This is a genomic window from Streptomyces sp. NPDC041940 (assembly GCF_055589465.1).
In genome coordinates this window covers 74,355-130,486 of sequence record NZ_JBVJBP010000016.1, presented here as the reverse complement: position 1 = coordinate 130,486, position 56,132 = coordinate 74,355, and the positions used below count along the sequence as shown (strand labels likewise).

Annotated in this window: 52 protein-coding genes (1 of these 52 only partly in view); 17 read left to right on the top strand and 35 right to left on the bottom strand. The window is 70.9% G+C overall.

What is annotated here, in order from left to right:
* The 4 genes from ACZ6I3_RS25855 to ACZ6I3_RS25840 form a co-directional block, all read left to right on the top strand.
* On the top strand, positions 1–954 hold the end of the coding sequence (locus ACZ6I3_RS25855) for a hypothetical protein (RefSeq protein WP_469417735.1). It extends 1,332 nt beyond the left edge of the window; 954 of the gene's 2,286 nt are visible here — the last part of the coding sequence; its start codon lies beyond the left edge, outside the window; it ends in the stop codon at positions 952–954.
* A gap of 109 nt (positions 955–1,063) precedes the next feature.
* Positions 1,064–2,713, top strand: a complete 1,650-nt coding sequence (locus tag ACZ6I3_RS25850; protein WP_469417734.1) for a class I SAM-dependent DNA methyltransferase — start codon at positions 1,064–1,066, stop codon at positions 2,711–2,713.
* The gene (locus ACZ6I3_RS25845) at positions 2,713–3,915 is read left to right on the top strand and encodes a restriction endonuclease subunit S (RefSeq protein WP_469417733.1); all 1,203 of its coding nucleotides are present in this window, start codon (positions 2,713–2,715) and stop codon (positions 3,913–3,915) included. Before ACZ6I3_RS25850 ends, ACZ6I3_RS25845 begins: the two co-directional genes overlap by 1 nt.
* The gene (locus tag ACZ6I3_RS25840; RefSeq protein ID WP_469417732.1) at positions 3,912–7,178 is read left to right on the top strand and encodes a type I restriction endonuclease subunit R; all 3,267 of its coding nucleotides are present in this window, start codon (positions 3,912–3,914) and stop codon (positions 7,176–7,178) included. Before ACZ6I3_RS25845 ends, ACZ6I3_RS25840 begins: the two co-directional genes overlap by 4 nt.
* 12 nt (positions 7,179–7,190) lie before the next feature.
* On the opposite strand, the gene ACZ6I3_RS25835 is transcribed toward ACZ6I3_RS25840, so the two are convergent.
* On the bottom strand, positions 7,191–7,397 hold the full coding sequence (locus ACZ6I3_RS25835; RefSeq protein WP_469417840.1) for a DUF397 domain-containing protein: 207 nt from the start codon (positions 7,395–7,397) through the stop codon (positions 7,191–7,193).
* A 7-nt stretch (positions 7,398–7,404) separates the two neighbouring features.
* A complete protein-coding gene (locus tag ACZ6I3_RS25830) occupies positions 7,405–8,199 on the bottom strand; it encodes a helix-turn-helix domain-containing protein (protein ID WP_469417731.1) in 795 nt (264 codons plus the stop codon).
* 121 nt (positions 8,200–8,320) lie between these two features.
* Here ACZ6I3_RS25830 and ACZ6I3_RS25825 point away from each other — a divergent pair, with 121 nt between their 5' ends.
* From ACZ6I3_RS25825 to ACZ6I3_RS25810, 4 genes are all read left to right on the top strand, one after another.
* Positions 8,321–8,650 (top strand): hypothetical protein, encoded by a 330-nt coding sequence (locus tag ACZ6I3_RS25825; RefSeq protein ID WP_469417729.1) that lies wholly within the window; start codon positions 8,321–8,323, stop codon positions 8,648–8,650.
* Entirely contained in the window at positions 8,647–8,997 is a 351-nt protein-coding gene (locus ACZ6I3_RS25820) for a hypothetical protein (protein ID WP_469417727.1), read from the top strand. Before ACZ6I3_RS25825 ends, ACZ6I3_RS25820 begins: the two co-directional genes overlap by 4 nt.
* 42 nt (positions 8,998–9,039) lie before the next feature.
* The gene (locus tag ACZ6I3_RS25815; protein ID WP_469417726.1) at positions 9,040–10,419 is read left to right on the top strand and encodes an AAA family ATPase; all 1,380 of its coding nucleotides are present in this window, start codon (positions 9,040–9,042) and stop codon (positions 10,417–10,419) included.
* A 182-nt stretch (positions 10,420–10,601) separates the two neighbouring features.
* Complete coding sequence (locus ACZ6I3_RS25810; RefSeq protein WP_469417724.1) at positions 10,602–11,237, top strand: HNH endonuclease family protein; 636 nt, start codon at positions 10,602–10,604, stop codon at positions 11,235–11,237.
* Here ACZ6I3_RS25810 and ACZ6I3_RS25805 read toward each other — a convergent pair.
* The 16 genes from ACZ6I3_RS25805 to ACZ6I3_RS25730 form a co-directional block, all read right to left on the bottom strand.
* A complete protein-coding gene (locus tag ACZ6I3_RS25805) occupies positions 11,220–11,888 on the bottom strand; it encodes a PadR family transcriptional regulator (RefSeq protein WP_469417723.1) in 669 nt (222 codons plus the stop codon). The two genes, ACZ6I3_RS25810 and ACZ6I3_RS25805, sit on opposite strands and share 18 nt — an antisense overlap.
* Before the next feature lie 10 nt (positions 11,889–11,898).
* Complete coding sequence (locus ACZ6I3_RS25800; RefSeq protein ID WP_469417722.1) at positions 11,899–12,450, bottom strand: DinB family protein; 552 nt, start codon at positions 12,448–12,450, stop codon at positions 11,899–11,901.
* Positions 12,451–12,599: 149 nt separating this feature from the next.
* Positions 12,600–14,885, bottom strand: coding sequence for an ATP-binding cassette domain-containing protein (locus tag ACZ6I3_RS25795; RefSeq protein WP_469417721.1), 2,286 nt, complete (start codon positions 14,883–14,885; stop codon positions 12,600–12,602).
* Between the two features lie 23 nt (positions 14,886–14,908).
* Positions 14,909–15,403: a glutathione peroxidase gene (locus tag ACZ6I3_RS25790; RefSeq protein ID WP_469417720.1), complete on the bottom strand. Its 495-nt coding sequence runs from the start codon at positions 15,401–15,403 to the stop codon at positions 14,909–14,911.
* A gap of 591 nt (positions 15,404–15,994) precedes the next feature.
* Positions 15,995–16,825, bottom strand: coding sequence for an ABC transporter permease (locus tag ACZ6I3_RS25785; protein ID WP_189725842.1), 831 nt, complete (start codon positions 16,823–16,825; stop codon positions 15,995–15,997).
* Positions 16,822–17,811 (bottom strand): ATP-binding cassette domain-containing protein, encoded by a 990-nt coding sequence (locus ACZ6I3_RS25780; protein WP_469417718.1) that lies wholly within the window; start codon positions 17,809–17,811, stop codon positions 16,822–16,824. The genes ACZ6I3_RS25785 and ACZ6I3_RS25780 overlap by 4 nt, the downstream gene beginning before the upstream one ends.
* 75 nt (positions 17,812–17,886) lie before the next feature.
* A complete protein-coding gene (rfbB, locus tag ACZ6I3_RS25775; RefSeq protein WP_469417716.1) occupies positions 17,887–18,882 on the bottom strand; it encodes a dTDP-glucose 4,6-dehydratase in 996 nt (331 codons plus the stop codon).
* The gene (locus tag ACZ6I3_RS25770) at positions 18,879–20,159 is read right to left on the bottom strand and encodes an activator-dependent family glycosyltransferase (RefSeq protein WP_469417715.1); all 1,281 of its coding nucleotides are present in this window, start codon (positions 20,157–20,159) and stop codon (positions 18,879–18,881) included. The genes rfbB and ACZ6I3_RS25770 overlap by 4 nt, the downstream gene beginning before the upstream one ends.
* 109 nt (positions 20,160–20,268) lie before the next feature.
* Positions 20,269–21,513 carry a cytochrome P450 family protein gene (locus ACZ6I3_RS25765; protein WP_469417713.1) on the bottom strand — a complete coding sequence of 415 codons (1,245 nt, stop codon included), beginning with the start codon at positions 21,511–21,513 and terminating at the stop codon, positions 20,269–20,271.
* Positions 21,514–21,620: 107 nt separating this feature from the next.
* A complete protein-coding gene (locus ACZ6I3_RS25760; protein ID WP_469417712.1) occupies positions 21,621–22,607 on the bottom strand; it encodes an acyltransferase domain-containing protein in 987 nt (328 codons plus the stop codon).
* Complete coding sequence (locus tag ACZ6I3_RS25755; RefSeq protein ID WP_469417711.1) at positions 22,604–23,638, bottom strand: ketoacyl-ACP synthase III family protein; 1,035 nt, start codon at positions 23,636–23,638, stop codon at positions 22,604–22,606. Before ACZ6I3_RS25755 ends, ACZ6I3_RS25760 begins: the two co-directional genes overlap by 4 nt.
* Before the next feature lie 246 nt (positions 23,639–23,884).
* Positions 23,885–25,126: a ketosynthase chain-length factor gene (locus ACZ6I3_RS25750; protein WP_469417710.1), complete on the bottom strand. Its 1,242-nt coding sequence runs from the start codon at positions 25,124–25,126 to the stop codon at positions 23,885–23,887.
* Complete coding sequence (locus ACZ6I3_RS25745; RefSeq protein WP_469417708.1) at positions 25,123–26,430, bottom strand: beta-ketoacyl-[acyl-carrier-protein] synthase family protein; 1,308 nt, start codon at positions 26,428–26,430, stop codon at positions 25,123–25,125. Before ACZ6I3_RS25745 ends, ACZ6I3_RS25750 begins: the two co-directional genes overlap by 4 nt.
* Entirely contained in the window at positions 26,427–26,762 is a 336-nt protein-coding gene (locus ACZ6I3_RS25740; protein ID WP_382490958.1) for an antibiotic biosynthesis monooxygenase family protein, read from the bottom strand. Before ACZ6I3_RS25740 ends, ACZ6I3_RS25745 begins: the two co-directional genes overlap by 4 nt.
* A 115-nt stretch (positions 26,763–26,877) precedes the next feature.
* On the bottom strand, positions 26,878–28,275 hold the full coding sequence (locus ACZ6I3_RS25735; RefSeq protein WP_469417707.1) for a hypothetical protein: 1,398 nt from the start codon (positions 28,273–28,275) through the stop codon (positions 26,878–26,880).
* Positions 28,276–28,390: 115 nt separating this feature from the next.
* The gene (locus ACZ6I3_RS25730) at positions 28,391–28,954 is read right to left on the bottom strand and encodes a PadR family transcriptional regulator (protein WP_382578932.1); all 564 of its coding nucleotides are present in this window, start codon (positions 28,952–28,954) and stop codon (positions 28,391–28,393) included.
* Positions 28,955–29,217: 263 nt separating this feature from the next.
* Here ACZ6I3_RS25730 and ACZ6I3_RS25725 point away from each other — a divergent pair, with 263 nt between their 5' ends.
* The 4 genes from ACZ6I3_RS25725 to ACZ6I3_RS25710 all read left to right on the top strand — a co-directional run bounded on the left by ACZ6I3_RS25725 (position 29,218) and on the right by ACZ6I3_RS25710 (position 33,624).
* Positions 29,218–30,510 (top strand): activator-dependent family glycosyltransferase, encoded by a 1,293-nt coding sequence (locus tag ACZ6I3_RS25725; protein WP_469417705.1) that lies wholly within the window; start codon positions 29,218–29,220, stop codon positions 30,508–30,510.
* Between the two features lie 77 nt (positions 30,511–30,587).
* Entirely contained in the window at positions 30,588–31,214 is a 627-nt protein-coding gene (locus tag ACZ6I3_RS25720; RefSeq protein ID WP_469417704.1) for a dTDP-4-dehydrorhamnose 3,5-epimerase family protein, read from the top strand.
* Positions 31,215–31,222: 8 nt separating this feature from the next.
* Complete coding sequence (locus ACZ6I3_RS25715) at positions 31,223–32,185, top strand: NAD-dependent epimerase/dehydratase family protein (protein WP_469417702.1); 963 nt, start codon at positions 31,223–31,225, stop codon at positions 32,183–32,185.
* Positions 32,182–33,624, top strand: coding sequence for an NDP-hexose 2,3-dehydratase family protein (locus ACZ6I3_RS25710; protein ID WP_469417701.1), 1,443 nt, complete (start codon positions 32,182–32,184; stop codon positions 33,622–33,624). The genes ACZ6I3_RS25715 and ACZ6I3_RS25710 overlap by 4 nt, the downstream gene beginning before the upstream one ends.
* Before the next feature lie 80 nt (positions 33,625–33,704).
* Here the strand turns inward: ACZ6I3_RS25710 and ACZ6I3_RS25705 are convergent, their stop codons facing one another.
* Genes ACZ6I3_RS25705 through ACZ6I3_RS25695 form a run of 3 tightly spaced genes read right to left on the bottom strand, consistent with a single transcriptional unit; the run spans position 33,705 to position 36,354 of the window.
* The gene (locus tag ACZ6I3_RS25705) at positions 33,705–34,814 is read right to left on the bottom strand and encodes a DegT/DnrJ/EryC1/StrS family aminotransferase (RefSeq protein ID WP_469417699.1); all 1,110 of its coding nucleotides are present in this window, start codon (positions 34,812–34,814) and stop codon (positions 33,705–33,707) included.
* A complete protein-coding gene (locus ACZ6I3_RS25700) occupies positions 34,811–35,539 on the bottom strand; it encodes a class I SAM-dependent methyltransferase (protein WP_469417698.1) in 729 nt (242 codons plus the stop codon). The genes ACZ6I3_RS25705 and ACZ6I3_RS25700 overlap by 4 nt, the downstream gene beginning before the upstream one ends.
* 14 nt (positions 35,540–35,553) lie before the next feature.
* A complete protein-coding gene (locus ACZ6I3_RS25695) occupies positions 35,554–36,354 on the bottom strand; it encodes a cyclase family protein (protein WP_469417697.1) in 801 nt (266 codons plus the stop codon).
* Positions 36,355–36,507: 153 nt separating this feature from the next.
* On the opposite strand from ACZ6I3_RS25695, the gene ACZ6I3_RS25690 reads away from it, so the two are divergent.
* Both ACZ6I3_RS25690 and ACZ6I3_RS25685 read left to right on the top strand, forming a co-directional pair.
* A complete protein-coding gene (locus ACZ6I3_RS25690; protein WP_469417696.1) occupies positions 36,508–36,915 on the top strand; it encodes a nuclear transport factor 2 family protein in 408 nt (135 codons plus the stop codon).
* A 55-nt stretch (positions 36,916–36,970) separates the two neighbouring features.
* On the top strand, positions 36,971–37,702 hold the full coding sequence (locus ACZ6I3_RS25685; RefSeq protein WP_469417838.1) for an SDR family NAD(P)-dependent oxidoreductase: 732 nt from the start codon (positions 36,971–36,973) through the stop codon (positions 37,700–37,702).
* A gap of 81 nt (positions 37,703–37,783) precedes the next feature.
* Here the strand turns inward: ACZ6I3_RS25685 and ACZ6I3_RS25680 are convergent, their stop codons facing one another.
* From ACZ6I3_RS25680 to ACZ6I3_RS25660, 5 genes are read right to left on the bottom strand one after another with little or no spacing between them, the layout of a single operon-like run.
* Entirely contained in the window at positions 37,784–39,142 is a 1,359-nt protein-coding gene (locus ACZ6I3_RS25680) for a nuclear transport factor 2 family protein (protein ID WP_469417695.1), read from the bottom strand.
* An 8-nt stretch (positions 39,143–39,150) separates the two neighbouring features.
* Positions 39,151–39,936: an SDR family NAD(P)-dependent oxidoreductase gene (locus tag ACZ6I3_RS25675; protein ID WP_469417693.1), complete on the bottom strand. Its 786-nt coding sequence runs from the start codon at positions 39,934–39,936 to the stop codon at positions 39,151–39,153.
* 16 nt (positions 39,937–39,952) lie between these two features.
* The gene (rfbH, locus tag ACZ6I3_RS25670) at positions 39,953–41,254 is read right to left on the bottom strand and encodes a lipopolysaccharide biosynthesis protein RfbH (protein ID WP_399024643.1); all 1,302 of its coding nucleotides are present in this window, start codon (positions 41,252–41,254) and stop codon (positions 39,953–39,955) included.
* Between the two features lie 11 nt (positions 41,255–41,265).
* Positions 41,266–42,552 carry an activator-dependent family glycosyltransferase gene (locus tag ACZ6I3_RS25665; RefSeq protein ID WP_469417692.1) on the bottom strand — a complete coding sequence of 429 codons (1,287 nt, stop codon included), beginning with the start codon at positions 42,550–42,552 and terminating at the stop codon, positions 41,266–41,268.
* Positions 42,549–43,868 carry a cytochrome P450 family protein gene (locus ACZ6I3_RS25660; protein WP_469417691.1) on the bottom strand — a complete coding sequence of 440 codons (1,320 nt, stop codon included), beginning with the start codon at positions 43,866–43,868 and terminating at the stop codon, positions 42,549–42,551. Before ACZ6I3_RS25660 ends, ACZ6I3_RS25665 begins: the two co-directional genes overlap by 4 nt.
* A 204-nt stretch (positions 43,869–44,072) precedes the next feature.
* Here ACZ6I3_RS25660 and ACZ6I3_RS25655 point away from each other — a divergent pair, with 204 nt between their 5' ends.
* On the top strand, positions 44,073–45,059 hold the full coding sequence (locus ACZ6I3_RS25655; RefSeq protein ID WP_469417837.1) for a Gfo/Idh/MocA family protein: 987 nt from the start codon (positions 44,073–44,075) through the stop codon (positions 45,057–45,059).
* A gap of 96 nt (positions 45,060–45,155) precedes the next feature.
* On the opposite strand, the gene rdmE is transcribed toward ACZ6I3_RS25655, so the two are convergent.
* Genes rdmE through ACZ6I3_RS25630 form a run of 5 tightly spaced genes read right to left on the bottom strand, consistent with a single transcriptional unit; the run spans position 45,156 to position 50,045 of the window.
* Positions 45,156–46,763: an aklavinone 12-hydroxylase RdmE gene (gene rdmE, locus ACZ6I3_RS25650; RefSeq protein ID WP_469417689.1), complete on the bottom strand. Its 1,608-nt coding sequence runs from the start codon at positions 46,761–46,763 to the stop codon at positions 45,156–45,158.
* Between the two features lie 44 nt (positions 46,764–46,807).
* Positions 46,808–47,521 (bottom strand): class I SAM-dependent methyltransferase, encoded by a 714-nt coding sequence (locus tag ACZ6I3_RS25645; protein ID WP_469417836.1) that lies wholly within the window; start codon positions 47,519–47,521, stop codon positions 46,808–46,810.
* A gap of 32 nt (positions 47,522–47,553) precedes the next feature.
* The gene (gene rdmC / locus ACZ6I3_RS25640; protein ID WP_469417688.1) at positions 47,554–48,450 is read right to left on the bottom strand and encodes an anthracycline biosynthesis tailoring methylesterase RdmC; all 897 of its coding nucleotides are present in this window, start codon (positions 48,448–48,450) and stop codon (positions 47,554–47,556) included.
* 4 nt (positions 48,451–48,454) lie between these two features.
* Positions 48,455–49,561 (bottom strand): methyltransferase, encoded by a 1,107-nt coding sequence (locus ACZ6I3_RS25635; RefSeq protein ID WP_469417686.1) that lies wholly within the window; start codon positions 49,559–49,561, stop codon positions 48,455–48,457.
* 46 nt (positions 49,562–49,607) lie between these two features.
* The gene (locus ACZ6I3_RS25630) at positions 49,608–50,045 is read right to left on the bottom strand and encodes a SnoaL/DnrD family polyketide biosynthesis methyl ester cyclase (RefSeq protein WP_469417685.1); all 438 of its coding nucleotides are present in this window, start codon (positions 50,043–50,045) and stop codon (positions 49,608–49,610) included.
* A 187-nt stretch (positions 50,046–50,232) separates the two neighbouring features.
* On the opposite strand from ACZ6I3_RS25630, the gene ACZ6I3_RS25625 reads away from it, so the two are divergent.
* Complete coding sequence (locus ACZ6I3_RS25625; RefSeq protein WP_469417683.1) at positions 50,233–51,090, top strand: class I SAM-dependent methyltransferase; 858 nt, start codon at positions 50,233–50,235, stop codon at positions 51,088–51,090.
* A gap of 58 nt (positions 51,091–51,148) precedes the next feature.
* Here ACZ6I3_RS25625 and ACZ6I3_RS25620 read toward each other — a convergent pair whose 3' ends face one another.
* Both ACZ6I3_RS25620 and ACZ6I3_RS25615 read right to left on the bottom strand, forming a co-directional pair.
* Positions 51,149–52,036: an AfsR/SARP family transcriptional regulator gene (locus ACZ6I3_RS25620; RefSeq protein WP_468192600.1), complete on the bottom strand. Its 888-nt coding sequence runs from the start codon at positions 52,034–52,036 to the stop codon at positions 51,149–51,151.
* Positions 52,037–52,188: 152 nt separating this feature from the next.
* Positions 52,189–52,443 (bottom strand): acyl carrier protein, encoded by a 255-nt coding sequence (locus ACZ6I3_RS25615; RefSeq protein ID WP_031103832.1) that lies wholly within the window; start codon positions 52,441–52,443, stop codon positions 52,189–52,191.
* A gap of 218 nt (positions 52,444–52,661) precedes the next feature.
* On the opposite strand from ACZ6I3_RS25615, the gene rfbA reads away from it, so the two are divergent.
* Positions 52,662–53,537, top strand: a complete 876-nt coding sequence (rfbA, locus tag ACZ6I3_RS25610; RefSeq protein ID WP_469417682.1) for a glucose-1-phosphate thymidylyltransferase RfbA — start codon at positions 52,662–52,664, stop codon at positions 53,535–53,537.
* Between the two features lie 74 nt (positions 53,538–53,611).
* Here rfbA and ACZ6I3_RS25605 read toward each other — a convergent pair whose 3' ends face one another.
* Both ACZ6I3_RS25605 and ACZ6I3_RS25600 read right to left on the bottom strand, forming a co-directional pair.
* Positions 53,612–54,466, bottom strand: a complete 855-nt coding sequence (locus ACZ6I3_RS25605) for an aldo/keto reductase (RefSeq protein ID WP_469417680.1) — start codon at positions 54,464–54,466, stop codon at positions 53,612–53,614.
* Between the two features lie 38 nt (positions 54,467–54,504).
* Positions 54,505–56,001, bottom strand: coding sequence for an FAD-binding oxidoreductase (locus ACZ6I3_RS25600; protein WP_469417678.1), 1,497 nt, complete (start codon positions 55,999–56,001; stop codon positions 54,505–54,507).
* Positions 56,002–56,132: the final 131 nt, after the last annotated feature.

Below are 56,132 nucleotides of genomic sequence, written 5' to 3'. Positions count from 1 at the left end.
AAGGCCGAGACGTGGGGCGAACAGGTGGTCGAGCTCATGCGCCCCGGCGTGGTTCCCGAGCCCGGCGAGGAACGGCCTGAGAACACCGGCACCTACGACCCTCAGGACGCGCAGCGTGTCAACATACGGGCGTCCGGCCCCGGCCGCGAGCAGCTGCTGGACAACCGCTCGGTTCTCCCAGCCCACCGGCTGGCGGCGCCCGAGGCGCACGTCGACCACTTCGAGGAGACGCTCACCGCGCGCCGGGCCGTCGCCGCCGCCCTTCCCGGCCTACGGGACTGGGTGGGCGACATGAACGTCAGCCGACGGGACTCGCACACGCCGGTACGGCACCGGAAGCTCGACGTCCTCCTGAAGGCGGGCCAGTTGAGGCTGCTCAACGGGCATCGTGTCAAGGCGGAGCACATCGGCGAGGCGGGCCTGCCGGTCGTCGGGCGTGAGGAGATGCTCGGCGAACTGCCGCTGGGGGCACGGCGTATCGCACCCGAGGACCTCGCGGCCTATCCGTCCGCGAAGGTCACCGAGCTGGGTGACGTGCTGCTGCTCGCCGAGCACGGGGCACGCTGCCTGGTCGACACGGCCGGCGGGTGCGTCCTGCTGGCACCCGTGCAGGGGGTGCGCATCACGGCCTATCGGGAGCACATCCGCAACGCCGCCCGGGGTGGGCCGGTGTCTCCCGGCGGATTGTGGATGCGTCCGCACTCCTTGGCCCGTCTTCTCCAGGCTCCCCGCAACCAGCATCGTGGCAGTGGTTCGCTCGTTCGCCGGGTGAGCGTGCGCGACATGGATCTGCCGCAGCTGCCGCCGGAGGAGATTGCCGAGCTGGAGGCGATCCTGACCGAGACGGAGCGGCTGCGGGCTGATGTGCGACGGCAGTTGGAGGCGTTGGACCGGCTCGCGGAGCGGGTGTCGGCTGGAGCCGCCGACGGGGTGCTGGCGTTGCGGAGTCAGTGACGGGGGCGGTGGGAGTAGGGGTGGTCCGGCACGGTCGGAGCCGGAGTCGAGTGCGCAGCGGTGCTACGCGGTGAGTGTTTCGCAGTGAGTCGAGAGAAGTGAGGGTCCCGTGCCGCCAAGGAAGAAGAAGGAAGCCAAGCCGGAGGACATGAAGTCCATCCTCTGGAAGTCCGCCGACAAGCTGCGCGGAAGCCTGGACGCCGCCGAGTACAAGCACTTCGTGCTCGGGCTGGTGTTCCTGAAGTACGTGTCGGCCGCCATGGAGGAGAAGCGGGCGCATCTGGAGGAGGGGCTGCGGCCCGGGGGCTGGCTGCTGGAGGAACTCGGTTTCGACGGGGCGCCCCCGGCGTCCGCGATCCCGCAGATCGTGGAGGACCGCGAGCTCTACACCGGCGCCGGGATCTTCTACGTCCCGCCGACGGCCCGTTGGGAGACCGTCCTGGAGCGTGCCAAGGGCACGCTGGAGGACCCGACCCTCGGCAAGGTCATCGACACGGCCATGGAGACGATCGAGAAGTTCAACACCTCGCTGAAGAAGGGCACGCTGCCCCAGCAGTACAACAGCGGCCGCGTCGACGAGACGACCCTCGCCGGGCTGGTCAAGCTGCTCGACCGGCTCACCTTCCAGGCCCAGGTGGGCGAGGACGGGCAGCGGGTCGGGGCGCGGGACCTCATGGGCGAGGTGTACGAGTACTTCCTCGAACAGTTCGCGCTCCAGGAGGGCCGCAAGGGCGGTGAGTACTTCACCCCACCGAGCGTGGTGAAGCTCCTCGTGGAGATGCTGGAGCCGGAGGAGGGCGAGCGGGTTCTCGACCCCGCGTGCGGCTCGGGCGGCATGTTCGTGCAGGCGGAGCGGTTTGTGGAGACGCACGGCGGCGACCGCATGAACGTCGGCGTGTACGGCCAGGAGCGCAACCTCACGACCTGGCGCCTGGCCCACATGAACCTCGCGATCCACGGCATCGAGGCCGACCTCGGCGAGGGCCCGGCCGACTCCTTCCGCGACGACCAGCACGGCGACCTGCGGGCCGACGTGGTCATGGCCAACCCGCCGTTCAACATCTCCGACTGGGGCGGGGAACTGCTGGGCGTGGACGACCGGTGGGTGTACGGCACCCCGCCGGTCGGCAACGCGAACTTCGCGTGGATCCAGCACATGGTCAGCCACTTCGCGCCGGGCGGCCGGGCGGGCATCGTCCTTGCGAACGGTTCCATGAGCAGCAAGTCGGGCGGCGAGGGCGACATCCGGCGCGCGATGGTCGAAGACGACCTGGTGGCGTGCATGGTGGCGTTGCCGGGCCAGTTGTTCCGGTCGACGCAGATTCCGGTGTGCCTGTGGTTCCTGGGGGATGGCAAGGGGCGGCACTCGAAGTGGGTGCGGGGTCGGAAGAACGAGGTGCTGTTCATCGACGCCCGGGAGCTGGGCGTCATGGCCTCGCGCACGGAGCGGGTGCTGACGGACGAGGAACTGGCCCGGATCACGGGGACGTTCAGGGCGTGGCGGGGCGCGGAGGGTTCGGACGCCGGCGCGTACGAGGACGTACCCGGGTTCTGCCGGAGCGTGTCGCTGGAGGAGCTGCGGGAGCACGAGTTCGTGCTGACACCGGGGCGGTACGTGGGGACCGCGGAACCGGAGGAGGACCCGGACGCGGAACCGGTGGAGGAACGGGTGGCGCGGCTGAGCAAGGAGCTGTTCGGGCTGTTCGAGGAGTCGGGTCGCCTGGAGGCTACGGTGCGTGAGCAGTTGGGGAGGGTGTGATGGAAGGTTGGCGCAGCTACTTCCTGTCTGACCTGTGTTCCACTCTCACCGTTGGCCACGTCGGCCCAATGGCCAGCGAATATGTCCGCTCCGGAATCCCGTTTCTGCGCTCCAAGAACGTCAAGCCAGGACGCCTGGACCTTTCCGATATGGCTTTCACGACAGAGTCATTTCACCAGAAGCTGGCGAAATCCCAGCTACACGCCAATGACATCATCATCGTACGCACCGGATCCCCTGGCGCTGCGGCATTGATCCCGGACGGAATGGGTCCGGCGAACTGCTCTGACGTAATCATCGCTCGTCCGAGCTCACACGTGAACCCCTCTTTCCTCTGCTACGCGATCAACGCTACGGCAAGATCTTTCATCCACGCACACACCGTGGGAGCCGTCCAGCAACATTTCAACATTGGATCCGCCAGAAAACTCCGACTTCTCATTCCTCCAGATTTCGAACAAAGAGCCGTCGCCGAAGTCCTCGGCGCCCTGGACGACAAGATCGCCGTCAACGACCGGATCGCCGAGACAGCTGCTGAACTGGCAGAGACTTTGTATATTCGCGAGTCGTCGTCTCCCCAGGGCTGGGTCGGGGTCACGCTCTCCGAGACCGCGCGGTGGTTCTCTGGAGGTACACCGAAGACCAGCGAGCCCAGTTACTGGGGCGGAGACATCCCCTGGATCTCTGCCGCAAGTCTCAAGTCACCGTGGATTGATGACTCGGACCGCAAAGTGACTCCGGAGGGTGCCCAGAACGGGACTCGTCTCGTCCCCGCAGGCAGCATCATCTTCGTTGTCCGCGGCATGAGTCTGACGTCGGAGTTCCGCGTCGGGCTCACTCAAAGAGAGGTCGCTTTCGGGCAGGACTGCAAGGCGCTCATCCCCCGCACCGGGATCAACCCGGTCGCACTCTTCCTGGCCATCAAGTCGATGACACCAGAGATCCTGAGCTACGTGGACCTCGCAGGGCATGGCACTGGCCGACTGGCAACAGACCGAATCGCCAATCTGAGCGTCAAGCTCCCGACCGACAGCGCCGCCGCTGATTTCGCCCAGTCCGTGGTACCGCTCGTCGAGCGGGCAAGCGCTACGAAGCGGGAGAACCGCGCCCTTACCGCCCTCCGCGACACCCTCCTCCCCCAGCTGGTCACCGGCAAGCTTCGTATCAAGGACGCCGAACGAGTCGTGGAGGACGCCGTATGAGCGTGGACCCCGACGAGCAGCCGCCCCCCGACTCCGAGGCTGCCGCCTCCCACGCCGAAGCGCTCTCCTTCTCCGAGAAGGACTGGGAGCACATCGCGCTGGAGCAGCTCGGGGAGTTCGGGTGGCTGCATGTCGACGGGAAGGACCTCGGGCCCGCCCACGGACAGCGCAAGTCCTGGGACGACCTGATCCTCTACCCCCGTCTGCGCACCGCCATCGCCACCCGCTACCCCCACCTGCCCGAGACAGCCGTCACCGCCGCCATCGACGAACTGCTCAAGCAGTCGCCCGGCTCCGACCTCCGCCAGAACTGGCTGTTCTACCGCCGTCTCACCATGGACGCCGTGAAGGTCTCCTACCGGGACCCTCTCACCGACACCGACCGGCACGAGACCGTCCGCGTCGTTGACTTCTCCAATCCCCACGGCAACGACCTCGTCGCCGCCTCCCAGGTCCGCGTACGCAGCACCTCCCGTGGCCGGGAGTTCGTCTTCGACATCGTCCTGTACGTCAACGGACTCCCCCTCGGCATCATCGAGTTGAAGAAGGCCAGCGGCCCCGACGACTCCCGCAAGGCCTACGACCAGATCCGGAACTACCGGCGGGAGCTGCGCAACGACGGGGTCTTCAGGACCTTGCTCCTGGCCGTCGCCTCCGATGGCATAACCGCCGGCCTCGGCACCCCCTTCACGCCCTGGCAGCACATGGCCCCCTGGCACGCCGACGAGGACGGAACCCTGCTCCGCAAGAAGCAGTGGCAGGACGGACGCGCCCTGGAGCGCATAATCCAGGGCCCGCTCGAACCCGACCGTTTCCTGGACCTGATCGGCTCCTACCTCTCCTACTCCGCCGAAGGCACCGGCGCCGACGTCGACACCGTCAAGCTCGCCAAAGCCCACCAGTACTTCGCCGTGCGCGAGGCCGTGGCCGCCACCGAGTCAGCTGCCGCGACGGACGGCAAGGCAGGCGTCGTCTGGCACACACAGGGCGCCGGTAAGAGCGAGGAGATGCTGTTCTACACCGGCAAAGTGGCCCGTACCCCCAAGCTGTCGAACCCGACGATCCTGCTCCTCACCGACCGTATCGACCTCGACACCCAGCTCTTCGGCACCTTCGCCAGAAGCCACAGCCTGCACCGGATCACCGGCGAACCCGAGAAGGCACACAACGCCCAGGAGCTCAAGGACCTCCTCACTCGGGACACCAGCGGCGGCGGGGTCGTCTTCAGCACGCTCCAGAAGTTCCGCGTGAGCCCGGCCGAGCGGAAGGCTGGCGCCAGGCATCCCGTCATCTCCCCGCGTCACGACATCATCGTCGTCGTCGACGAGGCCCACCGCAGTCACTACGACTTCGAGGACGGCTTCGCCCGCAACCTCCGCGATGCCCTCCCACACGCCACCTTCATCGCCTTCACCGGCACCCCGATCGACAACGCCACCGGCAGTACCGAGCGGGTCTTCGGTCCCACCATCCACACCTACGACCTCACCCAGGCCGTGGACGACGGCGCCACCGTCCCCGTCTACTACGAGGCGATCCTCCACAAGGTCAAGCTTCCCGACGACATCGACCTCGACGACCTCGACGCCCAGGCAGAGGGCCTGGTGGAAGGGCTGACAGAGGCCGAACAGAAGCGTGCCCGGCGCCGGTTCGCCTCCTTCGAGGACCTGATCGGCGCCGACGAGCGGATAGAGGAGCTTTCGAAGACGATCCTCGAGCATTGGGACACCCGCCGCAAGGAAATGCTCAAGCTCACCGGCCGTCCCGGCAAGGGCATGATCGTGTGCTCCTCCCGTGCCATCGCCGCCCGCCTCTTCAACGCCATCGCCCGCCGCCGCCCGGAGTGGGCCGGCGAGCGGGACCCGGTCAGCGGCCTCTACCCGGACGACACCGGCAAGGTACGCGTCGTCTTCACCGGCAACCCCGGTCACGAGGACAACCCGGACGTCGCCGATTACGTCCGCACGCCCACCCAGCTCAAGCGGATCCAGAAGCGCGTGGTGGACAAGGAGGAGAACGACGAACTCGAACTCACCATCGTCCAGTCCCTCTGGCTGACCGGCTTCGACGCCCCGCCCCTGCACACCCTCTACCTCGACCGCCGGATGCGCGGCGCGGCCCTCATGCAGGCCGTCGCCCGCGTCAACCGCACCTGGGGTGAGAAGCCCTCGGGCCTCGTCGTCGACTTCCTCGGCGTGGCCCAGGAACTCACGGACGCCCTCCGCGAGTACTCCGCCCCCGACCAGGAGAACCGGACTATCGGCGCCCCCGTCGAGGAGGCGTGCGCGTCCGTACGGCGCACGCACCAGCGGATCGGGGAAGTACTGCGTCCCTGCCCCTGGCGCTCGACCCTCGACGCCCACGGCTACAAGGAAGCCCTCTACGACGTCCTCGAGTTCCTGAAGGAAGCCGAACCGGACCTGGAGCCCGGCAAGCCCACCCGCCACCAACTGTTCATGCACTACGCACAGTTGCTGTCCCGGTCCTTCTCCCTCTGCTCCACCCACCCGGACGTCCAGGACCTTCTTCCAGACATCCGGTTCTACTCCTCGGTCCGCACGTCTCGCCAGAAGCTCACCGTCGACGACCGTCGCGTCGACGGACTCGCCACCGAGGCCGACGTGAACCGGCTCGTCAGGCAGCTCAACGCCGAAGTCGTCGCCGCCGACGGTGTCGTCGACATCTACGACGCCGCCGGGCTCACCAAGCCCGACCTGTCCCACCTGGGCGAGGACTTCGTCCAGCAGATGCGGGCCAGCCGGCATCCCAACCTGGCCATCGAGGCTCTGCGGCGGGCCATCAAGAAGGAGATCAGGGACGCCCATCCAGGCAACGTCGTACGTCAGCGGACCTTCACCGAGAAGATGCAGGAGGTCATGAACCGCTATCACAACGGCCTCCTCAGCTCCGCCGAGGTCATGGACTTGCTCGTCGATCTGGCCCGCACGATCTCCGCCGACCGTTCCCGCGCCAAGGAGCTCGGGCTGACAGAGGACGAGTTGGCGTTCTACGACGCCGTCGCCGACAACCCCTCCGCGCTGGAGCTGGGCCAGGGCGTCCTCGCCGAGATCGCCCACAAGCTGTGCGAACTCGTCCGCAAGGACGTCACCGTCGACTGGCGCGTCAAGGGCCAGGCCCGCGACCGCATCCGGGGCAAGGTGAAACTGCTGCTCCGCCTCTACGGCTACCCGCCGGACCAGGCCTCGGACGCGATCGACCGCGTACTGAAGCAGACGGAGGTCAAGGCGGACGAGTGGACGTGAGTCAACGGGCGGTCAGGAGGGGAAGCCGCCACTCCTGACCGCAGTGACGAACGCCGACCAGGCGGAGGCAGGCACGATCACTGCCGGGCCGTGGGGATTCTTCGAGTCGCGTACGGGAACGCCTCGGCGATGGCCGTCGAGGACTTCGAGGCAGCTGCCGCCCTCGCTGTTGCTGTGGGAGGACTTTCGCCATCCTGCTGCTATCGCCGCATCGGACATGACGCGATCAGTCATGGTGTTCATAGTCCTTCGCTGTGGCCCTGAGCAGGGCCAGGGACTCCTTGAGTGGCAGTGCGTCGCCCAGCGCCAGAGCGTAACGCCCCTCCAGCGTCCGAACCACAGACGGGGAATCGTGGAGCTTGCCCATGTGCGAACCCTCGCCGTACGCCACTGGTGGCTGATCCTCGAAGTCCATCAGCGTGAGCATGCTCTCCATCAACGGATGGAAGCCGACGTCGAACGGCATCACGTGGACTCGCACCCGGCCAATCTCCGCTAGCCGAACCATGTGCATGACCTGCTCCGCCATGATGCCCGGGCCACCCACGACCCGCCGCAGCACCGCCTCGTCCAACAGCGCCCACACTACGGGCGTCACCGGGTCGTCCAGGATCTTGGCCCGCTCAAGGCGTGTGACAACGAGCCTGTCACGTTCCTCTTCACTCACCGGAGGGAACGACGTGCTCAGAACCGCACGCGCGTACCTTTTCGTCTGCAGGATGCCCGGGACGAATGACAGAGCGAACTCCCTGATCATCACCGCCTGTTGTTCGAGCAGCCGGGCCGCCTCGAAGTAGTCGGCGACCGCCACTTCCTCCTGCGGCAGGAAGCTGCTCAGCACATTTCCCGTGCACAGCGCGTTGTCGAGTCTCCGCGCATCCTCCCGTGACGGCACCCGGCGCCCGGCCTCGATATGCGCGATGTGCGTTCGAGTCATGACTGCCGCCTCGGCCAGCTGCTGTTGCGTCAGCCCCGCCGCCTCGCGCTGTTCCTTGAGCCAGTCGCCGTAGTTGGTGCCCACGAGATCAACTCCTCTGTGACAAATGCTCTGTCACCTCGAACCCCCTGGCGAGCCTAATACGGGCCGATTCACTCTGTACTCGGATCGCTACACAACGCGACATCGATCACGGAGTCATCCCATGCTCGGCCTCATCGCCCGCCTCCTCGAACCGCTGCTCAGCCTCGTCGCCCCCGGTACGGGCCGACGTCGGCTCGGCGCGCGGGACGGACACGAGCCCCTGCCCCCGCCCACCCAAGGACCGTCTCCTCACCAGTTCGGCGCGCGCCCCCTGCGTGGCGAGGACCACAACCTCGTGCGCCCCTACCTCATCGCGCACGAACGCCGAGAACAGGAACGGCGCCGACAAGCCCGGCGTCGCTCCTTGCTGATCGCCCCGCAGGGCATCCGCATCCACCTGCCGGCGCACCGGCATCCCCACCCGACGCACTGCCTGGGACTGACCGCATGACACACCACGCCCTCACCCCCGCCCGCCTCCTGCCCTGGGCGAGCCCCGATGGCAAGCCCTGCTATCTCCTGACCGACGGCAGCGGGCGTCTCTCCCGGGCCGCCGACACCGCAGAGAGCGTCCAACTCGCCATGGCCGGCGACCTTCTCGCCCACCTCGCCGACATGCTCGACGACGAGCACGTGACCGCCGTCCAGCTCCGCTATCTCCTCGTTCGCATGAGCGAGGCCCTGACCGACGTGTGCCGCATCGCTGAGAGCAGGGGCGCCCGTCTTCTCGTATACGCGGATGTCACAGCGAGTTCCGGCCCTGACGGCCGCCCCTCCCCCGATGTCGGTCCGCCGTGAGAGGGTGGCCAAGCTTCGGGCTGAGGGCTGAGGGGAGGTCAGGTGTACGTATCCGGAATCGGATTGTCGAACGTCAGAGGTTTCACAGGCAAGCGTGCCGTGGAGCACCGACTCCCTCTGACCGCACCCCGTGACGGTGGCGGCTGGACCGTGATCGCCGGGCGCAACGGCTCGGGCAAGTCCACGTTGCTGCGGGCTCTGGCGCTGTCTCTGGCGGGCCCGCAGGTGGCGCGGTCCCTGGTGCAGGACTTCGGCGGCTGGATCAGCACCGGTGAGTGCGACGCTTGGGCACGGGCGTACGTGCAGCCCGATCCCGCAGTCGACCGATTCACCGGACGTGACGTGGGGCCGGATGACGGTCCCCTCACCCTCGGGCTCCGCTGGACGGTACCCAAGGACGCCCCGGACCTGCCGCGCTACGGGGCTCCGCCGCAGCCTCACCTGGCGTCCGACTGCGGCGGGGAGGACGCGACCAGAACCGCCGCACGCGGCCCCTGGGCTCACAGTCCCCAGGGCTGGTTCTGCGCCGCCTACGGCCCCTTCCGGCGGATGACGGGTGGCAGCGGGCAGGCCCAGCAACTGATGCTCGCGCCCGGACCGGCGGGCCGGATGGCCTCCCTCTTCCATGAGGAGGCGTCGCTCGCCGAAGGCGTCTCCTGGCTGCGGGAGCTCAGGCACCGGAGCCTGGAGGAACAGCGGGACGCGGGCGAACTGCTGGACACGGTGATGCAGTTACTGTCCGACGGGCTGCTCCCGGACGGCTACCGCGCCCTGCGGGTGACCGCCGACGGATTATGGATTTCCCCTGCCGGAGACCGGGAGCGTGCCTATCCCCTGCGTGAGACGAGCGACGGCTTCCGGGTCGTGGCCTCGCTCGTGCTGGACATCGTGCGGCAGGTGCAGAACGCATACGGCACTCTGGACGCGGGCCTGGACGACGACGGGCACCCCGTGGTGCGGATGCCTGGCGTGGTGATCATCGACGAGGTGGACGCCCACCTCCACGTGACGTGGCAGCGTCGCATAGGCGACTGGCTGCGCGCGCACTTCCCACGGATCCAGTTCATCGTCACCAGTCACAGTCCGTACATCTGCCAGGCCGCCGATCCCGGCGGGCTGATCCGGCTGCCCGGCCCGGAGGAACAGGGCGGTCCGGAGGTCGTGGACGACGCGCTGTACCGGAGGATCGTGTACGGCAGCGGCGAGGACGCGGTGCTGTCCGAGCTCTTCGGGCTGGAGACTCCGTACTCCAGCCGGGCGGAAGAGGCGCGCCGCAGGCTCGTACGCCTGGAGAAGAAGGTCTACTCGGGCGAGGCCAGTGAGCGGGAGATCCAGGAGTACCGCGAGCTGGCCGCCCTGCTCACCAGCAGCCGCTCGGCACGAGCGCACGAGGTGGCGGCCCGACTCGGGAGCGGCCGGTGATTCCCTTACGGCGGCTCCCCGCAGACGCAGAACTGCTGAGCCTGTGCACCGACCGTACGGATCGGATTCGGAAGCTGGGGGCGACCAGTAAGGCCGCACAGGACCAGTGGAAGGCCGGGACCGACGCCAAGGCCGGTATCCGCCGACTTCTGCTGAGGATGGCGCCGGGCCTGGAGCGGTGCATGTACTGCCTGGACAGTGTCGGCACGGACATCGACCACTTCGAACCCAAGTCGCGCCAGCCGTTGCGTACCTTCTGCTGGCACAACCACCTGCTGGCATGTTCGCGCTGCAACAGCAACCACAAACGCGAAGAGTACCCCTGTGACGACTTCGGGCAGTGCCTTCTGATCGACCCGAGTGTGGATGATCCTTTTGATCACCTGACCCTCCTGCTCGCGAGCGGGAGGTTCGACGCGAAGACCCGAAAGGGTGAGGAGACGCTGCGGGTCTTCGGCCTCAACGACCGACCCGAACTCGTCCTCGGCCGTCAGGACGCTTTCATCGGCTGCTGCGATGTGATGATCGCCTGGCACAAGAACGTGGTGACGGGGGATCTCGATGGTGCGGAACGCCGGGCCCACGCCCTGCACCGCGAGCCCTTCGCCGATGTCCTGCGGGCCATGGAGGACCTGGCCCGTCTGCCTCACGCCGCTCTGCTTCTGGGCTCCGACGAACTCGTCGAAGCCTTGGAAGGCTGGTTGATCACCTCACGCGGCACCGTGCCCGAAGGGCGCCTTCTCACCGTCCCTCCCGCGCGGCCGGAGAGGCCTGACCTCCTGCCTTTTCGCACGCACAGGTCAACGACCCGGGACTGAAGCCCCGGGTCCGTGGTCGTCCTCCGGGTGCCGCTCCCCCTTCGCGTACCGGTCTTTCCCGTCCTCAGGCAGCACGGCGACGAACGGATCTCCCTCGCCCGCGAAGGTGTAGGCGCCGGCGCGGATGCGTTCGATGAGGTCGCGGGTCCACTGGGCGCCCGTGTCGGCCGAGTGGACCCAGAAGTTCATGATCTCGCCGATGTGGCCGAGCTGCTCCGGGCCGCCCTCGGGCAGGTAGTCCCCGACGACGGTCGCGCGCCACTCCTCGATGGACCGCACCCGCTGCTCCAGGAGGCCCAGCGCCTCCTCGCGGCCGAGGTCCACCATGAAGCCGAGCGCGGTGGTGAGCACGTCCGGCTTCTGGTCGTAGGCGGTGAGCGACCGGCGGAGCAGGGTGAAGTACTCCGCGGTGCCCTGCTCGGTGATCTCGTACTCCGTGCGCGGCGGGCCACCGGCCGTGGACGGGGCGATCTCGTGCGCCACCAGCAGCCCCTGCTTCGCCAGCTGCTTCAGGGCGTGGTAGATCGAGCCGGGCTTGGCGTTGGACCACTCGTGGGCGCCCCAGTACTCCAGGTCGCCCCGGACCTGGTAGCCGTGGGCCCGCCCGTGCTGGCGGACCGCGCCGAGCACGAGCAGGCGGATCGCTGACATGGGGTCCAGATTAGGACGCGGCCTCCGCCTGCTGTTCCGCGGCCACCAGCGCGAAGGCCGTTGCGCCGTCCAGCGACTCGCGGATGATGTCGGCGTGGCCGGCGTGCCGTGCCGTCTCGCGGATCAGGTGGAGGCACAGCCAGCGCATCGAGAGCCACTCGTCCTTCGGGTTCCAGGAAGTCGCCGGGAGCTCGAAGGTGTCGTCGAGGCTGGGCACCGCGCGGATGAAGGCCTCCGTCTCGGCCGCCACCTTCTCGTAGTACGCGAGCTGCGATGCCACGTCCTCGTCGCCGACCAGCACGAAACACTCGTGCCAGTTGGACTCGTCGCGGTGCACCGCCGGCGGCTCGCCCTTGGCCCGGGCGATCCAGCCCTGCTCGACCTCGGCGACATGCTTGAGCAGACCGGCCAGGGACAGCTCGCTCGCACTGGGGCGGGACGAGGCCTGCTCCGCCGTCAGGCCGAGCAGGGCCCGCCGGATGCCGCCGCGCTGCTCGGCGATGAAGGACAGGAGCGCTCCGCGCTCGTCGCCGGGTGCCTCGGGTCCCACGTGCTTCACCATGGACGGCCGCCTCTCGTCGGTATGCCTACTGCCTGACGCCTGCTGACTGACGTCTGCCGGCTGACGCCTTCTTCCTGACAAGGACGAAACTACGGACCCTTGCGGTCAGGTTCTGTCCGCAAGGGTCCGTGGCGACTGCCTGGTTCCGCCTAGTTCTCCAGGTACAGGCTCAGGTGCTGTCCGGTGTGCGAGTGGGCCGCCTTCGCCAGTTCGGCGGGCGTGCCCGTGAAGACGATCTCGCCGCCGGTGTTGCCGCCCTCGGGCCCGAGGTCGATGACCCAGTCGGCCTGGGAGATCACGGCCAGATCGTGCTCGATGACGACGACGGTGTTGCCCCGGTCGACGATCCGGTTCAGCAGCCCGTTCAGGTTGTCGATGTCGGACAGATGCAGGCCGGTGGTCGGCTCGTCGAGGATGTAGACCGTGCCCGAGCCGGAGAGCCGGTCGGCGAGCTTGAGCCGCTGGCGTTCACCGCCGGACAGCGTGGCCAGCGACTGGCCGAGGCCGAGGTAGCCGATGCCGGTCTCGATCAGCGCCTTGGTCTTGGCGCGCAGCGGGCCCGAGAGGAAGAACTCCCCCGCCTCCTCTGCGGACATGGCCAGGACGTCCGCGATGTTCTTGCCGCGCACCCGGTGCTGGAGCACCGACTCCTTGAAGCGGCGCCCCTCGCAGACCTCGCAGTGCGTGGTGACCGGGTCCATGTAGGCGACCTCGGTGATGAGCAGGCCGCGGCCCTCGCACTCCTCGCACGCGCCCTTGGAGTTGAAGCTGAAGAGGGAGGCGTCCTCGCCGCTGGCCTTGGCGAAGAGCTTGCGGATCGGATCCATCAGCTTGAGGTAGCTCGCCGGGGTGGACCGCGAGGAACGCGGGATGGGCGACTGGTCGACGAAGACGGAGCCCGGGTACTGGTCGCGGAAGGCGTGGGCGATCAGGGAGCTCTTGCCGGCGCCTGCCACCCCGGTGACGGCGGTGAGGACACCGCAGGGGATCTCGGTGGAGACGTTCTTCAGGTTGTTGGCCGTGGCGTTACGGATCGGCAGGGTCCGGCCCCAGGTGCGGGGGTTCTCCTTGATCCCGCCGGTGCGCCGCAGTCCCTGCCCGGTGAGCGTGTCGCTGGTGCGGAGTTCGTCGTAGGCGCCTTCGAAGACGATCGTGCCGCCGTGCACGCCGGCCCGCGGCCCGATCTCGACGACGTGGTCGGCGACCGCCATGACGTCGGGGTCGTGCTCCACGACGAGGACCGTGTTGCCCTTGTCGCGCAGGGCGCGCAGCAGGTCGTTGAGGCGGCTGACGTCGCGGGGGTGCAGGCCGACGCTGGGCTCGTCGAAGATGTAGGTCAGGCCGGTCAGTTCGCTGCCGAGGTGGTTGACGAGCTTGAGCCGCTGACCCTCGCCGCCGGAGAGCGAGGTGGTGGACCGGTCGAGGGTGAGGTAGCCGAGGCCGATGGCCTGGATCTGCTCCAGGGTCTCGATGATGGTGGTGACGAGCGGGGTGTCGAGCCGTTCCCTGAGCGTGGCGACGACGCCGATGAGGTCGCTGACCTGCATCTGGGACCAGTCGGAGATGTTGTGGCCGTCGATGCGGGTGGCGAGTGCCTTCTGGTTGAGCCGGGCGCCCTCGCAGGTGGGGCAGACGCCGTCGGTGAAGAACTCGGCGGCCTTGTCGCGGGCGGCCTTGCTCATGCCGCCGGTGTCCCGCTTGAGGTGGCGGCGGACGAAGCTGTCCACCAGGCCCTCGTAGCGCAGGGCCAGTACGTTGCCGTTGGGGTAGGTCACCTCGACCGTGCCGGTGCTGCCGTGCAGCAGGGTGTGCGTCTCCTCGGCGGTGTAGTCCGCGAGCTTCTTCTCGGCGTCCAGGTGCTCGTAGTTGGCGTAGAACTGCCAGTTGGCGCTGCCGACGGTGTAGCCGGGCAGGAGGATGGCGCCCTCGGCGATGGACTTGCCGGGGTCGGTCATCAGCTCGGGGCTGGGGCGGCGGGCGCGGCCGAGGCCCTCGCACTCGGGGCACATGCCCTTGGGGTCGTTGAAGGAGTACAGCCAGGTCTGGCCGAGTCCGTCGTTGCCGTGGTTGGCGAAGAGGACGCGCATCACGGTGTAGACGTCGGTGACGGTGCCGACGGTGGAGCGGGCGTTGCCGCCGAGGGGGCGCTGGTCGACGACGACCGGTGTGGTCAGCCGGGTGACGGCGTCCACGTGCGGGCGTTCGAACTTGGGCAGGTCGTGCCGGATGTTCCAGGGGAAGGTGGCGTTGAGCTGCCGCTGGGCCTCCACGGCGACGGTGTCGAAGACCAGGGAGGACTTTCCGGAGCCGGAGACGCCGACGAAGACCGAGATCCGGTTCTTGGGGATGACGAGGGAGACGTCCCTCAGGTTGTTCTCTCGGGCACCTAAGACCTGGATGCCCTCGTCGGTTGCGGTAACCGGCGTCTGGTTCACGAATCATCCTTTCCGTGTGGGGCTCACTGCGTCTGCGTCTGCGTCTGCGCGCGGACGGCGCGCAGGAGTTCGGGGTCCTGCGGGTCGACCGTGGGGCCGAAGCGGCCCACGGGTTCTCCGGTGGGCGAGACGAGGAACTTCTCGAAGTTCCAGCGCACGTCGCCGGTGTGGCCCTCCGCGTCGGCGCAGGGGGTCAGGGCGGCGTAGAGGGGGTGGCGGTCCGCTCCGTTGACGGCGGTCTTCTCGGTGAGCGGGAACGAGATCTGCTGGAGGGAGCAGAAGCCGGCGATCTCCTCGGGGGTGCCCGGCTCCTGCTCGCCGAACTGGTTGCAGGGCACGCCGATGACGGTGAGCCCGTCCTCGTGGTGACGGCGGGCGAGCGTGTCGAGTCCGGCGTACTGGCTGGCCAGGGCGCACTGGGACGCCACGTTGACGATGAGCAGGGTCCGGCCGCGGTGGCGGGCCAGCAGGTCGGGCTTGCCGTTGAGTTCCGCGATGGCGATGTCGAAGAGGCTCATGCCGTGCACGCTAATTTCACCGACTCCAGTCGTGGTCGACGTCCCGTCGGGGGCTGCGGTACGGCTGGCGAGGCCGACCGCTGGGGTGGTGGGCAGGTCGTGGGGTGGCCCTCCGGGAGGGCGTGGGCAGGTCGGGCGCTGGCCGCCGGGAGCGGCAGACCGGGCGAGGAGACAGCCCCCGCGGCTGACGGACAGACCGAGGGCGGCCCCCCGGGGTGGGGCGACAGGCAGGTGTATGGGCGGCCCATCCGGCCGGCGCACAAGCCAAGGGAGGCAGCCCTCCGAGGTCGGTGGACAGTCGAGGCACGACCCGCCGGGAGCGGCAGACCGGGCGAGGAGACGGCCCCCGCGGCTGACGAACAGACCGAGGGCGGCACCCGATGTAGGGCGGCGGACCGGGCGAGGAGACGGCCGGGCCTCCGGCGCACGAGCCAAGGAGATCGTCCCCAGGTGAGTGGGCGAGTCGAGGAGTTGCCCGCCCGGCCGGCGGACAAGCTGCTGGGGGGCGGGGCTCCGAAGTCGCCGGGAAGCCGGGGGGATGTGAGCCGGTCCGGGGGATTGGCCGGCTCACATCCCCGGTTCAGGGTGGGGTCACCGGCTCAGGGACCGGTACTTGCGGACGGCCAGCGGGAAGAAGACCGCGAAGATCGCGAGCGGCCAGACGAAGGACATGAGCATGGCGTGTTCGGCGATCCAGGAGGTGCCGCCGACTCCGGGGTTGCCGAACAGTTCCCGGGTGGCGTGGGCGGTGGAGGACAGGGGGTTCCACTCGGCGATGGTCGCCAGCCAGCCCGGCATCATCTCCGGGGAGGCGAAGGTGTTGGCGACGATGCCCAGCGGGAACAGCAGGGTGTAGACGGCGGAGGCCGCCTCCGGGGTCTTGATGATCAGGCCGAGGTAGATGCCGACCCAGAGCAGGGCGAAGCGCAGCAGGAGCAGGAGCGCGAAGGCGCCGAGCGCCTGCATGAACCCGTCGCTCCAGCTCCACCCGGCGATGACCCCGCAGCCCATGAGGATCATCAGGACGACGGTGCTGTAGAGCATGTTGACGATGCTCTGCCCGATGACGACCGAGGCGGCGGACATGGGCATGGAGCGGAACCGGTCGGTGACGCCCTTGGAGGCGTCGGCGGTGACGCCGGCCATGGTCTCGCCGATGCCGAAGGCCATCGACATGACGAACATGCCGGGCATCAGGAAGTCCATGTAGTCCCCGCCGCCCTCGACCTGCATCCCGCTGCCGAAGATGCCGCCGAAGAGCAGCACCATGAGGATCGGGAAGGCCAGGCCGGCGAGGATCTGGGTGGGGTTGCGGGCCCAGTGGGACAGTCCGCGGAGCGTGAGCGTCCAGGAGTCCGCGAGGACCCAGCCCAGTTTGGCCAGCGGGTTCCTGGGCAGTTCGGGCGCGATGATCGCGGTCATGACGGGGCGACCTCCTTGAGGCTCTGCTCGGCGGACGTGGCCGACCTGTTGCCGGTCAGGTTCAGGAACACCTCGTCGAGTGTGGGCCTGCGCAGGGCGATGTCCTCGGCCTCGATGCCGGCGTCGTCGAGCTCCCGGGCGACCGAGGTGAGGGCGGCGACCCGGTTGGCGACGACGACGCTGACGCGCCGGTTGTCGGTGTCCGTCTCGGGCTCGGCCCGCAGCAGCGCGCCGATCATGCGGCCGGCCCGTTCGAGGTCGCTCGAGCGGCGGAGCACGACATCGATCCGGTCTCCGCCGATCTTGTTCTTGAGCTGGTCCGGGGTGCCGGACTCGACGACCCTGCCGTTGTCGATGAGGGCGATCCTGTCGGCCAGCTGGTCGGCCTCTTCGAGGTACTGGGTGGTCAGCATGACCGTGCGGCCCTCGGCGACCAGGCCGCGGACAGACTCCCAGACGTCGTTGCGGCCCCGCGGGTCGAGCCCGGTGGTGGGCTCGTCGAGGAACAGCACGGACGGGGCCAGGATGAGACTGGCGGCGAGGTCGAGCCGCCGCCGCATACCGCCGGAGTACTGCTTGGCCGGCTTTCCGGCGGCTTCGGTCAGGCCGAAGCGCTCCAGCAGTTCGTCCGCTCGGCTCTGCGCTGTGCGCTTGCCGATGTGGTACAAGCGCCCGAACATCACGAGGTTCTGACGGCCGCTCAGGTCCTCGTCCACCGCGGCGTGCTGCCCGAGGAGTCCGATGCTGTAGCGGACCTGCGCCGACTGGGTGGCGACGTCGTAGCCGGCGACCCGCGCCATGCCCTCGTCGTACTTCAGCAGGGTGGAGAGGATGCGGACCGCGGTGGTCTTTCCGGCGCCGTTCGGGCCGAGAAGGCCGTATACGACGCCTCGGGGTACCTCCAGGTCGAGTCCCGCGAGGGCCTCCTTGTCGCCGTACTTCTTCTTCAGAGCTTCGGTCTGGATCGCCAAATCGGCGCCGCCCATGCCCGCCCCTTCTTTCGGGTGCTCAAATTTGGGTACCCAGCGAGCATAGGGGAGGGCGACCCGGATATTCAAGTTTTAGTACCCCTTGCCGTGCCTCTCGTCGGCGCCCTCCTCCCGGGCGTCCCAGTGGTCACGGTGGGCGGCGTACCACTCGACCGTCTCGCGCAGCCCCTCCTCCAGCGACCAGCGCGGCTCGTAGCCGAGTTCGCGGCGGATCTTGGAGTCGTCCACCGCGTAGCGGAAGTCGTGCCCCTTGCGGTCGGCGACCCGCTGGACCAGGTCCCAGTCGCGCCCGCAGAGGGCGAGGAGACGGCCGGTCATCTCCCTGTTGGTCAGATGGGTGCCGCCGCCGATGTTGTAGATCTCCCCCGGCCGGCCCGCGTCGAGCACCAGCCGCACCGCCCGGCAGTGGTCGTCGACGTGCAGCCACTCCCGCAGGTTGGAGCCGTCCCCGTACAGCGGGACGGGCTGACCGTCGAGGAGCCGGGTGACGAACAGCGGGACCAGCTTCTCGGGGTGCTGGCCGGGGCCGTAGTTGTTGGCGCACCGGGTGATGCGTACGTCGAGGCCGTGGGTACGCCAGTACGACCGGGCGATCAGGTCGGCCGACGCCTTGGACGCCGCGTACGGGGAGTTGGGCAGCAGCGGCTCGTCCTCGGTCCAGCGTCCCTCGGCGATGGAGCCGTACGTCTCGTCCGTGGAGACCTGGACGAAGACGCCCGTCCCGTGCCGCAGCGCGGCTTCGAGCAGGGCCTGGGTGCCGAGCACGTTCGTACGGACGAAGGCCTCGGCGCCCGTCACCGAACGGTCCACGTGCGACTCGGCGGCGAAGTGCACCACCGCGTCGTGGCCCGGGAAGACCTTGTCCAGCAGCGGGGTGTCGCAGATGTCGCCCTGCACGAAGGTCAGCCGCGGGTGGTGCGGAGGCAGGTTGTTCAGCGTCCCCGCGTAGGTGAGCTTGTCCACGACGGTCACCCGGTCGTCCTCGTGCCCCGGGTAACCGCCGCTCAGCAGTGTTCTGACGAAGTGCGAGCCGATGAAGCCGGCCGCACCGGTCACCAGGATGTTCACGCCTCTCCCACCCTCACCCGATGACGGGCTGTCAGCTTCTCCAGCGTCGGCACCACTTCGTTGGGGCTCGGCGCCGACAGCATGGCCAGCCGCAGGCGCCGCGCCCCCTCCGTGAACGCCGGGTCGTCGAGCACCCGGACGAGCTTGTCGCGCAGGATGTCGACCGTCAGGCCCTCGGAGTGCAGATGCAGCCCCGCGCCCAGCTCCTCCACCCGCTGGGCCCGGTAGATCGCGTCCCACATCCAGCCGAGCGCCACCTGCGGCACCCCGTAGGCGGCGGCGGTCGCCCAGGTGCCGGCGCCACCGTGGTGCACGACCGCCGAGCAGCTGGGCAGCAGCGCCAGCAGGGCGACGTGGTCGACGACCCGCGTGTTGTCGGGCACCCGCGACACCTGGGCGAGTTCCTTCTCGCTGAGTGTCGCCACCACCTCGACGTCCAGGTCGGCCAGCGAGGCGAAGACGTCGTTGACGTCGACGGCGTTGGGGAACTCCGTGTCCCGGATGGTGAGCCCGAGGGTGAGGCAGACCCGGCGGCGCTCCGGCGGGCGTCGCAGCCAGTCCGGTACGACAGCCGGGCCCGGCCCGTTGTACGGCACGTAGCGCGTGGGCACCGTCGGCAGCCCCAGCTCCATCCGCACCCCGGGGGGCATCTGGTCGACCGACCACTGTCCCGTGACCACGTCGGGGTCGAAGGCGGCCCCGTGCCGGTCCAGGGTGTACGCCAGCCACTCCTCCAGCGGGTCGTCGCGCAGTTCCGCGGGCAGGTCCGCCTGGCGCCGGCGCAGCGTCAGATGGGTGTGGGCGAAGAGGTCGGGGAAGGCCAGCAGCCGGGCGTGGGCGGCCCCGGTGGCCTTGGCGGCGATGGCCCCGGCGAAGGTGAAGGGCTCCCAGAGCACCAGGTCCGGCTGCCAGAAGCGGGCGTAGTCGACGAGCGCGTCGATCATCGAGTCGTTGTTGATCTGGGCGTAGAAGGTCGCCGTCAGCATCGCGTTCGACGCCCGCAGGAAGTCGAGGCTCAGCCGCTCGGGGCGGTTCTCCAGGTAGTCGCGGTCCAGGTGGTGCATGAGCATCCCCGGGCCGACGGTGGGGATGACGGCGTCCATCCGGTGGTTCTCGCCCACCGGTACGGCCGTCAGACCGGCCCGGGTGATGCTCTCGACCGCGGCGGGCTGGCCGGCCACCCGGACCTCGTGCCCGGCGGTCCGCAGCGCCCAGGCGAGCGGGACGATGCCGTTGAGATGGGCGTCCTGTGCGAAGGCTGTCAGCAGTACACGCATCGCGGTGCTCCTCCCCTGGTGTGGGCCGGTCCGGTCATGCGATGTCCGGTCGTGCGACGTCCGGCCATGCGATGTCCGGTCGTGCGACGTCCGGTCATACGGCGTCCGGTCATGCGACGGGGAAGCGCAGGACGCCGTGCAGCGCCGCCGAGCGCATGCGGCGCAGCACCTCGGCGTTGGTGCGCAGGGCGGGCCGGAGGGCGGCCAGGGCGCGGACGGCGGCCTCGGTCTGGACGCGGACCAGCGCGTCGGTGACCGGGGCGGCGGGACCGCCGAGGAGGGTGAGCGAGCGGTCGCCGTCGGCGCGGCCGGGCGTGAAGGCGTCCGGGTCGGCGAAGGCCTCCGGGTCCCGGTTGGCCGCGTCGACGAGGACCACCACGCGCCGGCCTTCCTCGATCGTCTTGCCGTCGAACTCGACCTGCTCGCGGGCGATACGGCTCTCGAACCGCAGCGGCGGAGCCAGCCGCAGGGCCTCCCGCACCGCGGCCGGGGCCGCCTCGGGGTCCTGCCCGATCCGCTGCCACTCCTCCGGGTGGGCCAGGAGCACCTCGACGGCGTTGCACACGGCGGTCGCGGTGACCTCGACGCCCACCACGACGGCGAGCGCGCCGATCGCGACCGCGTCCTCGGGCGACAGCCCGGTGAGGCCGGTGGCGCGGCCGGCCTCCACCAGGCCGGTCAGCTCGGCGGACAGGCCCGACACGGCGGTGAGCAGCGCCCGGGCGGTCGCGAGCTGCTGCGGGCAGCTCCCGGCGTCCAGGGCAGTGGCGAGGCCCGCGTGCAGTTCGGGCAGGCGCTCACGGGTCTCGTCGGGCAGACCGAGCACCTCGGCCACCACGCGCAGGGCGGCGGGGACGGCGAAGTCCCGGTACAGGTCGAACCGTTCGCCCGTCGCGGCGAGCGTCTCGCGGTAGGCCGCCTCGATCTGCGGGGCCCGCGCCGCGAGCGCCTCGGCCGACAGCAGCGGCGCGGAGACCTCGGCGAGCGTGGCGTACGCGGCCGGGTCGAGGTTGAGGCGGGCGTCGTCGAGCGGGACGACGTGGCACAGCAGGGGGTTGTCCCAGACGTCGACGCCCGGGTGGGACTGCGGCCCCTCCTCGGCGTGGCGCGGGGAGAACCGCGGGTCGCCGAGGACACGGGCGCCGAGCTCGCGGCTCGCGGTCACCCACGCCCCGACGCTGCTCTCGTGCAGGCCCTGTTCGCGGGCGCGTGCCCCGTGGTCGAGCGGGTCGTCGTCACCGGCGCGCAGGATCATGGCGAAGGGGTCGCCCTGGGCGCCGAAGATGAACTGCACGCCTCGGATGGTCAGCAGATGCCGGCCCAGCTCGCTGTCGGTCTGATCGGTCGTCAGCATGACACCGTCCTCGAGAGAAGAAGGGTGAAGAGGGAAGAGGGAAGGAGAAGGGGCGAAGCGCCACCGGCGACGCTAGGCCGCGTGCCTACAAGGGCACTCGACGCGCGCTACACGCCCAGAGCCTTTGCGGCGGCGCGTACGGCGGTCACGTCCTGGTCGGCCGTGCCGGGCCGGGCCGGGAGCAGGGGGACGACGGACGAGCGGCCGGAGCGCACGGCCGGGTGGCGGCGGGCCAGTTGGGAGAGGCCCTGGCCCGGGCCGGTCTCGACGAGCACCAGGTCGCCCTCGGTTTCGGCGAGGAGCGCGTCGAGGGCGGGCCAGAAGAGCACCGGCGCGACGGGGTGGCGGGACCAGAAGGCCGGGTCCTTCGTCTCCGCGGGGGTCAGGAACCGGGCCGTGTACCCGGACATGACCGGGATGCGGGGCTCGCCGACGGGGAGCGCGGCGATCCGCTCGCCCGCTCCGCGCATGGCCGGGGCCAGGGACGGGCTGTGGAACGCCGTGGAGGCCGGTACGCGCTGGAGCACGAACCCGGCGTCGGTGAGTGCCGCGGTGACGCCGCGCAGCGGGTCGTCGAGGCCGGCGAGGACGGTCTGGCGCAGGGCGTTGACGGCGCCGACGACCACGCCGTCGGTGAGGAAGGGCGCCACCTCGTCCTGGGTGGCCGCGACGGCGACCATCCCGCCGGGCGGCGCCTGGGCCAGCCGTCCGACGCGGTCGTGGACCAGGGCGGCGGCGTCCCGCAGGGTGAAGACGCCGGAGAGGACCGCGGCGGCCACCTCGCCGATGCTGTGCCCGAGCAGGGCGACGGGCCGTATCCCCCAGTCGAGGACGAGCCGCCCGAGGGCGTAGTCGACCGCGAACAGCAGCGGCTGGGAACGTGTGACGTGGTCCATCACCGCGGTGTCGGCCGTCCCCAGCCAGTCCTCGCGCAGACCGGCGCTGTGGCCGTCGAGGTCCGTGAGCGCGGTCAGGGCCTCGTCCATCGCCTCGGCGAAGACGGGCTCGGCGTCCAGGAGTCCGGCGGCCATCCGCAGATGCTGCGAGCCCTGGCCGGGCAGCAGCAGGGCGACCGGGCGTGCGGTGCCGTTCATCGGTCCCTCCAGGGAGGCGTGTTCAGGATCTCGACCACGGCGCAGGACCAGCTGAAGCCGGCGCCGACGCCGAAGAGCAGGCACGTGTCACCGGGGCCGAGCGCTCCGCTGGTGACCAGGTGGTCGAGTCCGGCGAAGGGGTCTCCGGCGCCCAGGTGCCCGATGTTCCGGCTCCAGGACCAGGTGGTGCGCTCGGGGTCGATGCCGAACTTCGCGAAGTAGGCGACGTGGAGCCTGCGGTGGCCGAGGTGCGGCAGCACGAACCGGTCGATGTCCGCGAGGCCGAGCCCGGCGTCGGCGAGTGCCTGCTTGACGACGGACTCCTGCGCGGCGGCGACCCGGGCGACGGTCGGGGCGACGCCGTGGCGGGCCAGGAAGTCCCGCTTGTGCGTCTCCAGGTCGACGACGTCGCGGTGGCTGAACGGGGCCGGGCCGAAGGGGTCGTCGCCCCGGTGCATGCCCTCCAGGTCGGGTGCGGAGACGGTCGCGACGCTGCGGACCCGGGCGAAACCGGAGTGCCGCGAGACGACGAGGGCGGTGCCGCCGTCGCCGTAGACGGTTCCGGGGTCGCTGCGCCACCGGTCGAAACCGGGCGGGCAGAAGCGGTCGCCGGTGGTCACCAGGGCCGCGATCCTCGCCGGGTCGGCGGTCAGGTAGGCCCAGGCCAGGTCGAGGGCCGCCATGCCGCCGTTGGAGACCTGCCGGACCTCCAGCGCGGGGCACTGGTTGCCGACGGCGGTCCGCTGGACGTAGGAGGCCGGGGCCCACAGGTCGAAGCCCTGGTAGTAGAAGCTCGCGTGCAGCACCAGGTCGATGTCGCCCGGTTCGGCTGCGGCCCGCTCCAGCGCGGTCCGGGCGGCCCGGGCCGCCATCTCGGGAGCGGGCTCCCCCGCGGAGACCGTCACCGACTCCATCCGGGTGGAGCGGGCGACGGCGGCGTCGCAACGGCCGTCGGCAACCGCGTCCGCGACCCGTTCGACGGGCGGCAGCCAGGTGCCGGTGGACCGGATGTACAGCTCGCCGCCGTTCATGCCGTCCCCCTCTCCCTGGACGGGTACGCGAGGGCATCGACGGACGTGGAGTGACCGTCCGTGGCGCGTACGGCGGGCGACAGCCGCGTCCCGGCCGTCCGGATGTACAGCTCGCCGCCGTTCACGCCGCCACCCCCTCCCCGGACCAGTACGCGAAGTCACCGCCGGACCTGGAACGACCGTCCGCGACCCGCCCGACGGGCGACAGCCACGTCCCAGTCGCCCGGACGTACAGCTCGCCGCCGTTCACGCCGCCGCCTTCCGCCCGGGCCCCGCGAGCGCTTCGGCGGGGGCGGGGGCCCGTACGACCATGGCGCTGTTGAAGCCGTGGTGGCCGCGGGCCAGGACCAGGGCCGCGGTGCCGGTGACCGGGCGGGGCTCGCCGACGACGAGGTCGAGGCCGTAGGCGTCGGGGACCCGGGCGACGTTGACCGTGGGCGGGGCGAGGCCGTCGCGCAGGGTCAGCAGGGCGGTCACCACGTCGAGCGGACCGGCGCCGGAGTAGAGGCGGCCGGTGGCCGTCTTGGGGACGGTGACCGGGACTCCGCCCGCGCCGAAGACCGCGGTCAGCGCCTCGGCCTCGGCCGCGTCGAGTTCTGGCACGCCCGCGCCGTCGGCGAGGACGACGGCGATCTCCTCCGGGTCGGCTCCGGCGTCGGCGAGCGCCTGTTCGACGGCCCGCCGCAGGGTCGGGGGCCGCCCCGACCCGGGGCGCGGGTCGAAGGTGGCTCCGAATCCGGCGATCTCGCCGTAGGGGTGACGTCCCCGGGCACGGGCCCCCTCGGCGCTCTCCAGGGTGAGCAGCGCGCCGCCTTCGCCGGGCAGATGACCGGAGGCCCGGTCGTCGAAGGGCAGGTAGGCGTCGGCGGTGAGCCGTCCCCCGGCCAGTTGTGCCGCCATGCCGTACGGGCACAGGGAGCAGTCCATGCCACCGGAGATCATCAGCTGCGCACCGGACCGGATCTGGCGTCCGGCGTGGGCGAGGGCGTCCAGGCCCCCGGCCTGCTCGCCGACGAAGACGCCGGTCGGCCCGTTCATGCCGTGCCGGATGGAGATCTGGCCGGTGTTGACGGCGTAGAACCAGGCGAAGGACATGTAGGCGCTGACCTTCTTGGGGGACTCGCCCCACAGGTGCTGCAGTTCGCGCTGGCCGAAGCCGAAGCCGCCGGAGGCGCCGGCCGTGACGACGCCGCGTGCCAGCGACGGCACGGAGTCGAGGTCGATGCCCGCGTCGGCGACGGCCCAGTCGGCGGCGGCCAGGGCGAACTGGGTCATGCGGTCGGTCTGCGGGATCAGCCGGCTGGGCAGGTGCTCGCCCGCCTCGAACCCGGTCACCTCGCCCGCCCGCCGCGTGGGATAGCGACTGGGGTCGAACGCCTGGACACGCCGGATGCCGTTCTCGCCGCGCAGCGTCGCCGCCCAGTAGGCGTCGAGTCCGACGCCGGTGGGGGCGACGACCCCGATGCCCGTGACCACGACGGGGGTCATGCGGCCCGCCCCTCGGGCCGGCGCAACACCATGGCGCTCTGGAAGCCGCCGAAGCCGCTGCCCACGGTGAGCGCGGCCGACATGTCGCGCTCCCTGGCGTGCAGGGGGACGTAGTCCAGGTCGAGTTCGGGGTCGGGGTCGGTCAGGTTCGCGGTGGGCGGGATGACGCCGTGTTCGAGGGCCAGCGCGGTGGCGGCGACCTCGATGGAGCCGATGGCGCCCAGCGAGTGCCCGATCATCGACTTGATGGAGCTGACCGGGACCCGGTGGGCCGCGGCCCCGAGGCTGCGCTTGAGGGCGGCGGTCTCGTGCACGTCGTTCTGCTTGGTGGCGGTGCCGTGGGCGTTGACGTAGCCGAGCGCGTCGGGAGCGAGCCGGGCCTCGTCGAGGGCGGCGTCGACGGCGGCGGCCAGTTCGCGTCCGTCGGTGCGCAGTCCGGTCATGTGGTACGCGTTGCCGCGCGAGGCGTAGCCGGCGATCTCGGCGTAGACGTGGGCGCCCCGGGCGCGGGCCGCGGTGAGTTCCTCCAGGACCAGGACGGCGGCGCCCTCGCCGAGGACGAAGCCGTTGCGCGTGCGGTCGAAGGGGCGCAGCGCGGTCGCCGGGTCGTCGTTGCGGGGCGAGGTGGCCCGGATGGCGTCGAAGCAGGCCACGGTGATCGGGGAGATGGGGGCGTCGGTGGCCCCGGCGATCATCACGTCGGCCAGGCCCTCGCGGATGAGGGCGACCGCGTGCCCGACCGAGTCGAGGCCGGAGGTGCAGCCGGCCGAGACGACGGTGCAGGGGCCCTCGGCGCCGGCCTCCCAGGCGAGTTCGGCGGCCATGGAGCTGGGCACGAAGTGGTCGTAGAGGTGGGCGCTCGCGGCGGTGTGGTCGACCAGCCACTCCTGTCCGCCGCCGCTGAGGGCCAGATACTCCTGTTCGAGTTTCTGGGTGCAGCCGACCGCGCTGCCGAGGCTGACGCCGGTGCGGTGGGCGGTCTCCGGGTTGGGCTCCAGGCCGCTGTCGGTGACGGCTTCGCGCAGGGCGACCAGGGCGAACTGCGCCGCCCTGTCGAGCCGTTCGGCGTCCTCGCTGCTCAGGCCCTGCTCGGCGGCGTCGAAGTCGCACTCGGCGGCGATCCGGGAGCGGAACGGGGCGGGGTCGAAGAGGCTGATGGTCCGGGTGGCGGTGCGGCCGCCGGTGATGGTCTGCCAGAACTGCTTGGTGCCGATGCCGCCGGGGGCCACCACGCCGATGCCGGTGATCACGACCCGCCGGGTCGGCCCGCCTCCCCCGTCGCGCTGAGCGCCCCGCCCGGTCATCGTGCCTCCCCGGTGGCGCTGTGCCGCTCCAGGTAGAGGTTGGAGCTGCTGGTGCTGATCGCCCGCAGCGCCTCGGCGTGCGGCCGGAAGTCGGCCTGGCCGACGGCGGCGCGGAAGGCGGAGACGTCGGACCAGCGGGCGATGTTGACGTAGCTGTGCGGCTTCTCCAGGTGGCGTACGAGGGTGTAGCCGAGGAATCCGGGCTGCCGCTCCATGAAGCGTGCCGTGCGGGCGAAGACGTCCTCGAACTCCTCCGGGGAGGTGCGAAGCGTGAAGCTGTTCACGAAGGTGGCCGGGCCGCCGGAGGCGGGGCCGGGCTGATCGGCTGACATGGGATCGGTGCTCCTCATCGTCCGGGCGTCCGGCGACGCGTACGCCGAGGTCAGACTGAAACCCTCCGGCGCGTTCCTCGCGGCGGCCTAGTAGACGGCTGGATCCCGCCCCCGGTCAGGGGCTCCCGCGCCCCAGCCGCACCGGGGTGCCGACGTCCCGCTGCCAGGCGTGGCCGAGGCCGGCGACGGCGGCGATGACACTCCAGCCGGCCAGCTCACCGCCCTGGTAGTGGACGATGTCGGAGCCGCTGCGCCGGGGCAGGGCCCGGCCCGCGACGATCTCGGCGAGCGGGAGCGGCGCGTGCGGGGTGCCCGCGAAGCGGTCGCCGGGGGGAGCGATGCTGACGCGCCGGACGGCGGGGCCCGGGGCGGCGGACGCGGCATCGGGCGACGGTGCGGCCGGGACGGTGCCGGGCGGCTCAGCGGCCGGGCCGGAGCCGGGCGGCTCAGCGGCCGAGCCGGAGCCGGGCGGCTCAGCGGCCGAGCCGGAGTCGGGCGGCCGGGCGCCCTGGCCGGAGCCGGAAGACCCGGCACCCGGACCACCACCGGAAGCCCCGGCACCCGAACCTGTACCGGAAGCCCCGGCACCCGAACCTGTACCGGAAGGCCCGGCATCCGAACCCCGGCCCGAGGACCGGGCACCCGGCCCGGCACCCGAACCCCCGTCGGACGACCGGGCACCCGGGCCGGTGTCCGAAGACCCGACGCCCGGACCGCCACCAGGGGACCAGACGCCCGGGCGGATGCCGGAAGGCCAAGCCCTCAGGGCAGCGTCGGCACCGGCGCCGGCACCGGCATCGGCATCGGCGTCGAAGGCGCGGGCGCCGGTCACCGGGTTACGGGGTTCGCCCGGGGCGGTGGGCGCGACCGTCGCGGTCTGGTCGATCAGGAGCGCTCCGGCCGCGAGCCATTCGGCGCGGACGGGCGGGTGGCCGCCGGTGGTGGCGACGACGTCGGCGCCCGCGGCGGTGGTGCGGGCGTCCTCGGACACGCGCACCCGCAGGCCGGTGCGCAGGGCGGCGGCGGCCGCGAAGTCCCGGGCCCGGTCCGGCTCCCGGCCGACGACACGCACCTCGGAGAGCGAGGGCAGGGCGTGGTGCAGGACGAGAAGGCAGGCCCAGGCCGCCTCCCCGGTGCCGAAGAGGGCGAGCGCGGAGGGGGCCGGCGGGGCGAGGTACCGCGCGGCGAGTCCGGCGGGGATGGCGCCGCGCCAGCCGTCGAGGGCGCCGGCGTCCACGAGGCCGAGGAGGGACCCGTCGTCGGCGAGCAGCAGTTCCACGCACGCGGCGGACAGGTCAGCGCGGGGTTCGAGACGGACGGCGAAGCAGCGGCCGAAGGGGCCGGAGTCGTGCGGTCCGACGGTCAGCCGGCAGCGCGTGGCGGGGAGCAGGACCAGGGTCTCGGGGCCGGGCGCCGGATCGTGGCCGAGGAGCAGTCGCTGCACGTCGGAGAACCGCTCCTCCATGAAGGCCTCGTCGTCGAAGGCGTCGTCCACGTCTTCCGAGGTCAGCATGATCGGCACAGCGATCGTCCTCTCGGGACCGGCGTCATGGGTATACAAACTTGAGTATCACGGGAGGCGTGCCGTCCTCCACCCGATCCCGATCAACGGCCGGAAGGGCTCCCTGTCAGGCGCCCTTCTCCTCCCCCGCCATGACGTAGGCGCCCGCCTCCAGGCGCTCGATCAGCGCCTCGGTCCAGGCGGCCTGACTGGCGGCGCCGTGCTCCCAGAGGCCGAGCAGCTCACGGATGTGGGCCCGCTGCGGCCGCTCGCCGGCCGTCTCGTCGACCTTGGCGATCAGCTCCGACTGTTCGGCCGAGAGCGACGCGATGCGCTCGCGCAGCAGACCGATCGCCTCCTTGCGGCTGAGCGCGGGCAGCAGCACGAGCGCGGCGCCCAGCATGTCCGCCCGGTTGTTCCCCTGGCGCAGCGCGTCACGCAGCAGCCGGAAGAACTCCTCGTCGCCCGGCGGCGCGATCTCGTAGTCGACCCGGCCCGGCCAGTCCGGGATGTCGGTCGACTTCAGCAGCCCGTCCTTGGCCAGCTGCCGCAGCGCGTGGTAGATCGAGCCGAACTTGATGTGCGCCCATTCGTCGGCACCCCAGGACAGCAGCTCGGAGCGGACCAGATAGCCGTGCGCACGGCCGTGCATGCGCACGACGCCCAGGACGAGCAATCTCGTGGCAGACATGGTCTCCCTGCTGAATCTCCCTCACGGCACGGACCGGCGACCGGTGCTCCGCCCTCAGGGGGGTCCTTTCACTGAGGCCGGGCCCCGCCGGCTGATCCCACGGTAGTACATGACCTGCTGTTCTCCGCGAGCGCGGGAGGGGCGGAGCGCGCGATACGTCCCGGATCGAGCGCCGCTGCAACGACTCTCGACTCCCGCACGAGGTCACGGCCCGAGGGTGGAGGCCCATCGCATACGGGTCGTTCGCCGGAACAGGGGTTGGGATGCGGGTACTCTTCACCACCTTCGCCGCCAAGTCGCACATGCATGCCCAGGTGACACTCGCCTGGGCCCTGAAGGCAGCGGGCCACGACGTCAGGATCGCCAGTCATCCCGATCTCACCGACGAGATCACCAAGACGGGGCTGACCGCCGTCGGCGTCGGGGAGGAACTGCATCTCGACGAGCAGATGCAGGAGACCCAGGAGAACATCGGCCAGGACGTCGACCAGCTGGAGAGCCAGGCGCAGGTCGGTCTCGACATGAGCGAGACCCGGCCGGAGCGGCTCACCCCGGACTACACGCTCGGTGTGTTCACGGCCATGACCTCGGTCGTCTTCCAGAACTGCTGCTCGGACCAGATGGTCGACGAGTTGGTGGAGCACTGCCGCTCCTGGAAGCCGGACCTGGTCCTGTGGGACACCATGACCTTCGCCGGCGCGATCGCCGCCATGGCCACCGGGACGGCGCACGGTCGGCTGCTGTTCGGGCTCGACCTGGCGGGACTGATGCGCGAGACCTTCCTCGGGCAGCTGGCCGCGCGCCCGCCGGAGCTGCGGGACGACCCGCTGCGCGAGTGGCTCACCTGGAGCCTGGAGCGGCACGGCGCCTCCTTCGAGGAGGCCGCGGTGACGGGCGACTTCACCGTCTGCCCGCTGCCGGCGTCCCTGCGGCTCCCGGTGGACCTGCACTACGTGCCGATGCGGTACGTGCCGTACAACGGCCAGTCCACGGTGCCGCAGTGGCTCCAGGAGCCGCCGAAGAAGGGCCGCCGGGTGTGCATCACCCTGGGTGTGGCGCACCGCGAGGTGCTCGGCGCCGACCGGGCCTCCATCGGGGACCTGCTGGAGGCCGTCGCGGGGCTCGACGACGTCGAGGTCGTCGCCACGCTCAACGAGAAGCAGCTCACGGACTTCGACACCCTGCCGGACAACGTACGGGCCGTGGACTTCGTCCCGCTCGACGCGCTGCTGCCCACCTGCGACGCGGTGATCCACCACGGCGGGTCCGGCAGCTTCGGCACCGCGATGATCCACGCCGTGCCCCAGCTCATCGTCGTCGACGGCGTCTGGGACACCATCAACAAGTCCCGCTACCTGGAAGAGCGCCAGGCCGGGCTCTACGTGCCGGGCAAGCTCAGCGCGAAGGGGCTGCGCGAGCTGCTCGTCCGCCTGCTGGAGGAGCCGGTCTTCAAGCGCAACGCCGAGGCCCTGCGGCGTGAGGCGCTCGCCGCGCCCGCCCCCGCGCAGGTCGTCCCCACGCTGGAGCGCCTGGCCGTCGAGCACCGCCGCCGGTGACCGGCGCGCCGCACCCGCACACGCCCGGGCCGCCGGCCCTGCCGTACCCGACTACCTCCCGGACGGTGAACCAAGCGATGCAGATCCGTAAGCTCAAGGTCGAGGGGGCGTACGAGTTCACCCCCCGTCAGTTCCGCGACCACCGCGGGCTGTTCGTCTCCCCCTTCCAGCTCGACGCGTTCCAGCAGGCCCTGGGGCGGCCGCACTTCCCGGTGGCGCAGACCAACCACAGCCTGTCCCGGCGCGGCACGATCCGCGGCATCCACTTCACCGTCACGCCGCCCGGCACCGCGAAGTACGTGTACTGCGCGCGCGGCCGGGTCCTGGACATCGTGGTCGACCTGAGGGTCGGCTCGCCCACCTTCCGGCAGTGGGACGCGGTCGAGATGGACCAGGTCCACTTCCGCGCCTCGTACTTCCCGGTCGGCGTCGGCCACGCCTTCGTCGCGCTGGAGGACGACACCGTCATGTCGTATCTGCTGACGGGCCCCTACGTGGCCGAGAACGAACTGGCCGTCGACGTCTTCGACAAGGACCTGGGCGTGCGGCTCCCCTCGGGCCTGGACACCGTGCAGTCGGAGCGGGACGCCGCCGCGCTGTCCTTCGCGTCGGCGCGGGCCCAGGGCCTGCTGCCCGACTACGCCGAGTCCCAGGCGGTCGAGGAGGCCCTGTGGCAGCCCTCCGGCATCGGCGCCACGCCCTGAGCCCGGCGATGTCCACCACCACACAGGGCGGGCAGGCCGCCGGGACCGTGGCCGTGCTGGGCGCCACCGGGTGCGTCGGCCGCAGCCTCTGCGACGAACTGCTGCGGACCGGGCACCAGGTGCTCGCGGTGGCCCGGCACCCGGCCCCGCACACCCGTGCGGACGCCTTCGTCCCCCTCGATGTCGCCGCCGCCGCGCCGGAGGAGATTGCGGCGCTCCTCGACCGGCACGGCGTCACCGCCGTCGTCAACGCCACCGGCGGCTGGGGCACCACCGTCGAGGAGATGCGCAGCGCCCACATCGACCTGGTGGAACGCCTGGTCGAGGGGTGCGCCGCGACCTCCCGGCGGCTGCGGATCGTCCAGATGGGGTCGATCCACGAGTACGGCCCCGTGCCCGACGGGGTCCGCATCGACGAACAGCGCGAGCCCGGCCCGCTGACCCCGTACGGGCTGACCAAGCGCACCGGCTCCGAGCATCTGCTCGACCGGACCCGGGCGGGCCTGGTGGACGGGGTCGTGCTGCGCGCGGTGAACGTCTGCGGTCCGCACACCCCGACGGCCAGCTTCCTCGGTGCCGTCGTGGCCCGGCTGCGCGCCCTCGCCCCCGGCGAGGTGATCGGCCTCGATGTCGCCGACGCCCGGCGGGACTTCGTCGACGTACGGGACCTGGCCCGGGCGGCCGTCGCCGCGGTGCACGCGCCCGCCACCGGCCTGGTCGTGAACATCGGGCGCGGCGAGGCGGTGCCGATGCGCGACCTGGTCGACGCCCTGTTCGACGCGGCCGGCGTGGACGCCACGTCGGTGAAGATCGACTCCGCCGAGGTCGCCAGCAAGGGCGGCGGCTGGACCTGCGCGGACATCCGGTTCGCCGCCCAGGTGCTCGGCTGGCGGCCCACGATCGAACTCGGCGACTCCGTCCGGGCGATGTGGGAAGCGGCAGCGGGCACCACCTCCCTGGAGGTCTCATGAGCGACACCCCTGCCCCCTCGTCCGCGGCGACACGAGATCCGGTCGAGCGGCGGATCGACGATTCGGCCCGGTCGCGGACCGGCCCCCTCGGCGATCTCTCCGACTTCACGGACTGGTTCGCCGACTACGGCCGGCGGGCCTACACCCATGTCGACCGGGTCCCCCTGGAAGCCCTGGAGGGCTGGGAGACCGACCCGGGCACCGGCGATCTGCGCCACCACACGGGCCGGTTCTTCACCGTGCACGGGCTGGAGGTCAGCAACCCGGGCGCTCCGGTGGCGCGGTGGACCCAGCCGATCATCAACCAGCCCGAGATCGGCATCCTGGGCATTCTCACCGCCCCGATCGACGGGGTGCTGCACTGCCTGATGCAGGCGAAGGTCGAGCCCGGCAACGCCGAGGGGCTCCAGCTCTCCCCGACCGTCCAGGCGACCCGGAGCAACTACACCCGGGTCCACCAAGGGCGCGCGGTGCCGTATCTGGAGCACTTCATGGACATCCACAGCCGTCCCGGAGTGCTCGCGGACGTACGGCAGTCCGAGCAGGGTTCGTGGTTCTACCGCAAGCGCAACCGCAACGTGGTCATCGAGCTGCCCGAGCCGGTGGAGGCCATCGACGGCTACCGCTGGATGACGCTCGGCCAGATCCATGAGCTGCTGGGGCGCCGGGACACGGTCAACATGGACGCCCGGACCGTGCTGTCGTGCCTGCCGTTCACCGGTGCGGACACCGAGAAGCCGGACGGGGACGACTTCGGGTCGGCGCTGCTGCGCTCGGGCGATCCCGGGGCGGTGAGTGTGCACAGCGCGGCGGAGATCCTCGGCTGGATCACCGACCGGCGCACCAGCAGCGACATCGCGGTCCGCCGGGTCGCGCTCGGCGAGCTGCGCGACTGGAGCCGCACCGGCGACCGCATCCGCCATGACGCGGGCGCCTTCTTCGACGTCATCGGGGTGCGGGTCGACGCCGGCGGCCGTGAGGTCCACCGGTGGAGCCAGCCGATGATCGAGCCGGTGGGGCAGGGTGTCATCGCCTTCCTCGTCCGGCGTTTCGAGGGGGTGCTGCACGTCCTCGTGCACGCGCGCGTGGAGCCGGGCTTCGCGGACGTGGTGGAGCTGGGCCCCACCGTGCAGTGCGTCGCGGAGAGCCACGCGCAGCTGCCCGGCCAGGCCGCGCCGCCGTTCCTCGACGAGGTGCTGGGGGCTCCCGAGGAGCGCGTCCGGTTCGACACGGTGCTCTCCGAGGAGGGCGGGCGCTTCTTCCACGCGCTGAACCGCTACCTGATCGTGGAGACCGACCAGGACGTGTCCCGCGACCATCCCGACCACCGCTGGATGACGCTGCACCAGTTGTCGGACCTGCTGCGGCACAGCCACTACGTCAACGTCCAGGCCCGCAGCCTGATCGCCTGCCTGCACAGCCTGTACCACGCGGGCTGACGGCGAGGGCTTTGAAACGCCGTGTCCCGGTGAGGCGGACTGCCTCACCGGGACACGGCGTTTCGTACGGGGGCACGGCGTCACAGGCCGGCGATCACCTCGCGGAGCGCCTCGATCACCTTCTCCTGGACGTGCCGCGGCAGCGAGGGGTACATCGGCAGCGAGAAGATCTCCTTCGCCAGCCGCTCGGTCACCGGCAGATCGCCCTCCTGGTAGCCGAGGTGCGCGAAGCCGGACATCGTGTGCACCGGCCAGGGGTAGCTGATGTTCAGCTCGATGTCGTACGCCTTGAGGCGCTCGATGATCCGGTCCCGCTCGGGGTGGCGGACCACGTGGACGTAGTGGACGTGATCATTGCCCAGCGCGTTCTCGGGAAGGACCAGGCCGGTGTCCCCCAGCCCCTCCGCGTAGCGTCGCGCCACGCGCCGCCGCCCCTCGACGTAGGTGTCGAGGCGCCGTAGCTTGCGGCGGAGGATCTCCGCCTGGACCTCGTCGAGGCGGCTGTTGTGGCCGGGAGTCCGGACAACGTAGTACCTCTCCTCCATGCCGTAGTAGCGCAGCCGGCGCAGGTTCGCGTCCGTCTCGGCGGCGTGGGTGAGCACCGCGCCGCCGTCGCCGTACGCCCCGAGGACCTTCGTCGGGTAGAAGGAGAAGGCCGCGGCGTCGCCCATGGTCCCGGCGAGCCGGCCGTGGTGGCGGGCGCCGTGGGCCTGGGCGCAGTCCTCCAGGACCTTCAGGCCGTGGCGCTGGGCGAAGGCGGTCACCGCGGCCATGTCGACGCACTGCCCGTACAGGTGCACCGGCACGATCGCCGTGGTCCGCTCGGTGAGCGCGTCCCGGAGCAGGTCGGTGCGCATGAGGTAGTCCTCCTCGCGCACGTCGACGAAGACCGGCCGGGCTCCCACGGCGTCGATGGCCAGGACCGTGGGGGCCGCCGTGTTGGACACCGTGATGACGTCGTCGCCCGGCTTCACGCCGAGCGCCTGGAGGCCGAGGACGATGGCGTTGGTGCCGTTGTCGACGCCGACGCAGTGCGGCTGCCCGTGGTAGGCGGCGAACTCCTGCTCGAAGCCGGAGACGCTCTGTCCGAGGACGAGCTGACCGGACTGGAACACCGTGTCGACGGCGTCGAGGAGTTCCTCGCGCTCCTCGGCGTACTCCCGCAGATAGTCCCAGACATAGGTGGTCATCGCCCGGACACCTCCCGCTCCTTGACTCCGGTGAAGAGGCCGCGGCCGGTCGGCGGGCCCGGCTGGTACGTGACGGAGCAGCCGGCGTCCTTGAACGCCTGCTCGTACTCCTCACGCGTGAACAGGGTCAGTACGTCGATCTCGGTGAAGGTCCGGATGCCCGACGGCTCGCCGACGAGGAACTGGACCTCCATCCGGGTCGCGCGTCCCTGGAGGGTGGAGTGGGAGATCCGGGCGACGGTCCGCTCGCCCTCGCTGGCCAGGTCCCCGGCGACGAACCCCTCCTTGAACTGCTCGGGGAACCACCAGGGTTCGATGACCAGCGCGCCGCCCGGTTCGAGGTGACGGGCCATCGAGGCCACGGCGGAGCGCATCTCCTCGACGCTGCCGAGATAGCCGATGGCGCAGAACATGCAGGTGACGACGGAGTAGCGGCGGCCGAGGTCGAAGTCGCGCATGTCGCCCTCGTGGATGGTCAGGCCGGGCCACCGCTCCAGCGCCAGATCACGCATCGGCGCCGCGATCTCCAGGCCCTCCGCCGTGGCGAAGAGCTTACTGAAGGGGCCGAGATGGGCGGCGGTGCCACAGGCCACGTCGAGCAGCGTGTCGGCGCCCGGGGCGTGCCGGCGTGCCACGGCCGCGATGTCCTCGGCCTCCGCCGCCCAGTCCTTGCCCCGGCTGCGGTACACCGTCTCGTAGACCTCGGCGAGGTCGGTGCTGTACATGGATACTCCTCGGGTCAGGGACTGGTCAGGGGGTCCTGGTCGTCGACGAGGGCGACCGCGCGCGCCCAGCCGGCCCCGGCGCCGGCGACCTTCACCGGGAAGCAGGCCACCTGGAAGCCGTACGGCGCGGGCAGCTCCTCCAGGCCCGCGAGCCGCTCGATCTGGCAGTACTCCCGGTGGCGTCCGGCGACATGGGCCGGCCAGAGCACGGCGGGGTCCCCGGTGCGCCGGTACTCGGCGATGATCGTGGTGAACGGCGCGTCCAGGCTGAACGCGTCGGTGCCGACCACCCGGATGCCCGCGTCGAGCAGGAAGGCGATGGCGCTCGCGTCGAGGCCGACGAAGTCGGTGAAGTACCGGCTGGTGCCGGACCAGGCGGAGGCGCCGGTGTGCAGGAGCACGATGTCGGACGGGGCGAGCGCATAGCCGATCCGGTCGAGTTCCTTGCGCAGGTCCGCCGCGTCGACCACGCCGGCCTCGCGGCCCCGGACGTCCAGGACGACTCCGGGGGCGAGGAACCACTCCAGCGGCATCGCGTCGATGTGCCGGGGCACGCCGGTGCCGTACGTCGTCCGGGATCCGTAGTGCGAGGGCGCGTCGACGTGCGTGCCGGTGTGAGTGGTCAGACTCAGCCGGTCCAGCGAGAGGAACTCGCCGTCGGGCAGGTCGTCGGGGTCGAACTCGATGTCGAAGTGGCGCCGCATCTCGTCGCGCATGTGCAGCGCGCCCTCGCGTGGGGACATCACCTCGTGGACCACGGGGTCCGGTTCGAACGAGCCGGCGTCCACCGGCGAGGACAGGTCAATGATGCGCACGGTCACCTCCTGGACGACCCGGCCAGCCTGGCCGCAGCCGCTCGGAAGGCATTGGAAGACCGCTCGACGACCGCGCGGCGCTCTCGAGCGGGATTCGACAGACGTGCGACAGGGGTGCGCCAGGGTCGGGGGACCGTCGTAGGGAGGCCGTTCATGAACAGCACGGACATCGAGCAGTTCTACGCCCGCCACATGCAGTTGCTCGACGGTGGCGAGGCGGAGGCGTGGGCAGGCACCTTCACCTCCGAAGCCACCTTCCTGGCCCCGTCGATGACGGAGCCGGTCCGGGGCCGGGACGGCATCGCCGCCGGTGCGCGGGCGGCGGTCGAGGGGCGGGCCGCGGCCGGGGAGACGCACCGCCACTGGGTGACGATGACGACCGCCCGGAGCACCGGCGCCGGGATCGAGGCGGTCTCGTACGTGCAGATCCTCGCGACCCCGCGGGGCGGCGCACCGCGCCTGGAGCTGTCGTGCGTGATGCGCGACCGGCTGGTCCGGCGGGACGGCGAACTGCTCGTGGCGGAGCAGCACATCACCCGGGACGACCGGCCGGCGCTCTGACCTCGACCCGGCTTCGAGCCCTCGCCCGTAGCGTCCCGGCATGACTCCTAGGACTGTGATCATCACTGGTGGGGGCACCGGAATCGGCCGTGCGACGGCCCGCCGCTTCGCGGAGCGGGGAGACCGTGTCCTGGTCGTGGGCCGCACCGCCGCCGCCCTCGACGAGACGGCCGAGGGCCACGAGGGCATCCGCACCCTGGTCGCGGACATCACCGAGCCGGGGGCCGGCGAGACGGTGGTGGAGGCCGCGCTGCGGGCGTTCGGGCGGCTGGACGTGCTGGTCAACAACGCCGGGACGGGCTCGTTCGCGCCGCTCGCCAAACTCGACCGGGCCGCGACCGAGCGGCAGGTCGCCGTCAACCTGATCGCCCCGGCCTTCGTCGCACAGGCCGCGCTGGAGGCCCTGGAGGCGACCGGCGGCACCATCGTCAACGTCAGCTCGGCCGGCTCGCTGGGCATCCAGGGGTTCCCCGACAACTCGGTCTACTGGGGTACGAAGGCGGCGCTGAACCACTTCACCCGCACCTGGGCCGTCGAGCTGGCCCCGCGCGGTATCCGGGTGGTGTCGGTCGCCCCGGGTGTGACCGACACCGGCATCGGCGAGCGCGTCGGCATGTCCGCCGAGCAGTACCAGGGGTTCCTCGGCCAGCTCGCCGAACGGATCCCGCTCGGGCGCGTCGCCAGTCCCGAGGACGTGGCCTGGTGGATCACCACGCTGGCCGACCCCGAGGGCCGCTACATGACAGGCGCGGTCGTCCCGGTCGACGGTGGTCTCTCCCTGACCTGACCGCTCAGGCCGTACGACACGTTCGGGCCGCACCGTTCGCCGGTGCGGCCCGTCGGTGTGCGCGCCCCTCGGCGCGGGCGCTCAGACGCCGTCGTGCTCGACCCTGCGGTGGCGGACCAGCCAACCGTCGCCGTGCGGTACCAGTTCGTCCTCGCACACCGCGCTCAGGTGGAGCCTGGCCGGGCCTCCGGGCGGGGTGACCAGGACCTGGGCGTAGCAGCGGGTGGTCAGGGAGCCGTCGGGGCCGGGCAGGACCGTGAGCATGGAGAAGACGTGCCGCCGCTGCTCCGGGGTGTCCGCCGTGCGCTCCAGGTTGCGGCGTACGGCGGCGGCGACGGCGTCCCGGCCGCGCAGGGGCTCGGGGGCGATGTTCTGCGCGAAGACGCCGTCCTCGGTGAACGTCCGGGCCCACGCCTCGGCCCGCCGCTCGTCGAGGAGCCGCATCTGCCGGGCGTAGAACTGCTGCACGGCGACATACGTCTCGGCGGGGACCGGCTCGGTGCCGCGCAGCCGTTCGGCGTGGTCGGCCGCGCACCGCAGTGTGGTGAGGCTGTTGCGGCCGAGGGCGTCCCGGATCATGGTGCGGGCGGCGGCCACGTCCGCCTGCGGACCGAGGACACTCGTCACGGCGTCCGGCGCGATCCGCACGGTGTGCCGGGAGGTGACGGTGCAGCCCTTGTCGTCCTCCTCGAAGATCCACTCACCGGTGTGGGCGGCCATCAGCGCGGGGGTCTGGATCTGCTTGTAGACGATCCGCTCGGCCGGGAAGCAGACGCGCACGGAACGGGTGGTGTGGGTCGCGCCGTCGGCGGTGCGCGTGTCCATCTCCAGGATCTGCTCGTTCGGGGTGTCCTCGGTGAGGACGACCCGGGCGACGTGCGGCAACCGCTCCGTCCAGCGGTCGGCCGCCCGGATGAACTCGTACGCGTCCTTCGCCGAGCCGTCGACGCGCACGCTGTCGTCGAACGTGAAGGTGAGCTCCGGGTCCGCGTCCTCCACGCCCCGGCGCAGGGCCTCCAGTTCGGACGCGGTGTTGGTGTCGATGGCCCGGCGGATCCACTCGACGTGCTCGGGGGCGTCGTCGACGGCGGTGAAGGCGTGGGTGAACCGCACCCGGGTCCCCTGATCACCGAGGGGCTCGAGCAGCCACTCGCCGCTCATGCTCTTCACCGGTGCCCGCGACTCCTCCTGCCGGAACGTCACCCGTAATCCGGCACGGTCCAGTTCGCGGCGCGAGGTCCAGCACTTGACCTCGTCGTTGGCCGTCGCCCAGATCCTCAGCCGCTCCTGCCGGTCGTCGCCCTCCAGGCGCTCGACGTGCACGCTCGGCGGGAAGTGCACCGGCCAGCGGGAGGCCTCGGCGACCAGGTCGAACACGGCCCCGGCCGGGGCCCGCACCTCGATCTCGTGGACGGTGGTGTGCGTGGTCTCGTCCGACATGGCTCTCCTCAGTAGTTTCCCAGCCCGCCGCAGACGTTGATCGCCTGCGCGGTGACGGACGAGGCCGCGTCGGTCAGCAGATAGCCGACCATGCCCGCCACCTCGTCGGGCGTGGTGTAGCGGCCGAGCGGGATCTTGGCCTGGAACCGGTCGAGCACCTCCTCCTCGGTGGTCTCCCAGGCGGCGGCGTAGCCCTGCCTGACCCGCACCGCCATGGGCGTCTCCACATAGCCGGGGCACACCGCGTTGACGGTGATCCCGGACTTGGCCAGCTCCAGTCCGAGGGCCTTGGTGAAGCCGACGACCCCGTGCTTGGAGGCGGAGTAGGGGGCGCCCAGCACCACGCCCTGCTTGCCGCCGGTGGAGGCGATGCTGACGACCCGGCCCCAGCTCCCCTCCCGCATCCGGCCGGTGGTCAGGGCGGCGCGGGTGACGCGGAAGACGCTGTCCAGGTTGGTGGCCATCACGTCGTCCCACAGCTCGTCGGCGATGGTGTGCGTGGGGCCGCCGCCGCTGCGGCCGGCGTTGTTGACGAGCACCTCGACGGGCCCGTAGCGCTCGACCGCGGCGGACATCAGCGCCTCGATCTGCGCCACTTCTCGTACGTCGCAGGCGGCGCCGTCCACGTCGTGGCCCTCGGCGCGCAGCTCCTTGACCGTGAGCGCGAGCCGGTCGGCGTCCCGGGCGCAGAGGAAGACGCGGTGGCCGACGGCGGCCAGGGACCGGGCGACGGCGAGGCCGATCCCGCTGGTGGCACCGGTGACGACGGCGACCCGGCTGGTGGGTGTGGCCATGGTGGACATCGTCGGATCAGCCCTTTCGCGTGCAGAACTCGGTGATGGACTCGACGACGTAGTCGAGCATTTCTTTGGTGAGCCCCGGATAGACGCCGATCCAGAAGGTGTCCTCCGTGACGGTGTCGCAGTTGACCAGCTCGTCCACGATCCGGTAGCGCACGTCCTGGTAGGCGGGATGGCGGGTGATGTTCCCGCCGAACAGCCGGCGGGTGCCGATCCTGCGGCCCTCCAGGAAGTCGACGAGGTCCCTGCGGGTGAAGCCCGCGTCGGGCAGCACGGTCAGTGCGAAGCCGAACCAGCTGGGGTCGCTGCCGGGGGTGGCCCGCGGCAGCAGCAGTCCGGGCACGTCGGCCAGGCCGTCGCGCAGCCGCTGCCAGTTGTGCCGGCGGGCCGCGCCGAAGTCGTCGACCTTCTTCAACTGGCTTAGAGCCAGGGCTCCTTGGAGGTCGGTGGCCTTCAGGTTGTAGCCGACGTGGGAGAAGATGTACTTGTGGTCGTAGCCGGCCGGGAGGGTGCCCATCTGGTAGTCGAACCGCTTCAGGCAGGTGTTGTCCGTGCCCGGTTCGCACCAGCAGTCCCGGCCCCAGTCGCGCATCGACTCGACGATCCGGGCCAGTTCCAGACTCGCGGTGAGGACGCAGCCGCCCTCGCCGGCGGTGATGTGGTGGGCGGGGTAGAAGCTCACCGTCGACAGGTCGCCGAAGGTGCCGGTGAGCCTGCCCCCGTAGGTGGAGCCGACGGCGTCGCAGTTGTCCTCGACGAAGAACAGGTCGTGCTTGCGGGCCAGTTCCGCCACCTCGGCGACGGGGAACGGGTTGCCCAGGGCGTGCGCGATCATGATGAGCCTGGTGCGCGGGGAGATCGCCGCCTCGATCTGGGCCAGGGACGCGTTGTAGGTGCCCAGTTCCACGTCCACGAAGACCGGTGTCAGGCCGTTCTGGACGAGCGGGTTGATGGTCGTGGGGAACCCGGCGCCGACCGTGATGGCCTCGTCGCCGGGGCGCAGCCGCAGCTCCTTCAGCTTCGGCGAGGTGAGCGCGCTGACGGCCAGCAGGTTCGCCGACGAGCCCGAGTTCACCATGTGGGCCTTGCGCAGCCGGAAGTAGCGCGCGAACTCGCTCTCGAACTTACGGGTGCGTACCCCGGCGGCGATCCGCATCTCCAGGGCCGCCTCCACGAGTGCGCCCCGGTCCTCCTCGTCGAGGACCGCGCCCGAGGACAGGATCGGTGTGACCCCGGGTTCGAATCCGCGCGGTTCCTGTTCCTTGTGGTATTTGCGCGCCAGTTCCAGCACCAGCGCTTTGGTGTCCGTCACGTCTGGATCCCTCACCCTCGGTCGTGGACTGAGCCGTGCGTGCCGTGCTCGGCGACCAGCCGTTCCAGCACCGGAACGACCTCGTTGGGACTGGGCACCGCGAGCAGTTCCTCCTGGAGCCGGCGGGCGCCACGCGCGAACGACGGCTCGCCGACCAGCCGCTGGACCTGCTTGCGCAGGACGTCCGGAAGCAGGTCGGCGCTCGGCACGCACAGGCCGGCGCCGATGTCCTCAAGACCGCGCCCCATCACCTCGGTGTCCCAGCCGAAGGCCAGGATCAGCTGGGGCACGGCGTGCAGTTCGGCCGTCGCCTTGGTGCCGACCCCGCCGTGGTGCACGATCGCGTCGCACGTGGGCAGCAGGTCGTTGAGCGGGACGAAGTCGACCAGGCGTACGTTGTCCGGCAGGTCCTTGGCCGCCTCCCGGGTCGCCTCGTCGACGGTCGCGACGATCTCCGCGTCCAGCTCCGCGAGATGGGCCAGGAGGTCGGCCATGTCGACGCCGACGTCGGAGGCCGAGGAGCCGAGCGTCACACAGACGCGGCTGCGCCCGGGGTCGGCCCGCAGCCAGTCCGGCACCACCGCGGGGCCGTTGTACGGCACGTGCCGCACCTGGACGGTCGGCAGCTTCAGGTCGAGCTGCGTGCTGGGCGGTGTGGTGTTGACCGTCCACTGCCCGGTGACCATGTCCTCGTCGAACCCGGCGTCGGATCCCAGCCGCCGCAGCGTGCGCTCCAGCCACTCGGCGGTCGGATCCTCACGGTGCTCCGGCTCCTGCTCGGCGGCCAGTCGCAGGAACTCCTTGCGGGCCCGCACGCTGATGTCCGGGCCCGAGACCAGCCGGCAGTGCGCCGCGCCAGTCACCCGGGCCGCGATGGCCCCGGCCAAGGTGAAGGTCTCCCAGACGACGAGGTCGGGCTGCCAGGAGCGGGCGAAGTCCACGAGGGCGTCGACCATGGTGTCGTTGTTGAGCGCGCCGTAGAGCGTGGGCACCATGATGTTCTCCAGTGCCAGCAACTGCTCATAGTCCCAGGGGTGTTCGCCCCGGGCGGCGTAGTCGAAGCCCTGCACGTGGGCCGAGGCCTCGTCGTGGAGCTTGCCGAGCAGCCCGAGGTCCTCCAGGGCGCCGAGCGACCACTCCACGGGGACGGCGGTCAGCCCCGTGCCCGTGATGACGTCCGTCAGCTCGGGCTGGCTGGCGATCCGCACCTCGTGGCCCGCGGTGCGCAGCGCCCACGCGAGCGGTACGAGCGGGTAGTAGTGGGTGTGGTGGGCCAGTGAGGTGAACAGAACCCTCATCGCGTCTCCTCCTCGCCGAGTCGTGCCGGCAGCCTGACCAGGCGCCGGGTCAGGGGCGCCCGCCGCCCCCACACCGCCTCACCCCCCGCCCGCACCACCACGAACCGCGCGGCCAGCGCCCCCAGCCCGTGCTCGGCAAGCGCCCGCGCGACGGGGAGCAGGGTGGCGCAGGCGGCCACGGGAAGGGCGGCGGGGACGCCGGGGGCCTTGGTGGTGTCGCCGGGCGCGGTGATCGCACCGGTCGCGGTGGGGCCGACGGCCCCGGCGGCCTCCGTGCTGCCGGTGGCGCCGCCGGTCCCGGCAGGGCCGCTGATGCCGGCAGTGCCGCCGGTCCCGGCAGTGCCGCTGGTTCCGACGGCTCCGGCCGGTACGGCGATGGTGGTCGTGACGGCGGTGACGGTGTCGCCCGCTTCGATGCGGGTGCCGGCCACCTCCGCCGGGGCGAGGGCCACCAGGGGGCAGGCCCGCCACGGCGGCCGCTGGTGCAGGACCTCCGCGACCAGGCGGGCCGCGTGCGCGGGGTCCGAGCGCAGCAGCGCCCACTCCCCCGGCCGGTCGAGGAGCCTGCGCAGCGCGTCGCCGAGCAGGTCCGCCGCGGCCCGGGCCCCGGCCACCGCGAGGACCAGGTCCGCCTCGGCGTGGGCGCGCCCGGCGAAGAGTTCCCGCAGTCCGCGTACGCCCGCCGCCAGACGCCGCGTCGTGTCCAGCGTCTGCGGGCAGAGCAGCGCGTCCACGGCCGGGGCCGCCGCGGCGAGGTCGGCGGCGAACGCCGCGCGCCGCTCCTCGGGGACGTCCAGGACCACGGCGTACGCGGCCGCGGTCAGCGGCTCGGCGAAGTCCGCCACCAGGTCGACCGGGCCCGGGCCGAGCCGCTCCGCGGCCTCACCGGCCCGCTCCCGCAGCGATCCGGCCAGCCTCCCCACGACCCTCGTTCCGCCCCGCCGCGCCAGGTCCCGGGCGAGTCCCGTCGTGCGCTGCCGCTCCGGGGCGGGCAGCCAGGCCTCCGCCTGCGGCACCGCGGCGGACACCGCGGGTTCCGCGCCGGCGGACAACTCCCGCACCGCCGCGGGGCCGGTGACGACCCAGGTGTCGAGCCGGCTGCGCCACACCGGCCCCCGCTCCACGATCGACGCGAGCGTTCCGCCCGCGTCGTCCGTGCCGTCCGTGCCGTTCTCGCCGATCTCGAATCCCCGTACCAGCCGGGCATACGGGTCACCCGCCCCCGGTACGAACGGCTCCGCGTTGATCGCGTAGAGCCACTGTGCCGCGTGGACGAGTTGCAGTTCGCGCCCCAGGGCATTCGTCGCCGCCGTCACCCCGCCACCTCCGTCATCCGATTACCTCGGCAAGGTACGGGGCCGAATTAGAAGAACACTCGAACTGCTCGAACTGCCGTTTTCCGTATCCACCGTTCCTCAAGCAGTGCTTGATCTCCCGGCCGTACGGTGGGGAACCCACTGGACTCCCGCAAGGTGATGAGGATCCCTATGCCAGAGCACCGTCAGCAACGGGCGCTCCGCATGGGCGTGATCGGCACGGCGAACATCGCGATTCGCCGGATCATGCCCGTGCTCGCCGCGCATGACCACGTCGACCTCGTCGCGGTGGCCAGTCGGGACAAGGACCGGGCCGAGCGAGTGGGGGCCGCTTTCGGCTGCGCCGGCGTGGGGGATTACGCGGCACTCGTCGAGCGGAACGATCTCGACGCCGTCTATATTCCGCTGCCGCCCGGCATGCATCACGAGTGGGCGCTACGGGCTTTGCGTTCGGGAAAGCATGTACTGGTCGAGAAACCGATGTCGGACACGTACGAGAAAACTCTCGAGCTGATGTCGACCGCGTCGGAACTCGGACTCGTGCTCGCCGAGAACTTCATGTTCCTGCATCATTCCCAGCACGCGGCGGTACGCGCGATGCTGGACGAGTCCGTGGGGGAACTGCGGCTGTTCTCGGGGTCGTTCGCGGTGCCGCCGCTGGCTCCGGACTCGTTCCGGTACCAGCCGGCCCTGGGCGGGGGCGCGTTGCTCGACGTCGGGGTGTATCCCCTGCGGGCCGCCCAGCTGTACCTCACCGGGGAACTCGACGTCCTCGGGGCGTGTCTGCGCGTCGACGAGGCGACCGGGGCCGATGTGGCGGGCAGTGTGCTGCTGAGCGACGACCGGGGCGTGACGGCCCAGCTGGACTTCGGCTTCGAGCACTCCTACCGCTCGACCTACGCGCTGTGGGGCAACCGGGGCCGGGTGAGTGTCCGGCGCGCCTTCACCCCGCCGGAGCAGCTGAAGCCGGTGGTCAGGATCGAGCAGCAGGACGTGGTGACGGAGCGCTCGCTGCCCGAGGACAACCAGGTCTTCAACGCGATGGACGCCTTCGTCCGCGCGGCCCTCACGGGCACCGGCCCCTTGGCCGACACGTCGGCGATCCAACGCCAGGCCCTCCTCCTCGACCGAGTCCGCCGAGCAGCCAAACTCACCGGCGACCCCAAGGCGAACCTGGCCCAGGCTCTTTAGGGGCGCGGGGAACTGCGCGAACAACCCCCACCCGCCCGCACCCGCCAACGACACCGCGCCCCGCCAATCCCTCCGGCGGGGCGCGAAGCCATTCCCTCAGCGGTCGAGAACCCTACGCAACACCCCGCCCAGCATCTCGACCGCGTCGGCCGCCGCCTCATCCGTACGCCAAGCCACGATCCCGTCCGGCCGGACCAGACTCGCCCCGGCCTTGCCGATGCCATACCGCTCGGACACCGCACTCTCGGGATCAGTCAGCCCCGCCCCGACCCGGTACGCCCTCACCGGCACCCCCAGTTCCACCGAGACCGCCTCCGCCGCCGCGACCCAGTCCGACCCCAGCTCACCGGCCAGCAGCGTCCACCCGTCGCCGAACAGATCAACCGTCGAGAGCCGCTCCCCGTGCCGCGACACCAGGACATGCGGCCCCCGGAAGCCCGGACGACCACTCGGCGTCAGCGGATTCTCCACCCGCGCCGGATCGTCGTCCGTGGCCAGCACCGCCGATGACCGGTAGCGGAACCCGAGCAGCGTCTCGGGGTACCCCACCGACTTGTCCCACACCTCCGCCATGTGCGGCGCCATCCGCTGCGCGTAGATCGCCAGCGCCTCGGCCACGACCAGCTCCGCGGCGACCTTGCGCTCGTCCTCGTACGTACCGAGCAGCCCCGCCCCGGCCTGCCCCTGCAGCACCGCCGCCAGCTTCCAGGCCAGGTCGAACCCGTCGGCGACGGCCGCGTTGCCGCTCATGCCCCCGGTCGGCGGGGTGACCTTCGCCGCGTCACCGACCAGGAACACCCGCCCCTCGCGCCAGCGTTCGGCGATCCGGGCCGCCATCTCCCAGCCCTGGATGTCGACGAGCTCGGGCTTCACCTCGGGGGCGTCCAGGGCGAGGCCGATGAGTTCGACGCAGCGCTCCGGGGTGAAGTCCTCGGGACGCTCGCCCTGGTCGGGGTCGTACTCGACGAACAGGGTGTGCCGGTCGGGCCGGTCCGTCGGCCCGAACGTGCCCGTGAACTCCGGGTGGTGGAGGTAGTACCAGCCGGTCGTGCCCGGCTCCATGATCCCGGAGAGGTCCGCGTCGAAGATGACCCCGACCATGTGGGTCAGCGTGCCGTGCCCGTACCGCCCGATGCCCAGCGATTCCCGCACCAGGCTGCGGTTGCCGTCGGCGCCCACGAGATACCCGGCGCGCAGGTCGTACTCGCCGTCCGGCCCCTCAAGCCGGGCCGTGACGCCGGCACCGGCGCCGTCGTCGGACTGGCGGAACGACAGCAGCCGCGTGTCGAAACGGATGGACCCGCCATGCTTCCTCGCCTGCGCGAGCAGGATCGGCTCCAGCTTGTCCTGGGACAGCATCGCCCAGCCGGCCGGTGTGCACGGCTCGGTGGCGGCGACCATGTCGTCGAAGCTCTCCGAGACGGTCCGCAGGATCTCGCCGCGCACGCTCTGGGCGAGCCGGATGACGAAGTCGCCCTGGGTGCCGCGGATGTCGTCGGCCCGGACCACCTCGTCCGCGACGCCTCCGATGCGCAGCAGTTCCATGGTGCGCGGGTTCTGCCCGGCGGCCCGCGGATAGGGCGAGAGGCCCGGCCTGCGCTCCACCACGAGCACACGGACGCCCTGCCGGGCGAGGAACATCGCCGTCGACAGGCCCCCGAGGCCCGCACCCACCACCAGAACATCGACCTCGTGGTCGTTCATGCCATACCTCTCTCGTCGTTTCTTGCGGGTTCCCGTCGCTCGGTTCACGCCCGGACGCCGACGAACAGGCCGCGGCCCGACGGCGCCTCGGGCAGGTACTCGACCGTGAAGCCGGCCTCCCGGAAGGCCTGTTCGTACTCGGCGCGGCTGAACAGGGAGATGACGTGGGTGTCGACGAAGTGCTGGGCGCCGGCGCCGGGTTCGGCGACCACGAAGTGCACGTTCATGTGCGAGGTACGGCCCCGGCGGGCGGAGTGCGAGACCCGGGAGACGGTGACGCCGTCGACGGTCACGATGTCGGCGGAGACGTGGCCGTCGGCGAACGTCTCGTAGAACCACCACGGGTCGACCACGGCCACGCCGCCCGGCTCCAGATGCCGGGCGAACGCGCCCAGCGACCGGCCGAGTTCGGCGACCGACGTCATGTAGCCGATGGAGCCGAACATGCAGGTCACGACGTCGAAGGTGGTGCCGAGGCGGAAGTCGCGCATGTCGCCCGCGTGCACGGTCACCCCGGGCAGCGCGGCCCGCGCCTCCTCCGCCATCGGCGCGGACAGCTCCAGCCCCTCGACGTGGTCGAAGAGACCGGCGAAGTGCCGCAGATGCCCTCCGGTGCCGCACGCGACATCGAGCAGCCGCCCGGCGCCCGACCTGCTCCGCCGGGCCGCGGCGGCGACCGCCTCGGTCTCGGCGCGGTAGTCCTTGCCCCGCTCCCGGTGCACCAGGTCGTAGACCCGGGCGAGGTCCGCCCCGTACATCGTCTCTCCCGCGCGCTGCTCGTCCGCCACGGTCAGGCCGCCGAGCGGGTGTGGGCGAGGATGACCTCGGCGAGCGGCCCGTGCACCGAGGACGGCAGGGCGTGCCCCATGCCCGGGATCTCCGCGAGGCGTGCGGTGGGGATGAGCCCGGCGAGGTGCTTGCCGTGCGGCGCGGGGGCGATCGGGTCGTGCTCGGCCTGGATGACCAGGGTCGGCACGGTGACGTCGCGCAGCTCGGCGGCCCGGGCCGGCGGCGGCAGGGTCAGCGAGTAGTGCGCGTACGGCTCGGCGAGGGCGCCCCCGGCGTGGTCGATCGCCCGTTCCTCCCACCGCGCGTACTCGGCGTCGTCGAACGGCACGCCCGTGCCCGAGAGGATGCGCCACTTGCTCACGCGCTTGGCCACCTCGGCGGTCCGGCCCTCGGCCGGCTGGTTCATCAGGGCGAGCGCGTCCAGGAACGGCTGCTGGGGCCCGGGCAGGCCGTCCAGGGTGGGTTCGCCGCGCATCACGCGCTCGATGTTGGCGTCGAAGTCGATGTCGAGGCCGCCGCCGAGCATCATGGTCAGGCTGCTCAGCCGCTCGTGGTGGTCGAGCGCGATGACCTGGGTGATGGTGGCCCCCATCGACAGGCCGACGACATGGGCCCGGTCGACGCCCCAGCCGTCGAGGACGGCGACCGCGTCGGCGGCCAGTTCGCCGAAGCCGTAGGGGTGCTCGGCGAAGTCGCGGGTGGTGGAGCGGCCGGTGTCGCGATGGTCGTAGCGGATGACGTGGAGGCCGCCGTCGGCGAGCCGCCGGGCGAACTCGTCGGGCCAGCCGAGGGCGGAGAGGTTGCCGCCCATGACGAGCAGCAGCGCGGGGTCCGCCGGGTCACCGAAGTCGTCGCTCCACAGCTCGACGTCCCCGCTCGGCACGATGCGTTCGGACATGTGTCTACTCCTGTGCTGGGAGGGCCGGGGCCGCTTCCTCGGCGGCAGCGGTGAACTCGAGGATCGAGAAGTCGAACGGGAGGGTCGTGGAGCCGCTCGTGCGCTCCGAGGCCAGGGCGAGACCGGCCGATCCGGCCAGGGCCACGACCTCGTCCCGGGTGCGCACCCGTCCGCCCATGAACGTCAGCATCCGCAGGTCGAGCAGCGTGCTGAAGAACCGGTCGGCGCCGTCCCCCTCGACGTCGGCACGGTCGAGGACCAGGAGCTTCCCGCCCGGTTCCAGCGCCCTGACGCAGCCGCGCAGGATCGTCAGGGCGTCCTCGTCGGACCAGTTGAGCAGGACGAACGACAGCAGGACGACGTCGGCGGTGACGGGCAGCGGCTTGAAGAAGTCGCCCTCCGCGACCGTGACCCGGCCGTCCAGCGAGGCGTCCGCGAACCTGCGCCGGGCGCGCTCGGCGGGACCGGCCAGTTCGACCAGGGTGCCCCGCAGGTGCGGGGCCCGCAGGGCGATCGCCGCGAGCATGCCGCCGTTGCCGCCGCCCACGTCGAGGACGTGCCGCACCGCCGACCAGTCGTACGCGTCGGCCGGGGCCTCGTAGGCCAGGTCCTCGTCGCAGGACATCAGCGCGTCGAAGGAGTCGGCCAGCGTCACGTCGGCCGAGAGGTCCTCCCAGAAGGGCCGCCCGTACCGCCCGGCGTAGGCGGGGCGGCCGGTGCGGACCACGTCGAGGAGCCCGGTGAAGGCCAGGTCGGCGTGCGAGACGGCCCCGTTCAGGTCCAGCCAGGCCCGCTGCTGGGCCGGGTGGCCCTCGGCGAGGAGCATCCCGAGCCGGGTGGGGCGCAGCGGCTGGTCCGGCTTCTCTCCGCCCTCCAGGACGCCGACGACGGTCAGGTGCCTGACCAGGCGGGAGAGCGCCTGGGGGTGGGCGCCGGTGCGGTCGGCGAGGCCGGCGAGGGTGTCGGCTCCGGCCAGGAGGTGATCGACCAGGCGGAGCGTCGCGGCAACCCTCAGGGCCATCGGGGTCACCAGGTTGCCGAGGTTCTTCAGGAGTACGTCGAGGTCCTGGTCGGTCGGTTCCAGGGGTTCCCCGGGTGAGGAGGAGCTCACCGTGTTCCTTCCCTTGGGCGTCGGTGTGCCGGAACGGAGGCGCTGCTCAGGGGCGCCAGCCCTCCTCGGTGGGCCAGGGCTCGCCGAGCTGGCGGTAGGTGCCGAGATAGTCGGGCCAGTCGCGGTGGTCGCGGATCTTTCCGTCGACGATCCGGATGAGGTGGATCTGCTCGCCGGAGAACTTGCGCCCGGTGGCGGGCATTCCCACGAGTTCGCCCACCTGACGTCCGTACAGGGCGAGTTTCGCCCGCACCCAGCTGCCCTTCTCCTCGTAGCCGATCTCCTCCAGATGCGCGTCCTCGGAGAAAGTGAGCTTCAGCCACTTCACCGCGAGTGCGAACGACTCGGGGCCGCGCAGTTCCGGCATGTGTTCCAGGGCGCCGGGATTGAGGTACTCCTCGTGGATGAACTCGGCTACGTCGTCCGTCTTTCCGGTGTTGTAGCTGTTCACCATGCGGCGAACAATGTCGATGCGATCGCTCACGGTCGGCACTCCTTGTCGGTCGTCGATGAGTTCATCCTGACTTCCGCACCCCTTCGCAACAATCCTTTTCCGCACCGGCTCGACCCGTTGACAAGCCGGTTTCGAGCGGCCACCGAGCGCCTTCCGACCCACATTTCAGAGGGACGGGTCAGGGTGGTCGGGTCGGCTTTCGTCACCCGGAGGACCCATGGACAAGACGAAGTACAAATCAACGGTCACCGAGGCGTTCAACAATGCCGCGGCTACTTATGACCAGTTGGGCGTCGAATTCTTCACACCGATGGGCCGGCGACTGGTGGAAAGGGCCGATCCGCGGCCCGGGCAGCGCGTTCTCGATGTGGGATGCGGCCGGGGCGCGTCCCTGTTCGTGGCGGCGGAAAGGGTGGGCCCGTCCGGCCATGTGCTCGGAATCGACATCGCGCCGGCCATGGTCGAGGAGGCCCGCCGGCAGGCCGCCGCGCTCGGCAACCGGCACGTGGAGGTCCGGGTCATGGACGGCGAGCACCCGGACTTCCCGCCCGCCTCCTTCGACGTGGTGACCGGAAGCTACAGCCTGATCTTCCTGCCCGACGCCCCGGCCGCGCTCCCCCGGTACGCGGCCCTGCTGCGGCCGGGTGGCCGGATCGCGTTCACCAGCCCGGTCTTCACGGAGGACACGTTTCCCTTCCTGCCGCCCGTGTTCACGGAACTGATCCCCGAGCGCCTGCTGCGCAACCTGCCGGCCGACTGGCGGCCGGACGCGCTGAAGCGGCGGTTCAACAGCTGGCTTCAGGACACCGGGGACCTGACCCGGACGATGATCGACGCCGGATTCACGGACGTGGAGATCGCCGACGAGCACATCGATCTGCGCGCGCCGGACGGCGAAACCTGGGTCGACTGGTCCCACACACAGGGAATGCGCTTGCTCTGGCAACACCTCCCGGAGTACGAGAACCGGCAGTTGCGCAACCGCCTGACCACCGAGCTGGACCGGCTGCGCGGCGAGGGCCCGCTCCATCTGCCCACCCCGGTCCGGTTCGTCAGCGCGTCGGTCCCGGACTGAGCGGCCCCACGGAGCACGTGGAGCCCCGTCCGCCCCTCGGACAGGGCTCCACGTGGTGTCAGTAGACGCGCACCGCGCCGGAGGACGACATGCGCACGATGTCCCCGGTGGGCCTGCGGAGGTTGCCCTGCGCGTCGATCGACTCCGCGTTGAGGATGGAACGGTGCAGTTCCTGGGCCATCGGACCGGGTTCGAGACCGAGATGGTTCACCAGGTTGACCCGCAGGCGCTGGAAGAGCTCCAGTGCCTGCGCCCGCCGGCCGTTGAGGTAGAGGGCCCGCATGTACTGGGCGTGCAGGCCCTCGTGGTACGGGTTGTCGGCCGTCAGGGCGGCGAGCTCGGTGAGCACCTCGCGGTACATGCCGAGCCGCAGCTGGGTGTCGACGAGGTACTCCAGGACGACCAGCCGGGACTCCTCGAACTGCTGGCGCCGCCCTTCGAGGATCCGGCCGGCGACGACGTCCACGAGGGCGGGTCCGCGCCACAGCTGCAGCGCGCTGGAGAGGGTGGACAGTGCGGTGCTGTCGTCCCCCGACGACAGCGCCCGGCGTCCGTCCGAGACGAGCTGATGGAACCGGTGGACGTCCAGATCCCCCTGGGTGGTCCGGAAGAGATAACCGCCGGACCGGGTCACGAGGATCTCGGAGGCGACCTGACGGGCGGTCATTCCCGTCGCGGACGCCAGCAACTTGCGCAGGTTGAGGATGTAGGTCTGCAGCGTGGTCAGGCAGCTGACCGGAGGCTCCTCGTCCCAGAGTTCGCGTATCAGTGACGACACGGGTACCACCTGGTCGGCGTGCACCAGCAATGTGGCCAGAACGCTTCTCATCTTTGGTGCGCTCGGAGTGTGCAGATCACCCTCGACCTGCACGGAAAGTGGGCCTAAAACACCCAGCTTCACGACGTTCCCCCATAGATCGCAGAAAGCTACTGGTCTACCGAGCATCAACGCCTCAGGCGATTCACAAGTTCCCCACAGGGAGGACATGGCGTCGCCAGAAAGGAAAGCGCTGTCAGCGCCGGGAATTTCGTTGCGCGAGCAACAAACCGGTTGCGCAATCAACAAGACGACCCGGGTGCGAGGTGCCGCCGGAGGAATCAAGCCACCTTCAGCAGCGTATTCACGACGGCCAGAAACCCGGCGGGGGTCGTCACCTCGGAAAGATCCTCTTCGGGGATCTCCACGTCGTACTCGCGCGAGACCCGGGCCGCGGTCTCCAGAAGGGCCAGCGAATCGTACCCGAGGTCTGTGAATTCCATGTCAACTGCGTTTTCCGCGCTGGTTACGGACTCCTCTTCCCCCGCGCACTCACGCAGGATGGCAAAGAGTTTCTCGCTCGTCAGTGCCGCCACGACAGTTCTTCCTCCCCTTGCGGATCAACAACAGCCATGAAGTGCACCCTATGCAGGTTTGGAAGGAACAGACTCGAGAACCGATCGAGCGAACTTGAACAGAAGGTGACCATGAACTCCTCACCTCGTATCGCGGTCGATATCGGCGGGGCGATTGTTGTCTGCCGGGAGACTTCCGGCCTACTGTCGCTGAGAATGCCCAGACTAAGGAGGAGCCAGTGAAAGGAATTGTGCTGGCAGGCGGCTACGGCAGCCGTTTACACCCGATCACCCTGGCTGTTTCGAAGCAGTTGCTTCCCGTCAACGACAAGCCGTTGATCTACTACCCTCTGTCGGCACTGATGCTGGCCGACGTCCGGGACATCCTCATCATCGCCCTGCCCGGCGACATCCCTCAGCTGCGACAACTGCTGGGTGACGGCAGCCACTTGGGGATCTCCCTGACCTACGCCGAACAGCCCGTTCCCAACGGGCTGGCACAGGCGTTCATCACCGGGGCGGACCACATCGGCGACGACTCGGTCGCCCTCGTCCTGGGCGACAACATCTTCCACGGAAACGGTTTCTACGACCTCCTGGACGTACACTCCCGGGACCTCGACGGCTGTGTCCTCTTCGGATATCCGGTCACGGATCCCGAGCGCTACGGCGTGGGCGAGGTCGACGAATCAGGCCGGCTCGTCTCCCTGGAGGAGAAGCCCGAAAAGCCCCGCTCGAATCTCGCCATCACCGGCCTCTATCTCTACGACAACGACGTCGTGGAGATCGCCCACCGAATACGCCCTTCGGCCCGCGGCGAACTGGAAATCACCGACGTCAACCGGATCTATCTCGAACAGGGCCGGGCCAAACTCGTCACGTTCGGCCGCGGATTCGCCTGGCTCGACGCCGGCACCCCGCAGTCCCTCCTCCAAGCCGGCCAGTACGTCCAGACCCTGGAGGACCGGCAGGGCGTACGCATCGCCTGCCTCGAAGAAGTCGCCCTCCGCATGGGCTTCATCGACGCCGACGCCTGCCACCGCCTCGGAGCGAAACTGTCCCGCTCGGGATACGGCGAGTACGTGATGGCGGTGGCGAACGAACTGAGCGTTTGACCGCGCCGGGCGACAACGCCGGAGCAGGGGCGGGCCGGGGGCGGCAGCCTCCGGCCCGTTCGTTCCCCGGCTGCTCATTCCCCGTCGAGCAGGGTCAGCTGCTCGTCGTCGAGGGCGAGTTCCGCGGCCGCCATGTTGGCCCGCAGATGGGACAGGGAGGCCGTGCCCGGGATGGGGAGCAGGGACGGGGAGCGGTGGAGGAGCCAGGCGAGGGCTACCTGGGTCGTTGTCGCGCCTGTCTGCGCTGCCACCCGGGCGAGCGCGCTGCCGGGGGCCGGCCGGGCCGTACCGGCGAGGGGTTTCCAGGCGATGAAGGCGATGCCCTCGCGCTCACAGTGCTCCAGCTCCTTCTCGTAGCGCCGGTCGTAGAGGTTGTACTTGTTCTGCACGCTCACGACGCGGGCCACGCCGCGGGCCTGCTCGATCTGCTCCACCGTCACCTCGGAGAGCCCGATGTGGCGGATCTTCCCCTCGTCCTGGAGCTGCTTGAGCGCCCCGACCTGGTCCTCCAGCGGCACCTGGGGATCGACCCGGTGCAGCTGGAAGAGCTCGATCCGCTCCAGCCGTAGTCGCCGCAGGCTCAACTCGGCCTGCTGGCGGAGGTAGTCGGGCCGGCCCAGCACCCGCCACTGGTGGGGACTCGGCCGGACCTCACCCGCCTTGGTGGAGACGACCAGGCCCGGCGCGTAGGGGTGGAGCGCCGACGCGAGCAACTCCTCACTGGCGCCGAGCCCGTAGACGTCGGCGGTGTCGATGAACGTCGCGCCGAGTTCCACCGCGCACCGCGCCACCTCGGCGGCCTTGTCCGGCCGGGTGGGCGGGCCCCAGTGGTGGGGGCCCGTGAGGCGGAGCGCCCCGAAGCCGAGCCGGCCCACGGTGAGGTCGCCTCCCAGGGTGATCTGTGTACCGAGGGCTCGGCCGGGTCGCACGGTGACGGTTTCCTTTCAGCCGGGAATCAGGAGAGGGATCAGGGAAGCCGGACGGAGAGCGGGTGCTGGAAGACGCCGCGGGGGTCGTACTTCGCCTTGACCTTCTGCAGGCGGCGGTATCCGTCCTTGTAGTAGAGGGTGTGCCAGGGCACGTCCGAGGTGTTCCAGCGCGGATCGGCCAGGTCGGTGTCGGGATAGTTGATGTAGCAGCCGTCGTGGTCGTCGTTCGGCACGGGAACGCCGCCGGTGTCGCGGAACACGTCCCGGTACAGCTCGCGGATCCAGTTCAGGTGCACGTCGTCGAGGCCCGGATCCATCCAGGTCGCGGAGAACCACGCCTTGAGGATCGAGTCCCGCTGGGGCACGGCGGTGGCCCCGGGCGCCACGGTGTTGACCTTCCCCCCGTACGAGTAGAGGTCGACGGCGCCCCAGCCCTCGAACGCGGGGTCGGTCAGATGCTTGTGGACGGTCTTGATGCGCTCGGGCGTCCAGGCCCGCCTGAGGTAGGCGCTCTTCGACTTGTGCCGGTCGTACCCGCCGGTGTCGAAGCGCGCGCCGAGGGTGGCCTGGAGCCAGAGGTCGTCGGTGTGCTCGACGGCCGGCTCCAGTCCGGTGCCCGCGTTGACGGCCGTGACGTACCGCTCGATCAGGTCGGCGGCGTCGGCGCGGCCGCCGTCGAAGCGGATGTCCAGGGAGATCGAGCCGATCGCGTGCGTGTTGAGGTGCAGGGTGCTGTAGAGGCTGCCGTACCGGGCGTCGGCGTGGTTCTGCTCGTACCACTTGCTGAAGTTGGTGACGAGCCGGGTGAACTTGGCCAGGTCGAGATCGGCCCAGGACCAGGTCACATAGGTGGAGCGGAGCCGGGTGGGCGGCTTGGGCAGCAGGGCCGAGGGGTCGTCGCCCGAGGCCCCGGGCGTACGGAACAGATAGCGGGTGACGATGCCGAAGTTGCCGCCGCCGCCCCCGGTGTGCGCCCACCACAGGTCGTGGTGGGGGTCGTCCCGCTCGCGGGTGGCGGTGAGGGTGCGGGCCTTGCCGTTGGCGTCCACCACCACGACCTCGACGCCGTACAGATGGTCGACGACGGTGCCGTCACGACGGGTCAGCGGGCCGTATCCGCCGCCGGCGACATGCCCGCCGGCCCCGACCTGGGGGCAGACCCCGGCGGGCAGGGTGACGCCGTGGTCGTAGAACAGCGTGCGGTAGACCTCGCCCAGGGTGGCGGCGGGCTGCACGGCGAACGCCCGGTGCTCCTTGTCGAAGTAGACCGCGCGCATGGGCGAGGTGTCGATGAGCACCCGGACGTCGCGGTGGTCGGCGAAGTTCTCGAAGCAGTGCCCGCCGCTGCGGACCGCGATCCGCTTCCCGGCCGCCACGGCGTCCGTGACGACCTGGTCGATCTGCTTGGGCGTGTGGACCACGTGCACGAGGTCCGGCGCCCCGGTGAAGCGGGCGTTGAATCCCCTGGCGACCAGTTCGCCGTACCGGGGGTCGGCCGTGCCGACCGTCGTGACCGGCGACTCCGGTACGCACACACTGGCCCTGGCCCGCGCGGCCTCGGGGGGGGGGGGGGGGGGGGGGGGGGGGGGGGGGGGGGGGGGGGGGGGGGGGGGGGGGGGGGGGGGGGGGGGGGGGGGGGGGGGGGGATGGAGGAGAGGCGAGGGAT

Coding starts and splice junctions, on each gene's coding strand:
- ACZ6I3_RS25845 (WP_469417733.1), top strand. CDS start 2,713: ATGGAAGGTTGGCGCAGCTACTTCCTGTCTGACCTGTGTTCCACTCTC.
- ACZ6I3_RS25720 (WP_469417704.1), top strand. CDS start 30,588: ATGCAGATCCGTAAGCTCAAGGTCGAGGGGGCGTACGAGTTCACCCCC.
- ACZ6I3_RS25800 (WP_469417722.1), bottom strand. CDS start 12,450: ATGGTGAAGCACGTGGGACCCGAGGCACCCGGCGACGAGCGCGGAGCG.
- ACZ6I3_RS25740 (WP_382490958.1), bottom strand. CDS start 26,762: ATGTCAGCCGATCAGCCCGGCCCCGCCTCCGGCGGCCCGGCCACCTTC.
- ACZ6I3_RS25625 (WP_469417683.1), top strand. CDS start 50,233: ATGGACAAGACGAAGTACAAATCAACGGTCACCGAGGCGTTCAACAAT.
- ACZ6I3_RS25790 (WP_469417720.1), bottom strand. CDS start 15,403: ATGAGCCTCTTCGACATCGCCATCGCGGAACTCAACGGCAAGCCCGAC.
- ACZ6I3_RS25690 (WP_469417696.1), top strand. CDS start 36,508: ATGAACAGCACGGACATCGAGCAGTTCTACGCCCGCCACATGCAGTTG.
- rdmE (WP_469417689.1), bottom strand. CDS start 46,763: ATGAACGACCACGAGGTCGATGTTCTGGTGGTGGGTGCGGGCCTCGGG.
- ACZ6I3_RS25785 (WP_189725842.1), bottom strand. CDS start 16,825: ATGACCGCGATCATCGCGCCCGAACTGCCCAGGAACCCGCTGGCCAAA.
- ACZ6I3_RS25705 (WP_469417699.1), bottom strand. CDS start 34,814: ATGACCACCTATGTCTGGGACTATCTGCGGGAGTACGCCGAGGAGCGC.
- rdmC (WP_469417688.1), bottom strand. CDS start 48,450: ATGTCCGAACGCATCGTGCCGAGCGGGGACGTCGAGCTGTGGAGCGAC.
- ACZ6I3_RS25675 (WP_469417693.1), bottom strand. CDS start 39,936: ATGGCCACACCCACCAGCCGGGTCGCCGTCGTCACCGGTGCCACCAGC.
- ACZ6I3_RS25825 (WP_469417729.1), top strand. CDS start 8,321: ATGCTCGGCCTCATCGCCCGCCTCCTCGAACCGCTGCTCAGCCTCGTC.
- ACZ6I3_RS25770 (WP_469417715.1), bottom strand. CDS start 20,159: ATGCGTGTACTGCTGACAGCCTTCGCACAGGACGCCCATCTCAACGGC.
- ACZ6I3_RS25805 (WP_469417723.1), bottom strand. CDS start 11,888: ATGTCAGCGATCCGCCTGCTCGTGCTCGGCGCGGTCCGCCAGCACGGG.
- ACZ6I3_RS25710 (WP_469417701.1), top strand. CDS start 32,182: ATGAGCGACACCCCTGCCCCCTCGTCCGCGGCGACACGAGATCCGGTC.
- ACZ6I3_RS25840 (WP_469417732.1), top strand. CDS start 3,912: ATGAGCGTGGACCCCGACGAGCAGCCGCCCCCCGACTCCGAGGCTGCC.
- ACZ6I3_RS25765 (WP_469417713.1), bottom strand. CDS start 21,513: ATGCTGACGACCGATCAGACCGACAGCGAGCTGGGCCGGCATCTGCTG.
- ACZ6I3_RS25810 (WP_469417724.1), top strand. CDS start 10,602: ATGTACTGCCTGGACAGTGTCGGCACGGACATCGACCACTTCGAACCC.
- ACZ6I3_RS25735 (WP_469417707.1), bottom strand. CDS start 28,275: ATGCTGACCTCGGAAGACGTGGACGACGCCTTCGACGACGAGGCCTTC.
- ACZ6I3_RS25665 (WP_469417692.1), bottom strand. CDS start 42,552: ATGAGGGTTCTGTTCACCTCACTGGCCCACCACACCCACTACTACCCG.
- ACZ6I3_RS25750 (WP_469417710.1), bottom strand. CDS start 25,126: ATGACCCCCGTCGTGGTCACGGGCATCGGGGTCGTCGCCCCCACCGGC.
- ACZ6I3_RS25680 (WP_469417695.1), bottom strand. CDS start 39,142: ATGTCGGACGAGACCACGCACACCACCGTCCACGAGATCGAGGTGCGG.
- ACZ6I3_RS25725 (WP_469417705.1), top strand. CDS start 29,218: ATGCGGGTACTCTTCACCACCTTCGCCGCCAAGTCGCACATGCATGCC.
- ACZ6I3_RS25835 (WP_469417840.1), bottom strand. CDS start 7,397: ATGTCCGATGCGGCGATAGCAGCAGGATGGCGAAAGTCCTCCCACAGC.
- ACZ6I3_RS25620 (WP_468192600.1), bottom strand. CDS start 52,036: ATGCTCGGTAGACCAGTAGCTTTCTGCGATCTATGGGGGAACGTCGTG.
- ACZ6I3_RS25655 (WP_469417837.1), top strand. CDS start 44,073: ATGGGCGTGATCGGCACGGCGAACATCGCGATTCGCCGGATCATGCCC.
- ACZ6I3_RS25780 (WP_469417718.1), bottom strand. CDS start 17,811: ATGGGCGGCGCCGATTTGGCGATCCAGACCGAAGCTCTGAAGAAGAAG.
- ACZ6I3_RS25715 (WP_469417702.1), top strand. CDS start 31,223: ATGTCCACCACCACACAGGGCGGGCAGGCCGCCGGGACCGTGGCCGTG.
- ACZ6I3_RS25645 (WP_469417836.1), bottom strand. CDS start 47,521: ATGTACGGGGCGGACCTCGCCCGGGTCTACGACCTGGTGCACCGGGAG.
- ACZ6I3_RS25760 (WP_469417712.1), bottom strand. CDS start 22,607: ATGAACGGCACCGCACGCCCGGTCGCCCTGCTGCTGCCCGGCCAGGGC.
- ACZ6I3_RS25730 (WP_382578932.1), bottom strand. CDS start 28,954: ATGTCTGCCACGAGATTGCTCGTCCTGGGCGTCGTGCGCATGCACGGC.
- ACZ6I3_RS25700 (WP_469417698.1), bottom strand. CDS start 35,539: ATGTACAGCACCGACCTCGCCGAGGTCTACGAGACGGTGTACCGCAGC.
- ACZ6I3_RS25755 (WP_469417711.1), bottom strand. CDS start 23,638: ATGAACGGCGGCGAGCTGTACATCCGGTCCACCGGCACCTGGCTGCCG.
- ACZ6I3_RS25820 (WP_469417727.1), top strand. CDS start 8,647: ATGACACACCACGCCCTCACCCCCGCCCGCCTCCTGCCCTGGGCGAGC.
- ACZ6I3_RS25745 (WP_469417708.1), bottom strand. CDS start 26,430: ATGACCGGGCGGGGCGCTCAGCGCGACGGGGGAGGCGGGCCGACCCGG.